Raw genomic sequence first — 53,390 nt, 5'->3', positions numbered from 1 at the left:
CCCCTGCAGCCGCAGCTGCGCGGGCAGGCTCGCCCCCTTCGGCAGCAGGCCGAGCAGGCCCCGAAGCTCGTTCTCACGGCGAAGGTGTGCATGCATGGTGTCCACGGCCAAAGTCTACGCAAAGGCACGGCGGGCTTCGAACGACGCCGGAGCTCGGCTTGCGTACTGGTGGCGCGGGGTGGGCGCGGGGCGGGCGCTGGGCGGGCGGGGGCCGGGCGTCGTCGCCTGGCGCTGGATGTGGCGTCCGCTTTCGGGGCGGGCCGGATTCTGGGAAACTGGGTGCATGGTTGAGATGACCGAAGAGCGATTCGAAGAGCTTGTAGCCGACGCCCTGGACGAGATCCCGGACGAGTTCGCGCAACGGCTGGAAAACCTCGTGTTCCTTGTGGCCGACGAGCCGAACGAGGAGCAACTCAAAGAATCCCAGGGGGAGGACCTGCTCGGGCTGTATGAGGGGATCGCGCTCACCGACGGCGACTTCTTCGGCTACGCCGAACCCAACCGCATCTGGATCTTCCGCGGGCCCACCCTGCGCATGTGTGAGACGGAGGACGAGGTGGCCGAGGAGGTCATGGTGACTGTCTTCCATGAGGTGGCACACCACTTCGGCATCGAGGAGGACCTGCTGTGGGAGACCGGCTGGGCGTAGCGCGGGCGCGGGGCCGGCGGGTGCGTGGGGCGCGGCGCAGGCAAGGCCGGCGAAACTGGGCATAAAAAATGCGGACCTCTTTGTCCGCCTCTTTCATCCGGTTGCCCGGCCTAGTGTTTTTGCTTAGCGACCGAAGATTTCAGCCTGGACTGACTGCTCGAGTGCACGCGCTTCGGTGATGTAAGCGTTGGAGCGCTCGTCCTTGTTGCTTGCAAAGATCTTCCATGAAATTGCCATGGTGTTTCTCCCTATTTAATTGTTGAGGTGAAGCCAAAATCTTCGACTTCCCGACCTTTCGGTCACTTCCAAGTATAGCCCCGCGATGCAACGGTGTGAAAAAACTTGCCCGGTCTCACACTGCGCGAAATCCGGCGTTATAGGGTGGAGCCATGATCGTGCTAGCTGCAACGCCTCTTGGCAACGACGACGACACCTCGCCCCGCCTCCGCGCCGAGCTCGAGGGCGCCGACCTCATCGCCGCCGAGGACACCCGCCGCCTCCTGAATCTCGCCGGCCGTCTCGGCATCACCCTGCACGGCAAGGTGGTGCCCTACCACGAGCACAACGAGTCGGAGGTGGCCCCGCAGCTCATCGAGGCGTCGCGAGAGGGCCGGCGAGTGGTGGTGGTGAGCGATGCCGGCATGCCTTCGGTGTCCGACCCGGGCTACCGGCTGGTTTTCCTCGCCGCCGCGGAGGGCGTGCCCGTCACGGTGGTGCCCGGGCCGTCCGCAGTCCTCACGGCCCTCGCTCTGTCCGGGCTCGCCTCTGACCGATTCACCTTCGAGGGTTTCCCGCCGCGCAAGGAGGGGGAGCGGCGCCGCTACTTCGAGTCACTCGCCGCCGAGCCCCGCACGATGATCTTCTTCGAGTCCCCGCGCCGGCTTGTTGCCACCCTCACCGCGATGCGTGACGAGCTCGGCCCGGACCGCCGGGCCGCCGTCTGCCGCGAGCTGACCAAGATCTACGAGGAGGTCAAACGGGCCACGCTCGCCGAGCTCGCCGACTGGGCGGAGGGTGTGCGTGGGGAGATCACGATCGTGGTGGAGGGTGCACCTGCCCACGTCACGGCCGACGCTAGCGCCCACGTCCCCGAAGTCCTGGCGTTGCACGAGGCCGGGCTCCGCCTCAAGGACGCCGCCGCTCACGTTGCCGCCCGCGAGGGCCTATCGAAGAATGAGCTGGCCAAGCTCGCCCTGGCCGCCAAGCAGTAATCCCGTGGGTCCTGCCGGCAAGAGGACCCGCCCTAGCCACTGAGACCAGCCGTTTATGGCTGGAAATCGATGTCTGAGAAGTCGAAATCGTCGTCGTCGGCGTCGCCGGAGAAGTCCACGTCCTCCAGGTCAAGGTCAAAATCGGATAAATCGTAGTCGGAGAGGTCCTCGCCGAGCTGGACCTGGTTGGCCAGCGTGTCGAGCTCCTCGTCCTCCCCGTCGGAAGTCAGCTCGGCGTCGGAGTCCTCGTCGTATTCGTCGCGTACGAAGTCGTCCCGGTCGAGCGCGGCCCCGCGGCGGGGTTCGTCGTCGCGGTAGTCGGCGGCGCCCCACTCGTCGTCTTCGAGGTCATCGGCCAGGCCGTCGCCGTCCAGGTCGTTGTTCTCCAGGTCGTCCCAGTCCTCGCGAGACCAGGCAGACTCGTCGTCGTCCCAGTCGTCCTTGTTCCAGGCTTCCACGCTGTTGCCTTCGCCGTCGTCGTAGCCGGGGATCGGTGTGTCCTCGCCCTCCTCGTAGAAGCCGAAGGCCTCACTCGAGGAGATCTGCTCGATGCCCGCCTCGTCCATTTCCGCGCGGGCCGCCTCGCCCAGCTCCTCGCTGACCGGCACGGTCAGGTCCGAGAACACGCGCACGGGCCACCCGGCGCGTAGCGCGTCGAGCGCGGTTTCTTTCACGCAGTGCGACTCGGCGATGCCGACCACGTCGATCGCCCCGACCTCCGCCTCCCGCAGGATCCGCTCCAGGGTGTCCCCGTCCTTGTTCACGCCCTCGAACCCGGAGTAGGCCGCGGCGTATTCGCCCTTCTTCACCGAATCATCGAAGGGGAGGGAGGCAACGGCGTCGTGAAGCTCGGCTTCGGGCGTGCCGGCAACCCCGTGCGGGGGCCAGGTGTCCACGAAGTCGGGGGTGTCGGAGAAGTGCGTTCCCGGGTCGACGTGCCAGTCCTGGGTGGTGACGATGAGGTCGTATTCGTCGGCGTGGTCGGTGACGAAGTCGGCGATGCGTTCGGCGCAGGCGTTGCCGCCCACCACGCCTAGCGCCCCGCCCTCGCAGAAGGTCGGCTGGACGTCAACGATGATGAGAGCACGATTTTCGGACATTGTTCCTCCTCAGTATGACCCGATTCTACCCGCTTCCCCCCGTGCCCGTCGCCCGGCCCTCACCGTGAACGACGACGCCGTCCGCGCCTGTCACGCCCGCGGCTCGGCGTGCGGCCGCACCGAGGCGACGCACGCGGGTCGCTCGCGCCACATCGGCTCGGGGCCGGTTTCGCTGATCCGCGCGCAAAGGTTACCCTTGAAGCATGTCTAGGATCCTTTCAGCTGTTGCTTGGCCGTATGCAAACGGGCCACGCCACATCGGCCATGTTGCCGGGTTTGGTGTGCCCTCGGATGTATTCTCGCGTTACATGCGAATGCGTGGCCATGACGTGCTGATGGTGTCGGGCACGGACGAGCACGGCACCCCGATTCTGGTGGCTGCCGACAAGGAGGGCGTGACCCCGCAGGAGCTGGCGGACAAGAACAACCGCATCATTGTGGAGGACCTGGTCAAGCTGGGCCTGTCCTACGACCTGTTCACGCGCACCACCACCGGCAATCACGAGCACGTGGTGCAGGACCTGTTCCGTGGCTGCCGAGACAACGGTTACATGCTGGTGGAGACAACGCCGGTGGCGATCGACCCGAAGACGGGCAACACCCTGCCGGACCGCTACATTGAGGGTACGTGCCCAATCTGCGGCGCCGCGGGCGCGCGCGGCGACCAGTGCGACAACTGCGGCAACCAGCTCGACCCGCAGGACCTCATCGACCCGATCTCGAAGGTGTCCGGCCTGGCGCCCGAGTTTAAGGAGACCGAGCACTACTTCCTTGACCTGCCCGCGCTGGCCGACTCGCTACGCACGTGGCTCGACGGCGTGGAGGAGGACGGCAAGTGGCGCCCGAACGTCATTGCGTTCTCCAAGCATTTGCTCGACGACGTCCGCCCGCGCGCGATGTCGCGCGACATTTCGTGGGGCATCCCGGTTCCGGGGTGGGAGGATAAGCCGAACAAGCGGTTGTACGTGTGGTTTGACGCCGTCGTCGGCTACCTGTCCGCGTCGATTGAGTGGGCGAGGCGCCGTGAGGCGGCTGGCACGGGCTCGGCGGAGGACTGGAAGCTGTGGTGGACGGACCCGGAGGCTCTGTCCTATTACTTCATGGGTAAGGACAACATTGTTTTCCACTCGCAGATTTGGCCGGCGGAGCTGCTGGCCTACAACGGCGAGGGTGCGAAGGGCGGGGAGCCGGGCGGCATGGGCCGCCTCAACCTGCCCACCCAGGTGGTGGCCTCGGAGTTCCTCACGATGGAGGGTAAGAAGTTCTCCTCGTCGAAGAATGTGGTGATCTACGTGCGTGACGTGCTCGAGCGCTACCAGCCCGACGCTCTGCGCTACTTCATCTCGATCGCCGGGCCGGAGAATCAGGACGCGGACTTCACGTGGTCGGAGTTCCTGCGCCGGAATAATTCGGAGCTGGTGGCCGGCTGGGGCAACCTGGTCAACCGCACGGCGGCGATGATCGCGAAGAACTTCGGCGAGATCCCGGCCCCGGGCGAACTGGAGGACATCGATCGTGAGCTGCTGGACGCCGTCGGCGCCGGCTTTGACACGGTGGGCGATCTGATCGCGAACCATTCGCAGCGCGCGGCCCTGGCCGAGATCATGCGCCTGGTGGGGGAGGCGAACGCCTACGTGGCGCGCACCGAGCCGTTCAAGCTCAAGGCTCCCGAGCAGCGTGAGCGTCTGGCCACCGTGCTCAACACGCTCATCCAGGCCGTTTCGGACCTCAACACGATGATGTGCGTCTTCCTGCCGCACTCGTCGAACACAATCGACGCCGTGCTCGGCGGGGCTGGCGACATCGCGCCGATGCCGCAGATTGTGGAGGCCACGGACCTCGACACCGGCCACCCGTACCCGATCATCACTGGCGACTACGCGGGTGTTCGCGCATGGGAGCACCGCGCCGTGGTGCCGGGCACCCCGATCGCGAAGCCGAAGCCGGCGTTCGTCAAGCTCGACGAGTCGATCGTGGCTGAGGAGCTTGAGCGCCTGGGGATCGAGTAGTGGGCGATTCGGCGTCGAAGAAGGACCGGCGGCGGGCGTTCCCGGACATCCCGGCCCCGCTCGCGGTCCCGATTGTCGACAACCACACCCACATCTACCCCGACCCCGCGCCCGACCCCGGCCAGGTTACCCCTGTCCAGCGCCTCAATAACGCCGGGGTATGGAAGCCGCCGATCCTGCTGGAGAACCTGCGGGAGGGCATGGCGCGTGCGGGCGTGCGGGCCGCGATCACGTCGGGGTGCGAGTACCCCGCGCTCGAGTGGACGGTCGAGCTCTCCCGCACCTGCCCCGAGATCTGGGCGGCGCTCGCGATCCACCCCAACGAGGCCGCGATGCACGCGGGCGTGCGCGAGGTGGCACCCGACGGGCTCGAACCGCGCGTCGAGGAACACCATGCGATCTCGCTTGAGGACGCGATCGGGCGGGTCGCCGCACTGTGCGCCGACGACGCCGTGGTGGCAGTCGGCGAGACCGGCCTGGACTACTTCCGCACCGGCGAAGAGGGCAAGACCGCACAGAAGCGCTCGTTCAGGGAGCACATCGCGCTCGCGAAGGAGCTGGGCAAGCCGCTCCAGATCCACGATCGCGACGCGCATGCCGACGTTGTCGACATCTTGAAGCGCGACGGCGCGCCCGAGCGCACGGTGTTCCATTGTTTTTCCGGCGATGCCGACCTCGCGGCCGTGTGCCGCGAGTACGGTTGGTATGCCTCGTTTGCCGGGCCGGTGACGTACCCTGCTAACGCGTACTTGCGCGAGGCCTTCGAGGCGCTGCCGGACGAGCTGGTGCTCGTGGAAACGGACGCTCCCTACTTGACGCCGGCGCCGTACCGCGGGCAGCCGAACGCGGCGTGGGCAGTGGCTTACACCGCCGCCCACCTGGCTGAACTTCGGCTCATGCCGCTGACGGACTTTTGCGCGAAGCTGGATGCGACGACGCGCGAGGTTTACGGGATCTGACACCCAGCCTTCGCCCGCACAGGACTGGTGGTCGAGTAAGATCTCGCACTTTCTGCTTGCGGTTGATAACAATTTGATTACAATCGATTTCGTTGATGTAACTTTCGCTGGGCGCACACCCGTGCGCGTGGACTGGAGACGTTTTGACAGATCACTCGACCAATCGTGGCGTGGCCTTTGATGCCTCACTTCTGGCTACTCCTCCGAAGCCGGGTTCGCGCCGCGCCCGCCGCATGGCCGAACGTGTAGCCGGCCAGGCCGCCCAGCATGGTTCCGCTTTCGCCCAGACACCTGACACGGCGGAGATCCCGGCCGTCACCCGAGTGGTGACCTCCGGCGCGATGCCGTACGCCGAGCACATGAACTTCCACCTGGTCACCTCCCGTGCGGCTCACGCCCCCGCGCGTAAGCCGCGCCGTTACACGAAGGCGATGCACGTGGCCGGTGCTGCCTCCCTGGCCGTTTTCGCGGCCGGGGGCACGGTTGGTTTCCCGGCGCTGACCGCCCCGCAGGTGGAGCAGGCCGTGGCGGCCGTCGTTGACGCTCCGGAGGAGGCCCCGAGTGCGACGGCCGGCACCGTCTCCTTCGATGTCACCGTGGATGGGCAGACCACCCGCGTCGTCGCCTCCGAGGGCGACACGTACGCCGCGGCGCTGGCGAACGCCGACATCTCGATCGCGGCGCGCGACGAGGTCTCCGTCTCCCTGTCCGACACCGTGACCACCGCCCCGATCACGATCGCCCGCGTCACGAACACCACGGTTTCTGAGGAGTACACCATCGCGTTCGAGACCGAGCGCGTGGAGACCGCCGAGCTTCCCAAGGGCGAGGAAGAGGTTGCCACGGCTGGCGTGGAGGGCAAGGGCACGCGCACATACCAGGTCACCTCGCGCGACGGCGCGGAGAGCGCCCGCATGCTCCTCGTCGAGACCGTCACCGCTGAGCCCGTCAACGAAGTCATCAAGGTCGGCACCCGCGAAGAGATCCAGCCGGAGCAGGCCGCGACGTCGGCCGCCGCCTCCGCGCCCGCGTCCGCCCCGGTCCCGGCCGGCTCCTCACGCGAGATCGCTCAGGGCATGCTCGCCTCCTACGGTTGGGGCATGGACCAGTGGGCGTGCCTTGACGCGCTGTGGCAGCGCGAGTCGGGCTGGAACTCCCAGGCAGCGAACCCGTCCTCGGGCGCGTACGGCATCCCGCAGGCGCTGCCCGGTTCGAAGATGGCCTCCGCCGGCGCCGACTGGCAGACCAACCCCGCCACCCAGATCTCCTGGGGCCTGGGCTACATCGCCGGCCGCTACGGCAGCCCGTGCGGGGCGTGGGGCCACTCCCAGGCGCGCGGCTGGTACTAAATGCTGCTCGGGCCCGTTCAGATTCACGAGCTCGTTGACCGCCTCGGCATCCGGCCAACCAAGACCCTCGGGCAGAACTTCGTTCACGACGCCGGCACCGTGCGTCGCATCGTTCGCGACGCCGGCGTGGCGGCTGGCGACCAAGTGCTCGAGGTCGGCCCCGGGCTCGGCTCGCTGACATTGGCAATCCTCGAGGCGGGCGCCTACCTGTCCGCCGTGGAGATCGACCCGCCGCTGGCCGCCGTGCTCCCCGAGACGGTCGCGTCCTTCATGTCCGACGCCGCCGGCCGCTTCGCCGTGCTCCGCGAGGACGCGCTCAAGGTTCGTCGCGGGGATCTGGCTGTGCCGCCCGAATACGCCGAGGCCCACCCGGGCGCTTTCGAGCCCACGCACCTGGTGGCCAACCTGCCTTACAACGTGGCCGTGCCCGTCATCCTCACCCTGCTTGAGGAGCTGCCCTCGCTGCGGTCCGTGACTGTCATGGTCCAGCTCGAGGTGGCCGATCGCCTGGCCGCCGCTCCGGGCTCGCGCGTCTACGGCGTGCCCTCGGCAAAGGCTAGCTGGTATGGGGACGTGCGGCGCGGGGCGAAGATCTCCCGCAACGTCTTCTGGCCGGTCCCGAACGTCGACTCTGCCCTCGTCCACCTCGAACGCCCCGCCGTGCCGCGCTTCCCCGAGGAACTCCGGGCCGGAGCGTTCGCCGTCGTCGACGCCGCCTTCGCCCAGCGCCGCAAGACCCTGCGCTCGGCCCTCGGCACGTGGGCTGGTAGCCCGGCGCAGGCCGAGTCGATCTTGCGCATCGCCGGCGTGGATCCCGCGTTGCGCGGGGAGCGCCTCGCGATCGAGGACTTCGTCAAGATCGCTCGCGCCGCCCGCTAGGCCCGCCGCCGGCGAGAACCGCTAGAATACGACACGTGCAACGAGTCTTAGTTTCCGCCCCCGCAAAAGTGAACCTGGCCCTGCGCGTCGGCGGCCCGCGTCCCGACGGCTTTCACCCCCTCGACACGGTCTTCGAAGCGATCGACATCTTCGACGACGTCGAGGTACGGCCCGCGCCCGAGCTCACCGTGTCCATCTCTGGGCTGGGGGAGGACCTACCGACCGATGAGTCGAACCTGGCTATCCGCGCCGGCCGTGCTCTGCAGTCCCGCGCGCGCGAGGTGGGCTTGGACTGCCCGGCCGGCGCCAACATCCGCATCACCAAGCGCATCCCCGTGGCCGGGGGGATGGCCGGGGGTTCCGCCGACGCCGCCGCCACCCTCGTGGCCCTCAACGAGCTGTGGGGGCTCGGGCTGAGCGCCGAGGAGCTGCGGGCGATTGGCGGGGAACTGGGCTCGGACGTGCCGTTCGCGCTCATGGGTGGCCTGGCCCACGGCGTCGGGCGCGGGGAAGAACTTGCGCCGCTGCGGGCCGGGGCGATGCATGCGTGGGTGCTGCTCACGCGCGAGCACGGCCTGTCCACGCCCGCCGTTTTCCGCCAGTTCGACGCGATGTACCCAGGTGCGGGCGAGCCCGCCGACACCGCCGAATTGCGTGCCGCTCTCGCCGGCCCCGCGATCGACACCGTGGCCGCCCTCCTCGCCAACGACCTCCAGGCCCCCGCCTGCGCGCTTCGCCCCGAGATCGGCGCGGAGATTGAGCTTATCGAAGCCGCCGGCCGCGCTGTCGTCCTCTCCGGGTCCGGACCCACGATCGCCGTGCTTACCTCGCCCGAGCAGGCCGAGGAGCTCGCTGCGCAGATGCGCGCCGACTTCCCCTACGACGTCCACATCGCCTACGGCCCCACCGCCGGCGCACACGTCAGGATGGCCGAGTAGTGGCGCACATCCTGGGCATGGAGGAGGTCGGAGTCTCGCTCGGGTCCCGGCCGATCGTCGGCGGCCTCAACCTCTCCCTCGAAGACGGCAACCGCATCGGCATCGTGGGCCCGAATGGTGGCGGCAAGACTACCGTGCTGCGCCTCCTCACCCGTGCCCTCGAGCCCGACACCGGCCGCGTCACCGTCCGCGGCGGCACCCGCTTCGCCGTGCTTTCTCAGCGTGACGGCCTCGCCCCCGACCTCACTGTCCGCGATGCCATTCACGGGGATGCCGCGACCTTCGAGTGGGCCTCGGACGCGCGCGTTCGCGAGCTCCATGCGGGCCTCATTCCGGAGGTCGACCTCGACCGGCCACTCGGCCAACTCTCCGGCGGGCAGCGCCGGCGCGTGGCCCTGGCGGCGACGCTGGTGCGGGATGCCGACGTCGTCGTGCTCGACGAGCCCACCAACCACCTGGACATCGAGGGCGTGACCTACCTGGCCGCCTACCTGAACGAGCGTTTCGCGCGCGGGGAGGGTGCGCTAGTCGTCGTCACGCATGACCGCTGGTTCCTTGACGCCGTCTGCACGCGGCTGTGGGAGGTGGTGCCGGGCAACGACGGCGCCGGTGGGCGCGCGCCCGTGCCCGGACACGTGGAAACCTATGAGGGCGGGTATGGCGCCTACATCCTCCAGCGTGCCGAGCGGCAGCGTCTTGCGGCCCAGGCGGCCGAAAAGCGGGCGAACCTGCTGCGCAAGGAGCTGGCTTGGCTGCGCCGGGGCGCGCCCGCTCGCACGTCCAAGCCCAAGTTCCGCATCGAGGCGGCCAACGAGCTCATCGCGAACGAGCCGCCGCCGCGTGACACCGTGGAGCTGACCAAGATGGCCACCACGCGCCTGGGCAAGAAGGTGGTGGACCTTGAGGACGTGACCTTCGCCTGGCCCGGGCGGGTTGAGCCCGTCTTGCGGGACGTCACGCTGCGGCTCGCGCCCGGCGAGCGCGTGGGGATCCTCGGACGCAACGGCGCCGGAAAGTCCTCTCTGCTCGGACTGATCGCGGGCGCGCTCGAGCCGACCGAGGGCGCGGTCAAGCGCGGCAAGACGGTGGAGCTGGCGGTGCTCAGCCAGGACACGAAAGAGCTCGACGAGGTCGCTCACCGCCGGGTGGTCGAGTCCGTGGCGGACGTGGCCACCCACATGATGGTGGGCGGCAAGGAGGTCTCCGCCTCGCAGCTGGTGGAGCGGCTCGGCTTCACCCGCGAGCGTGCGTGGACTCCCGTGGCCGACCTGTCGGGTGGTGAACGACGCCGCCTGCAGTTCCTCCGCCTGCTCATGCGCGAGCCCAACGTGCTCCTGCTCGACGAACCCACCAACGACCTGGACACCGACACCCTTGCCGCAATTGAGGACCTGCTCGACACGTGGCCAGGCACCCTGGTGGTTGTCTCGCACGACCGCTATCTGCTCGAACGCACCACCGACCACCAGGTCGCCGTGATGGGTGGGCAGGTGCGCGACCTGCCCGGTGGCGTGGATCAGTACCTCCAGCTCTCCGAGGCGGCCGAGGCGGGCGCGGCTAGTGGCTTGGGCGCGGGTGGGGCGACGGCGTCGTCGGACATGGCACCGGCGGGCGCAGCTCCGCTAAAGAACGCGGCCAAGGAGCGCGAGGCGCGCAAGGACATGGAGCGCGCCGAGCGGAAGATGGGGCGCGTGCGGGACAAGATCGAGAAGCTGGGTGTGGCGCAGGGCGAGGTCGCGGCGACCGTGGGGGAGACGGGCGACTACGAGCGCCTGGCCGCCCTCGGCAAGGAAATCGTGGCGCTGAAGGACGAGCTCGAGGGCCTGGAGTTGGAGTGGCTCGAGGCGGGGGAGCGCGCCGAATACTACGGGTGACTTCACGTTTATCTCGATGTGAAGTAAACTCTCGGCATGGACAAGCACGATGAGGTGGACCGCGTTGTAGCGGCCTGGCGCGCCCAACGCCCCGACTTTGATGTCGAGCCCCTGGAGGTTTTTTCCCGGCTCTTGCGGGTGAACCGGCACTTTACGAAGGTGCGCAAAGCGGTCTACGCGCGCCACGGGCTCGAGACCTGGGAGTTTGAGATGCTCGCCGCCCTGCGCCGCGACCCCGCCCACGTACTCACGGCCGGTCAGCTCATGAAAGACACGTTCGTCTCCTCCGGCACGATCACCAACCGGATCGACCGCATGCAAGCCCGCGGGCTGGTCAAGCGCAAGTCAGCTCCCGACGACGGGCGCGTGGTCAAGGTGGCCGCCACGAAGAAGGGACTCACGGCTGTCGACGAGGCGATGGCCGACCTGCTTGAGATCGAGCACGATATCCTGGCCCAGTTCGCCGACGAACAAAACGAGCGGGCAGCCGGCTACCTGCGCGACATGCTGCTCACCCTCGTAGACCTGAAGATCAAGCCCGCGGAGCCGGCCGGCAAGTAGGCGCGGCCCCGCGCGGCCTGCCGCCGGGCCACGGCGTGCATCTGCTGCACTAAACCGCAAGATGCTGCACTAAATTACCGTAAATTAGTGCAGCATCTTGCGGTTTTGTATAGCATCTGCGGAAATCCGGGGCTTCCGCCACGGTGGGGCAGGGCCGCCGCCTTACTGGCCGCGGAAGCCCTGGGCCAGGGAGAGTCGCTTGCCCGTGTGCAGGATCGAGTTGGAGTAGATCTTGCCGGCCACCATCGCCACCAGCGGGATCGCCACCAGGCCCAACCCGGCCGCGAGCACCATCTCACCCACCGGCACCGCGCCGTAGGCCTGGCGCACCGGGATCATGAACGGGCTGATGCCGGGAATCATGGACACTACCTTCGTCCACACCGAATCCGGCGCGGAGGGCACCATGAACAGGGCGAGGTAGAACGGGATGAGCATGCCGAGCGTCAGCGGCGTGGTGACCGCGCCCAGGTCCTCCTGGCGCGAGGCCAGTGAGGCGAAGGCGCCCATGAGCATCGCGTAGAAGAAGAAGCCTAGGATCAGCCACACGAGCATCCAGCCCAGGTAACTGCCGATGTTGATCGAGAAGTTGACGCCGGCAATCTGGAGGCCGATGTAGATCGACGCGCCAAGGATAGCGAATTGTACGAGCAAGAACGCGCCAATGCCGAGGATCTTGCCGAGCAGGAGCGTGCGCGGGCGTACCGAGGTCAGCAGGATCTCCACCACGCGCGAGGACTTTTCCTGCACCACGCCGTTGGCGATCGTGGTCATGCCCATCATGATCATCATGAACAGGATCAAGATGCCCGCGAGCGAGGTGAAGTAGCCGACCGGGTCGGTCGCCATGAGGAAGCCCGAGTCGAAGGAGACGAACGTGGGCATCACGGCCACGGAGGCGGCCAGCTCGCCGTAGTCGGCGTCGGTCAGCGTTACGCCCTTCGATTCGACCAGGTAGGCGGTGGCGGCCAGGTTCGTCACGTTCGTGACCACCGGATCCACGCCCTCAGCCGCGTTGCCGGGCACCATCAGGCTGGGATCGCCCGGTGTGCCCGTGAGCACGGCCGCGTTGGGTTCGTCCGCCTCGTGCCGGGCTTCGAGGTAGGACTTGGCGCCACCCGAGTCGATCGGCTCGGTCGCGATCGAGCCCGCCCCTACCTTCTCCAGGTAGGGCGCGTAGTCGCTCATTTGCTCCTCCACGGCGATGGTCACCGTGTCGGGGTCGGCCGGATCGGAGCCGGAGTCGTCGTTCAAAAAGTAGCGGGCGGCAAAGCTACCAAGAAGGATGAGAGCCGCCATGACCGCGATCGAGATAACCATGGCCTTCGAGCGTGCCATCGTGGTGAATTCGCGCTTCATGATGTGAACGAGCATTACTTCTTACCTCCAAACAGGCCAAGGAGGCCCTTCTTCGGTTTCGTCTCTTCGGGCTGCGGTTCGGGCACCTGGACGATGTTGCCAAACAGGTCGGTGAGCGTGGGTCGCACGTGCGTAAACCCGTGGACCGCGCCGGCGCCCATCGCCGCCTGCAGCACCTGCTGGTCGGTGACCGCTCCCGTCAGCCGCACGCGCACGTGGTTCCGCTCCACCTCGGGAGTAAGACCAAGCCCGCGAATGGCGCCAGCCGTGGCGGTGGCGTCGGGAACCTCGAGCTCAAGGAGCGTGTCGGAGCCGGAAGAGCGCAACTCGTCGATCGTGCCCTCGGCGGCGATCTTGCCGAGCGAGGCGATGCCCACGCGGTCGCACAGGCGCTCCACCAGATCGAGCTGGTGGGAGGAGAAGACCACCGTGGCTCCGGCCTCCGCCTTTTCGCGCAACACGGTGCTCATGTCGGCCACGGCGAGCGGGTCGAGGCCGGAGAAGGGCTCGTCGAGCACCAGCACCTCAGGGTTGTGAACGAGGGCCGCCGCGAGCTGCACGCGCTGCTGGTTGCCGAGCGACAGGGCCTGGACCTCATCGCCGCGGCGCATGTGAACGCCGAGCCGCTCCGTCCAGTACTCCATCGCCGTCCTCGCCTCGGATTCTGACAGGCCGTGCAGGCGCGCGAAGTAGATCAGTTGCTCGCCCACCTTCATCTTCGGGTACAGGCCGCGCTCCTCGGGCATGTACCCAAAGCGCTGGCGGTCCTCGAAGGTGAGCGGCTTGCCATCGCGCGAGACCTCGCCCGAATCGGTGCTGAGCACGCCCAGGGCGATGCGCATCGTGGTGGTCTTGCCGGCGCCGTTGGAGCCGACGAAACCATAAAGCTCGCCTGGATGAACGGTGAAGTTCATCCCGTCAAGCGCCTGGGTCTTCCCAAAGCGCTTGTAGAGTTGGTGAATGTCAAGACTCATGATCCTCCTTAGGGTTCGTGCGAGCCTATAGGTCAAGGGTAGCGCGGCGGGGTGCGGGCGGCGGGAACGCGGCTCTGATCGCGCTACTTACTCGCGCCCCGAAAGCTCTAGGGTCGGTTCGTGCTCCAGCCCGCGCAGCCCGTTCCACATGAGGTTGACCAGGTGGGCGGCGAGGACCTCCTTCTCCGGCGCCTTGTCATTGGCCCAGATCTGGCCCATCGTGCCCACCGCGCCAGCCAGCATCTGGGCGTACAGCGGCGCCGTTTCCACGTCGAAGCCCAGGTGGTCGAAGTAGGCGGCCAGCAGCTCCGTGAGGTATTCGCCCATGTCGGACATGATCGTGGAGAACTGCGCGCCCGCAATCGCCTGCGGCGACTGGTGGACCAGCAGCCCGAAGCCATCCGGGTTGACCTCGATGTAGTCGAGCATCGCCAGGATCGAGCCTTCGAGCGCCTCGCGCGGGGCGAGTGCCGGGCGGACCTTTTCTTGTAGCAGCTCGTACAGTGCCGTGGTCTCCCGGTCCACGATCACTTGGTACAGGCCTTCCTTGCCGCCGAAGTGCTCGTAGATGACCGGCTTGGATACGCCGGCCGCGGTGGCAATCTCCTCCACTGACACGGCGTCAAAGCCGTGGGCGGCAAACAGATGGCGGCCGATGCCGATCAGCTGTTCGCGCCGTTGAATACGCGACATCCGTGAACGCTTTGGCCGAGGATCTGCGGTGGGCTCAGTTGTCATGTTCCCATTATCTCAAATGCCACCGACATTGCTAAGACCACCCCGGCTTGATTGGAAAACACGGGGCGGAAACTGGCACAATGGTAGGGAATTCCGCCATGGTGTAATGGCAGCACACGGGTCTTTGGAACCCTTTGTCTAGGTTCGAATCCTAGTGGCGGAGCGCTGACCCCAGGAGGAATCATGGCCGAACTCACCGCAGCGATCGTCCTTGCAGCTGGCAAGGGCACCCGCATCAAGTCCTCGATCCCCAAGGTGCTTCTACCGATGAACGGCCGCTCTTTGGTGGGGCATGCCAACGACGCCGTCGTCGGGGCTGGCGCCCAGCACATCGTTTTCGTGGTGCGCCACGAGCGCGAGCAGGTTGCCGCCCACATCTCCCAGATCAACCCGGGCGCCACGATTGTCGATCAGGACGACATCAAGGGCACCGGACGCGCCGCGTGGTGTGGACTCCAGGGCCTGCCGGCCAACCTCGAGGGTTCGGTGCTCATCATGGCGGGCGACTCGCCGATGTTCACCGCGGACACGCTCGCCGAGCTCGCCCGTGTTCACCGCGCAGGCTCCAACGCCGTCACCGTGCTTTCCACGGTGGTCGAGGACGCCACCGGCTACGGCCGCATCATGCGCGATGAAGCTGGGGGTGTGATCGGGATCGTCGAGCATAAGGACGCCACGCCCGAACAGCTCAAGATTCGCGAGATCGGCACCTCCACCTACGTCTTCGACATCGCCTTCCTGCGCGAATCCCTCGACACGCTCGACACGAACAACTCCCAGGGGGAGATGTACCTGACCGACGTCGTCGCCCGGGCTCACCAGCTCGGCGCGGGCGTCGGTTCCTTCGTCCTGGAGGATTCCGTCCAGGCCGAGGGCGTCAACGACCTGGTCCAGCTCGCCTCCCTGCGCGCGGAGAAGAACCGCCGCATTCAGGAAGCCTGGATGCGCACCGGCGTCCACATCGTCGACCCGGCCACCACCCACGTCGACGTCGATGTCCGCCTCGAACCCGACTCGATCGTCCAGCCCGGCACCGTCCTGCGCGGGACCACGCGAGTGGCCGCATTCGCCGTCGTCGGTCCGAACACCGAACTTGACTCGGTGGACGTGGGGGAGAGGGCGGTTGTGGCCCACGCGGTCGTCGTCGGCACAAAGATCGCACCCGGCGAGGTAGTCTCGCCATTCAGCACGCGTAACACCAACAAGTAAGAAGGGCCCACCGGGCCTCACTGACGCGGGGTAGGGTGGGAAGTATCACTCAGGCACCGCGGACGCGGCCGAAGAAAAGGGAAGTGGAATGACGGGAATTCACGCCAGCGGCGCGAAGCATCTGGTTCTGGCGAGCGGGCGCGCTCACCCCGAGCTGGCGAAGGCGGTGGCTGACGAACTCGGAATCGACCTCCTGCCCGTCACCGCCTACGATTTCGCAAACTCCGAAATCTACGTGCGATTCGACGAATCGCTGCGCGGCTCGGACGTGTTCGTCCTCCAGTCCATCACGGTCCCGGTCAACAAGTGGATCATGGAGACCCTCATTATGGTCGACGCCGCAAAGCGAGCCTCGGCCAAGCGCATCACGGTGGTCGTGCCCTCTTACCCCTACGCCCGCCAGGACAAGAAGCACAAGGGCCGCGAGCCGATCTCGGCCCGTCTCATGGCGGACCTGTTCAAGACGGCCGGCGCGGACCGCATCATGTCGGTGGACCTACACGCCGCCCAGTCCCAGGGCTTCTTCGACGGGCCGGTGGACCACCTGTGGGCCATGCCCACGCTGGTGAACTACGTGCGCACCCGCATCGAGCCGCACGAGTCCGTCATCGTCTCTCCTGACGCCGGGCGCATCAAGGTTGCCGAGCAGTGGGGCGAGCGCCTCGGCGGCGTCCCGCTCGCCTTCGTGCACAAGACCCGCGACATCACCCGCCCCAACCAGGCCACCGCGAACCGCGTGGTGGGTGACGTGGTGGGCCGCACCGCCGTCATCGTGGACGACCTCATTGACACCGCCGGCACCATCGCGGGGGCCGTGCGCGTGGTACTCGAGGCCGGCGCTAAGGACGTCATCATCGCCGCCACCCACGGCGTGCTCTCCGACCCGGCCGCCCAGCGCCTGGCGGACTGCGGCGTGCGCGAGGTGATCCTCACCGACACGCTACCCATCCCCGTGGAGAAGCGCTTCCCACAGCTGACCATCCTGCCGATCGCGCCGGTCCTGGCCCGCGCCATCCAGGAGGTCTTCAACGACGGTTCGGTCACCAGTCTGTTTGACGGCGCTCACGCCTAGCGTGGGACGCGGGCGGGTGCTCGGCGCAAGTCTGGTGTTGGGCGCGGGCCCGCGGGCGGCGTCGTGCGCTGTGAAATTCCCCCACCTGTTTCCGGAATCGGCAAGGCGGACGGTAGGATAATGGGGTTGCCTCGGCGAGGGAAGTGCGTGCTTCCGTTATCGACGCGGTGTCTATGCCTGGCGTAGCCTCCGTATCGGGGCCATCCGCTCACAGCGCGTGAGCCTAGTAGAACAGGAGATAGACATGGAAAAGCAGATTCTTCAGATCGCCGAGCGTACTGAGTTCGGTAAGGGCGCGTCGCGCCGCATCCGCCGGGAGGGCGGCCTGCCCGTCGTCGTCTACGGCCACGGCGCTGAGCCCAAGCACTACGTTGTCGACTACCACGACGCGTTCCTCATGGTCCGCGGCAACCCCAACGCGCTGCTCACCCTCAAGTCAGACGACGTCGAGCAACTGGTCATGGTCAAGGACGTGCAGCGCAACCCGCTCACCCGCAACATCGAGCACCTCGATCTGCTGCGCGTGAAGGCCGGCGAGAAGGTGGCCGTTGAAGTTCCGGTCGTCGTTGAGGGCGAGCCCATGGGCGACGCGATCGCAACCATCGAGCTTATGGTCCTGCCGGTCGAGGTCCCGGTCCAGGAGATCCCCGAGGCGATTGTCATTGACGTCGAGGGCGTGGAAGATGGCACCAACATCACCATCGCCGACGTGAAGTTCCCGACCGACGTCACCACCGACCTGCCGGAGGACGAGGTCGTGGTGGTTGTGGCCGTTCCGCAGGTTGAGGCGCTGCCCGAGGCCGAGGAAGGCGACGCCGCCGAGGCTCCGGCTGAGGAGGCTCCGGCCGAGGACGCCGAGTAAGCAAGGCGCACATCAGCCAATCTTGCGCAGGGCTCGCCCGTGGGGCGAGCCCTGCCCCATTTTCTGGCTGCTTTCTGGCAGTGCACAAGCGGCTTTCTGGCAGTGCGCCGGCCGTCCGATAGATCGGGGGCGGGCATCGTTGGTAAAGTTTCGGTGGAGGGAAAATGTTTGCAGTCATTGGCCTAGGCAACCCGGGGCCCAAGTATGAAGCCACGCGCCACAACATCGGCCAGCACGTGATCCACGAGCTGGCTCGCAGGGCGGGTTCGTCGCTGTCGATGCACAAGCAGTCGAACACGCGGGCGGTGTCGGTACGGATCGGCATCGGCCCTGGTCAGCCGGGGGAGCCGGTGGTGCTCGGCGTGTCTAACGGCTACATGAACACCTCGGGCGGGCCGGTCAGCTCGCTGCTCAAGTACTACAAGGTGGCCCCGGAGGACCTGATCGTTGTTCACGACGAGCTTGACCTGCCCTTCGGCCAGCTCAAACTCAAGCGCGGCGGTGGGTCTGGCGGCCACAATGGCCTCAAGTCGATCACGCAGTCGCTCGGCACGCAGGACTACATCCGCCTCCGTTTCGGCGTGGGCCGCCCGCCGGGCCGCCAGGATCCGGCCGACTTCGTGCTCTCCCCCTTCTCCTCGAAGGAGGACAAGGAGGTCGACCTGCTCATTGCGCTCGCGGCCGACGCTGTCGAAGACGTCCTCCTCCTTGGCCTGGACAAGGCCACCATGCGCCTTCACACCAAGTAACCCGGTAGCTTTAAGGACCTCATGGATCTGCGCCCCGTTCTTTCAGTCCTCGCCGACCAGGACACGCTGTCCTCGCGCGCGAACTCCCGCTTCGCCGACTTCGGTATGCCGCGTGGCGCCTTCGCCCCAGCGATCGCTGAGCTCCTGGCCTCGGGGGACGGTCGGCTACAGGTGGCGGTGACGGCGTCGGGACGCGAAGCCGAGGACCTGCGCGACGCCCTGCGCGCCTACGTCCCGGCAGAGAAGATGGCGATTTTCCCCGCATGGGAAACCCTCCCGCACGAGCGCCTTTCGCCCCGCTCGGACACGGTGGCCGAGCGCCTGACCACCCTGCGCCGCCTTGCTCACCCCGAAGACTTCCCCGAGCTGCGCGTGCTACTCGTGCCGATCCGTGCCTTCCTCCAGCCGATCGCGGCTGGGCTGGGCGAACTGGCGCCGGTGCGGCTGGCCGTGGGCGACGTCGTCGACTTCGATGACCTGCAAGAACGCCTGGTCGCTACCGCCTACGAGCGGGTGGACATGATCGAGGCGCGCGGGCAGTTCGCCGTGCGCGGCGGGATCATCGACGTCTTTCCGCCCACCTCCGACTCCCCGTTGCGAGTCGAATTCTTCGGCGATGAGGTGGACGAGATCCGCTCCTTCGCCGTAGCCGACCAGCGTTCACTGGACGACGTCGGGCACCTGTACGCCCCGCCGTGCCGGGAAATGCTGCTCAACGACGACGTTCGCTCGCGTGCCGCCCAGGCCCTCACGGAGCTGCCGGGCGCGGTGGACATGCTCGACAGGATCGCGAACGGGATCGCGGTGGAGGGCATGGAGTCGCTACAGCCGGTGCTGGTGGAGCAGATGCACCCGTTCGTCGACGAGCTGCCCGCCACCGCGCGGATCATCATGATTGAGCCGGAGCGGATCGAGGCCCGCGCGCAGTCCCTTCAGGAGACCACGGAGGAGTTCCTGGCGGCGGCGTGGTCCTCGGCGGCGGCCGGCGGCGAGATCCCGATCTCGGTATCGAAGGCGTCCTTCCTTGAGATCCCGGACGTGCGCGCCCATGCGCGCGAGCTCGGCCTGGGCTGGTGGAGGCTCGGCGGGTTCGCAGGCGAGGACACCGTTCAGCTGCCCCTGCGCGAGCCACGCAACTTCGCCGGCGACGTCGACGCCGCCCTTCGCGAGCTCGGCCACAAGGCCCGCCAGCAGTGGCGGATCGTTGTGGCAGTCGAGGGCGCGGGTTTGGGGCGCCGCCTGGTCGAACAGCTTTCCGACGCCGACGTGCCCGCCCGCTTCTCCGAGGACCTGGGCGAGGTGCGGCCCGGGGTCGTCGAGATCGTTACCGCGCCCGTCCAGTCCGGGTTCATCGCCGACGCCGAAAAGTTCGCCCTGCTGGGTGCGAGTGAGCTCATCGGGCGCAAGCGCTCGAGGTCGGCCCAACAGCGGCAGATGCCGAAGCGGCGCAAGAACGCTGTCGACCCTCTGCAGCTCAAGCCGGGCGACTACGTGGTGCACGCGCGCCACGGCGTCGCGCAATTCGTCCAGCTCGCCAAGCGCAAACTGGGCGGGCCGAACGGGACACAGCGCGAATACGTGGTGCTTGAATACGCGCCGTCCAAGCGCGGGCAGGCACACGACCAGCTGTGGGTGCCTACCGACCAGCTCGACCAGATCTCGAAGTACGCCGGCGGCGACGCGCCCACCCTCAACAAGATGGGCGGGGCTGACTGGGAAAAGACGAAGTCAAAGGCGCGGGCCGCGGTCAAGCAGATCGCGAAGGAGCTCGTGCGGCTCTACGCCCAGCGACGGGCCACCAAAGGCCACGCCTTCGCCCCCGACACCCCGTGGCAACACGAGCTGGAGGACGCCTTCGAATTTGTGGAGACGCCGGACCAGCTCTCCACCATCGAAGAGGTCAAGCGCGACATGGAGGCACCCGAGCCGATGGACCGCCTCATCTCCGGCGACGTCGGCTACGGCAAGACCGAGATCGCCGTCCGGGCCGCGTTCAAGGCCGTGCAGGACGGTAAGCAGGTGGCGGTCCTTGCGCCCACCACCCTGCTTGTGCAGCAGCACCTCGAGACCTTCCAGGAGCGCTACGCCGGATTTCCCGTCAAAGTGGCGGGCCTGTCACGTTTCCAGACGGACAAGGAGTCGGAGGACGTCAAGGACGGGGTGCGACGCGGGGAGATCGACGTCGTGATCGGAACCCACCGCCTCATCACCGGCGACGTGCGGTTCAAAGACCTGGGGCTCGTGATCATCGACGAGGAGCAGCGCTTCGGTGTCGAGCACAAGGAGACCCTCAAGCAGATGTACCCCACGGTGGACGTGCTGTCGATGTCGGCCACCCCGATCCCGCGTACGCTCGAAATGGCGGTGACGGGGCTGAGGCAGATGTCCACGCTTGCCACCCCGCCCGAGGAGCGCCACCCCATTCTCACGTATGTGGGCGCGCACGAGGACCAGCAGATCGCGGCGGCCATCAAACGCGAGCTCCTGCGCGACGGGCAGGTCTTCTACGTCCACAACCGTACCGAATCCATCAACCGGGTGGCGACCCACCTGTCCGAACTGGTGCCCGACGCGCGGATCGGCGTCGCGCACGGAAAAATGAGCGAGAACCAACTCGAGGCCGTGATCCAAGAGTTTTGGGACAAGGACATCGACGTGCTCGTGTGTACCACGATCGTGGAAACCGGGCTCGACATCTCGAACGCCAACACGCTGATCGTGGAAAATGCCCACAAGCTCGGGCTTTCGCAGCTCCACCAGTTGCGCGGGCGTGTGGGGCGCGGGCGCGAGCGCGCATACGCCTACTTCCTCTACCCGCGAGACGGGTCCATGACCGAGACCGCGATCGAGCGGCTGCGCACCATCGCCGCTCACACCGAGCTCGGCGCCGGCTTCCAGGTGGCGCTCAAGGACCTGGAGATCCGCGGCGCCGGCAACCTGCTGGGCGGGGAGCAGTCCGGACACATCGCCGGGGTTGGCTTTGACCTGTACATCCGCATGGTTTCCGAGGCCGTGGCGGGGATGACCGGGCGCGACACCCGCACCGAGGCAGAGAAGGCCGCCGAAACCCGCATCGAGTTGCCGGTGGACGCCTACGTGCCCGAATCGTGGGTGACGTCCGAGCGGCTGCGGCTGGAGATCTACACGAAGATCGCCGCGTCGACGACCGAGGCGCAACGGGCCGACATCCACCAGGAACTCGTGGACCGGTACGGCTCCGTGCCCGTGGAGGTGGAGCGGCTCTTCACGCTGGCCCAGCTGAGGGAGAAGGTGCGGTCCGTGGGGATCGAGGAGATCGTCATGCAGGGCAATAACGTGCGCTTCGCGCCCGTGGTGCTACCCGATTCGCGCCACGCGCGGCTGCGCCGTCTCTACCCGAAGGCGATCGCCAAGCCCGCCATCCGGACGCTACTTGTGCCCCTGCCCGTGGAGAACGAGCGGCGGCTTGGCGCGGCAAAGGTCATCGAGGGCGACGCCGTGGTGCAATTCGTGGAGCAGGTGGTCGACTCGGTGATGCTGGCGAGCATCGGCAGTTAGGCCGGGCGCGGGGCGGCAGTGGGGCCGGCTGGCGTGGGGTGCGGGGCCTGGCTGCATGGGGCCGGGTTGTCAGGCGCCGCCACCGGAAACCCTGCGAGGGTTCTTGTCTGGCTGTCAGCTTGTAGGGTGCTCTTCCTCAATGGTGTGGTCGAGCAACCACCGGGTGATGTATTGGAGGTCGGCGCACTTCGCGACCGTCAGGCCGAACTCGATGAGCTCGTCATTTGTTGCCGTCAGGGTGATGCCCTCCAGAGTTCTGTCAGAGCACGGTTGTACCGGTCGGCAAACTGCTTTGCCATGTGCATGACGAGCTCATCCGGGACATCCTCGGCAACCTCAGGTTGAGCCTGGTCTGCCTGGTAGGCCTCGGCGTCGTCGAACTTCATCAAGATGAAATGGGGTTTGTTGTTCTTGAGGATCACCACTTGCCCCTTGATGTCGGTCAGTCTGGCGACCTTGGAAAAGTTCTGGTTCGCGTCGCGCATGGAGACTAGAGCGTCGCTATCGATCAGCATCGTGCACCACCTCGGTCCTATTGTTTGTAGCTATAGTATGTCCTACTTGCCTGATCTGGGACAAGGGCCTGAGTGGTGGCGGGTCCGTAGGCGGGAGCGGGTGTGAGAAGGGTGCCGGGAGAGCGTGGGTGATCTCGGGGCGGGGCGAGTCCGCGCGGAGTCGGGACGAAAGACGCCCGCGCGTGCGTCGCGTCACAGCAAGGGATTGCCCCAGGAGATGAAAAGTTGGGAGATCTGGGCGGGGCGGTGTCTTTTGTCGGTGATTCGTAGGACAATAGTGGGTGGAGGTAGTGCAGTCCCGCTGCGGTACCGAAAGTAACCCTATAGAAGGAGTTCTTGTGGCAAACATTGAAGCCGTTCACGCTCGTGAGATTCTTGATTCGCGCGGCAACCCCACCGTTGAGGTTGAGGTCCTGCTGGATGACGGCCACTACGGCCGCGCTGGCGTTCCGTCCGGCGCATCGACCGGCGCCTTCGAGGCGGTTGAGCTTCGTGATGGCGACAAGGCCCGCTACGGCGGCAAGGGCACCTTGAAGGCTGTTGCCAACGTGATCGAGGAGATGGAAGAGGAGCTCATCGGCCTCGACGCCTCCGAGCAGCGCTACATTGACCAGATCCTGCGTGACCTCGATGGCACCCCGAACAAGGGCAAGCTGGGTGCCAACGGCATCCTCGGCGTTTCGCTCGCTGTGGCGAAGGCTTCCGCTGAGTCCGCTGGCCTCTCGCTCTTCTCCTACCTTGGTGGCCCGAACGCCCACGTTCTGCCCGTCCCGATGATGAACATCCTCAACGGTGGCTCGCACGCCGATTCCAACGTTGACATCCAGGAGTTCATGATCGCCCCGATCGGTGCTCCGACCTTCAAGGAAGCCCTGCGCATGGGCGCCGAGGTCTACCACGAGCTGAAGGCGGTGCTCAAGGAGCGCGGCCTGTCCACCGGCCTGGGTGACGAGGGCGGCTTCGCCCCGAACCTTGAGACCAACGCTGCGGCCCTCGATCTGATCGTTGAGGCCATCGAGCGCGCTGGCTACAAGCCGGGCGCCGACGTCGCTCTCGCACTTGACGTTGCCTCCACCGAGTTCTTCAAGGATGGCAAGTACATGTTCGAGGGTGGCGAGAAGGATACCGCTTACATGGTGGACTACTACGAGAAGCTCATCACCGACTACCCGATCGTCTCCATTGAGGATCCGCTCTCGGAGGACGAGTGGGAGGATTGGAAGGCCCTCACCGAGCGTATCGGTGACCGCGTCCAGCTCGTCGGCGATGACCTCTTCGTCACCAACCCGGAGCGCCTCGCCAAGGGCATCGAGATGGATGTGGCGAACGCCCTGCTCGTGAAGGTGAACCAGATTGGTACCCTCACCGAGACCCTCGAGGCCGTGGAGATGGCCCACCGCGCCGGCTACAAGTCGATGACCTCGCACCGCTCCGGTGAGACCGAGGACACCACGATTGCCGACCTCGCCGTTGCCACCAACTCCGGCCAGATCAAGACCGGTGCTCCGGCTCGTGGCGAGCGCGTCAACAAGTACAACCAGCTCCTGCGCATCGAGGAGGAGCTCGACGACGCGGCCGTCTACGCCGGCCGTTCCGCGTTCCCGCGCTTCAAGGCTTAAGTTCATAGCCTGAAAAAGGGGTCCGGGGTTGGGAAACCGACCCCGGACCCCTTTTGTTGCGCCGGCGTGCTGAGACGCGCCTGACTGTGGCGCGCCCATCGGCCTTTCCCGGTTGACGACGGACGGGCCTTAGACTGGGAGCCATGAGTTCGCGGCGTCCACCATCGTCCGCCCGGGGCCAGGGCGGCCGCCGGCCTACCCGGAATTCCGCGGCATCTGCGGCTCGCCGCCGCCATAGCGAGGACCTGCGAAACCAGGACCCTCAGCGCCGCCAGAGTGCGTCGTCGGGGCCGGAGACGCGCAAGCCGACGTCGTCGGGAAAGGGTGCCCGGCGGGCAGGGAAGAACGAGGCAGGCACTTCGACTCGGGCCGACGGTACTCGCGCCAACAGCACGCGAACCGGCACCCGAACCACGAACACGCGAACCAGCTCCCGGTCCGGCAGCAACCGCCCCGGCGGCTCCCGCGGATCCCAGGATCGTTTCGCGAAGAAGTTCAACGTGCGGTTTTCGTCGGGGGAACGCACCCGCCAGTTTTCGGTACGCATGCTCGCGGTGGCACTGTTCGCGCTGGTGGGGATCATTATTGTGGCGAGTCCGCTCAACCAGTACCTGAATCAGCAGCAGGAGAAGCGCGAGCTGCTGAGCCAGCTGCAGGAGACCACGGCCCGCGTAGAGGTGCTCGAGCAGGAGCTGGCGCGGTGGCAGGATGACGACTTCGTGCGCTCCCAGGCCCGCGAGCGGCTCGGCTACGTGATGCCAGGGGAGACTCTCTACCTCGTCTCGGACCCGGAGAAGGGCACCCCGGAGGAGATCCGGGCGGAGCGGACGAAGGAAGTCAACGATCGGCGCCGGCAGGCCACGCCGTTCTACCAGACGATGTGGGATTCGATCCAGATCGCGGGCGCGGCGGGCGAGGTGGTCAACCCGTCGAACATTCCGCTCATTGGAACGACGCCGGAGCAGGACACCACCCCCACCGACACGGCTCCGGTCGAGGATGAGACATCCACGACCCCGCCCGCCGATGAGGAGGGCGAAGGCTAGCAGGTAGGCTTAGGGCTATGAATGAAACGCCCCAGGTTACCCCTGAGATTCTGCGCCAGATTGCCGCGAATGCGAGCCCGATCCGTGATACCGACGTCGAGGTGTTGACCGAGCAGCTCGGCCGGCACCCGCGTGGGCTGGTGGGGATCGGGGCGCGGTGCGCATGCGGTAATCCCGCGGTGACGATCACGTATCCGCGCCTGCCCGACGGGACCCCGTTCCCCACGCTCTTCTACCTCTCGCTGCCGGCGTTGGTGAAGCGTATTTCGCGCGCCGAGTCGTCGGGGCAGATGGAGGCGTTCAACGAGCGCCTCGCGAACGACCCCGATTACCGCGCCGCCCACGAGCGCGCCCACGTCTCCTACATTGAGCGGCGCAACCTGCTGGAGGACGTGGAACACCTGGCGGACCGTTCGGCTGGCGGCATGCCGGACCGCGTCAAATGCCTGCACGCGCTGGCGGGCTACGCGCTCGCGGTGGGCCCCGGGGTGTGCCCTGCTGGCGACGACGCCCTGGCCCTCGTCGGTTGGGACACCGCCGTGTGCCACTGCCAGGATCCGGCTGAGGAGGGCGCGGAATGAGGGTTGCCGGAATTGATTGCGGCACGAACTCGATCCGGCTGTTGATCGCCGACGTCGACGCCGCGGCTGGCGAGCTGATCGACGTCGTGCGCCGGATGGAGGTCTCGCGTCTGGGGCAGGGCGTGGATCGGACCGGGCGCTTTGACCCGGAGGCCCTGGCCCGCACGCTCACGTTCGTGGATGACTACGCGGCACAGTGCCGCGAGCACGGGGTGGAGTCGATCCGGTTCGCGGCCACGTCCGCCACGCGCGATGCTGCCAACCGGCAGTTGTTCGTCGACGGCGTCCGGGAGCGTCTCGGCATTGACCTCCAGGTGCTGACGGGCGAGGAGGAGGCGCGGGCGTCCTTTACGGGGGCGATCTCGGCGCTGGCCTCGGCCGATGACCCGCTCCTCACCGTTGACCTGGGCGGCGGGTCCACCGAGTTCGTGCTCGGCCGGAGCGACGGCACTGTGCTGGGCGCAGCCTCGATGGACGTGGGGTGCGTGCGGATTTACGAGCGCCACCTCAAGGATTCGGGGGAGGCGGGCATCGAGGCTGCGCGGGCCGACGTGCGCGCGGCAATGGACGCCACTGGCATCGACTTCTCCGCGGCCCGCACGCTCATCGGGCTGGCTGGCACGATTACGACCGTGACGGCGAAGGCGCTCGACCTCGACGTCTACGACCCCGAGCGCATCCACGCCACCCGCCTGCCCTTTGCGGAGATCGACGAGGCGTGCGAGTGGTTCATCCACGCCAGCGTCGAGGAGCGCGCGGCCCGCGGATTCATGCACCCGGGGCGCGTGGATGTGATCGGCGCCGGATCGCTCGTGTGGCAGGAGATCATCCGCCGCCTCGAGCGCGAAACGGAGAACACGACGGCGCTGACGAGTGCGGTGACCTCCGAGCACGACATCCTTGACGGGATGGCGCTCTGGGCCGCACGCGAACCCAACCCTCCACACTTGTAACGCGAGCGGCCCGGGCACCGTAGCACCCGGGCCGCTGGATGAGCGGTCGTCGCCGGCCCAGCGGCCGGACTGGCCGGACTAGCGGTCGTAGTGGCCGGGCCCGACCTCGGGTTCGCCGCCGGGGACCTCGCCCCAGGACTCTTCGATCGTGTCGTCGGCGAGCACCTCGTGGCGCTCCAGGGTGGCGCGGTTTTCGGTCATGTGCTCGTAGTCGTAGACCGGGGCGTGGTGGCGGTGCCACTTGGCACGCCCGCGCAGGAAGAACGCGCCGACCACGAGCGAGATGAGGGTGCCGAGCAGCACGGCCACGCGGGCGTGCGGGCCGGCCGGGTCGTGATCGGGGAAGGACAGGGTGGCGATCAGCAGCGACACGGTGAAGCCGATGCCGGCGATGAACGCCATCGCGTTCACGTCGCCCATGTAGAGGTTCTTGCCCAGCTGGAGTTTGAATACGTACACCATGAGTGCCACGCCGCCGGTGATGCCGATCATCTTGCCCAGCGGCAGGCCGAGGTAGATGCCCATGGCCGCCGGGTCGGTCAGCATCGCCATGACGCCACCGGAATCCACCACGTTCACGCCCGCCGCGAAGAACGCGAACACGGGCAAGATGATGCCGGCGGAGTAGAACTCGAGCTTCTCGGTGAGCTCCTCGGTGAGCGGCAGCTTCTCTGTGGCGAGCTTCTTGGCGGGGATGGTCATGCCCATGAGCACGCCGGCGATCGTGGCGTGGATGCCGGAGGAGAACATGAAGTACCAGGCCACCAGCCCGATCGGCCACAGCAGGTACCACTTGATGATGCGCTTCTGGGCGAGCGTGCCGAAGGCGGCCACCACCAGGATCGACAGCCCGAGGTAAATGAAGTTGAGGTTGTCGGAGAAGAAGACCGCGATGATGAGGATGCCGAGCAGGTCGTCCACCACCGCGAGGGTCATGAGGAAGGTGCGTAGCGCGATGGGCAGGCCCTTGCCAAACAGGCCGAGCACGCCGAGCGCGAAGGCGATGTCGGTGGCAACCGGCACGGCCCAGCCGTTCCAGTTCGGATCGGCGGAGAGCAGCTGGATGGTCACGTACACGAGCACCGGCCCGATCATGCCGAACACCGCGGCGAGGATCGGCACCAGCGCCTTACGGATGTCGCGCAGCGAGCCGACCACAAACTCCTGCTTGAGCTCCATGCCCACGATGAAGAAGAACAGGGCGAGCAGGAAGTCGGCCGAGATGAGCGAGAGGCTCATCCCGTGCCCGTGCAACTCAAACAGGGAGGTGTTCGCGAGGGAATCGTACGCGTTCCGCGCACCCTGGACCGGGAAATTCGCCCAGATCAGGGCGAGCACCGCCCCGATAATGAGGACGACTCCGGCGGTCGTTTCGTTTTTCAGGGCCTGGTGGTAACGCGCGATCATATAAGTCCAATCCTCGTGTCGTTGACCTCCCCAGTCTAAAACGTTCCGCCTATTTTGGCGGCATCGATCGCACAGGTAGTGTTACTTGCAGGCCCCCATAGCCCAACGGCAGAGGCAGTCGACTTAAAATCGATTCAGTGTCGGTTCGAATCCGACTGGGGGTACTGCCGCGTCTAGATGTCCCGTTTCTTGAAGGCGGTGAGCGCGCCGACGACACCGACCACCGCGTATCCCACAAAAATGGCGAGCGCCACCCAGCGGCCCGTGATGAGGTCCCCAAGCGGCTGGTCGCTGATGGCCACCGAGCCGAGCGCGCTCGGGATCAGCTGGGAGACGGTCTTGCGGAAGAACTCCTGCGGGATGATCTGGACCAGGTCAATGAGGTACATGAAGCCGATCATGATGGAGATCGCGCCGGCCGTGGAGCGCACGAGGTAGCCCATCGCGGTAGAGAGCACGCCGATCGAGACCATGATGATGCAGAAGATCGAGTAGGCCGCGATGGCCTCCCCGCCCGGATTGAACCCGTCCTTGAGGATCCTGGTGAGCGTGTACCCGATGGCGATGAGGGTGGCGCTCAGCAGGAGAGAGACGATCGTGACCGCCGTCAGCTTGGCCGTGAACGAGCGCCCCCGGCGCGGGTCCGCAAGCACGGTGGTCCGCATCGTGTTGTGCGAGTACTCGCTGGTGACGGCAACGGTGCCAATGACGATGAAAAAGATGGTCATCGACGGCCAGCCGGCCGTTACAACCAGCGGATCGGCCTCCACGTACTCGGAGCTGGCCAGCATCCACATGATGAGCCCATAGAGGATGATGCCGATCGCGGTGGTCACCTGAATCGAGCGAGTGTTGAGCTTCATCAGCTCCGAGTTTAGGGAGCGCCCAAACGTGGGACGGTAGGAATCGGCGAAACGGCCAAAAAACATGGTCATCTTAGGCCTCCCAGGTGGTGTGCGCGGGCGGGGCGGGCGGCGTCGGCGGAACTGGGCCAGGCGGCGTCGGGGACATCGGCGCGAAACCGGAGGAGGGACCGCGCGCGGAGCTGAACTGCACCTGGTCGGAGGTCAGCTCCATGAAGACGTCTTCGAGGGTGGAGTGGATCTCGGTCAGCTCGTGGATCTCCACGTTGTGCTGATAGAGGTAGTGGCCCACCTGCTCGCGCCGGAGCCCGGGGAGTTCGAAGGAGCTGCGGGGGCTGGAGTGGCTCGGGGCGACGTCGTAAACCTGCCACCCCGCCTGGGTAAGCAGGCCGCGGATCGTGGCCATGTCCGGGCCGGAGACCCGCACGCGCGCGCCCCGATCCGACTCGGTGAACTTGGAGATCGGGCCGGAGTCGATGAGGCGGCCGCGGCCGATAATGACCAGATCGTCCGCCGTGAGCGCCATTTCGCTCATAAGGTGGGAGGAGACGAGGACGCTGCGGCCCTCCGCGGCAAGCGACCGCATGGTGGAGCGGACCCAGCGCACGCCGTCGGGGTCAAGACCGTTGACCGGTTCGTCGAGGATAAGCACCTGCGGGTCGCCAAGCAGGGCTGTTGCGATGCCGAGGCGCTGGCCCATGCCGAGCGAGAAACCCTTGATTTTCTTGCCCGCCACGGATTCGAGGCCGGTGAAGCCAATGACCTCGTCGACGCGCTCGTGGGGGAATCCATGCGTTTTCGCCACGACCCGCAGATGCTGCCTGGCCGTTCGTCCGGGGTGAAACGCCTTCCCGTCCAAGAGCGCGCCGACCGCGGTGAGCGGGGAGGCGAGGTTGCGATACTCGGTGCCCCCGATCATTGCCCGGCCCGACGTGGGGCGGTCAAGTCCGACAATGCAGCGCATCGTGGTGGATTTACCCGAGCCATTCGGCCCGAGGAACCCGGTCACGGCGCCGGGGCGCACGGAGAACGACAGGTTGTCAACCGCGCGCGTCTTGCCGTAGTCCTTCGTCAGGTTCTCGACGGTGATCATCTGGTCCTCCCTGCGGCCCGCCTGCGGTGCCGACTCCTTTAGCGTATGAGTCCACTATCCCCGATTTCGTCATACCGCGGACGGATTATCCACAGTTTTTCACGACGCGCGGCGGGGCGGGCGTCGTCGTGCGCGCGTTCTACAGCGCGGACTCGCGCTATGGACGGTAGCGGGCCGGGGCGTTTCTCTTTGGGGAGAAAAGACCGCGGGAGTATTGCCCTTAGTTACGACATGGTTAGTATGGGACGTGGATGGCCGTAGCGACGGCCCTAATACAAGGAGGCTCCCGTGAGCAATCCGATTACGACACGTAATCCCTACTTCTCGACCCAGCAGGTCCGGCCGAACCAGTTCGACCAGACCGCCTACAGCGACCAGTACGCCTACGGCACTCCGAACGCCCAGCAGGCGGCGTACGGCCAGGCGCAAGGCGAGGTCGCCGGGAACGGCGCGTTTGCCACCGAGCGCATGACGTACAACGACGCGCTGAACAAGGTGGCCGTGCTCCTCGGCATCGCCGTTATTTCGGGTGTGGCGACCGCCGTGCTCCTCCCGCCGGCCATGTGGATGTCGGTGGCGGTGGTTTCGGTGATCGGCGCGTTCGTGGTCGGCCTGATCTTAGCGTTCCAGAAGATGGTCAAGCCCGGCCTGGCGATCGCGTACGCGGTGCTCGAGGGCGTGGCGCTCGGCGCGCTGACCGCCGCCTTCGAAATCTTCGTGCCGGGCATCGCGATCCAGACCATCCTGGCCACCGCGATCATCGTCGGTGTGACGCTGGCATTGCACTACTCGGGCGCGGTGCGCACCACCCCGAAGGGCCGAAAGATCGTCATCACGGTGGCGCTCGGCTACCTCATCTTCTCGCTGGTCAACCTGGTACTGATGTGGACGGGCGTGCTGGATCAGGCGTGGGGCGTGCGCGGGTACGAGGTTGCGGGTATTCCGCTGGGTGTGATCCTGGGCGCCGGCATGATCCTCATCGCCGCTTACATGCTGATCGGCGACTTCGAGGACATCAACACCGCGATCGTCAACGGTGCGCCCCGCGAGTTCTCGTGGACGGTGGGCATCGCGATCGTCATGACGATCCTGTGGATCTACATCGAGGTTCTCCGCCTCATCGCGATCCTCTCGGACCGCTAAAGCCAACAGATTAGGGGCCGGCCTTCGGGTCGGCCCCTTTTTCTGTGTCCGGCGGGCGCCCGGCCGGGGTGCCAGGCCGGGTGAGGGGCCTTGACACGCGGACCGCTTGATGGGTTAATTGGTTATGTAACTAACTAAGTGGCGCCGCTCATGTGGAAAGGAGGGCCCGTGGACGACCTCGAGTTTGACTCGAAAACGCCGATCTACCAACAGATCGCGCAGGACATCCGCCGCCGGATCATCCGCGGCGAGCTACAGGCAGGTGATCAGCTCATGTCCACCACGAAATACGCCACCACCTACCGGATAAACCCGGCCACGGCGAACAAGGCGTTCAACGAGCTCACGGCGGAGGGCATCATCTTCAAGCATCGCGGCATCGGAATGTTCGTCACCGCCGACGCCGCCACAATCCTTCGCTCCGGCGGCCGGCAGGCCTACGCGGCCGACCGCCTCGGTCCGGTCCTCGCCGAGGGTCTCGCCCTCGGCTTCACGCCGGAGGTCATCCGCGCATTCGTCAACGACTTCTTGGAGGAGAAATGACCACCATCCCACCCTATGAGGTCGCACTCGAGGACGTCGGCTACAGCTACTTCCGCCACCCGGCGGTGAGGGGCGTGTCGGGCACGATCGAGCGCGGCAAGATCACCGGCCTGCTCGGCCGCAACGGCTCGGGCAAGTCCACGCTGGAGATGCTGATCGCCGGCCAGCTGCGGGCCACGGGCAGGGTCACGGTTGGGGGCGAGCCCGTGTGGGACAACCCGCGCGTCATGCCGAACATCGCCCTCATCTCCGAGTCCACGTCCGTGTTCCAGGACCAGCGGCTGACGCGGACGATCGACCTGTGGGAGCGCGTGCGCCCCACGTTCAACAGCGACGTCGCCTACTCGGTGCTGGACGCGTGGGAGATCCCGCTGAAGAAGAGCCCGACCAGGCTCTCGCGCGGGCAGAAGTCGGCGTTCTTCGCGGCGCTCGGCGTCGCCTCCCGCGCCCCACTCACGATCTTCGACGAGGTCCACCTCGGCATGGACGCGGTGCTCCGGCGCGACTTCTACGACGTTCTGCTGCGGGACTTCATCGACCACCCGCGCACGATCATCATCTCCAACCATAACGTCGACGAGCTCGAGGACCTGCTGGAGAACGTGCTCATCATGGAGGAGGGTCAGCTGGTGACATCGGGCAGTGCCGACGACGTCCGGGCGGCCTACTCCACCGACCGCGTGGCATCGCTGACGGACGTGCTCGCGGCAATCAATCACAGGCGCACGGGCGCGCAGGCGCTCGCAGAGCTGGCAGGTACGGGAGAGGGGAAGGAATCATGAATCTCAATATGGGGGTGTGGACGGCGTTCATCCTGTCCGCCCTGCTGTTGGCAGGCGTCGGCTACGCGCTCTACCGGCGCGAACCTGCGGGCTCTGGGCGGCCGAGGGGCGGGGCGAAGATGGAGCTGGAGGCGCTGCACGACGCGACCTTGAGCGTCTTCATCTGCTTCGCCATGTCGGTGGCGGTGGCCTACCTTGCGCCGGAATCCGTGGACATCCAGCTGTTTGTTTCCGACGACCTGTTCGGGCTCATTCAGTCCGCGGGCAGGGAGATGACGGCCTGGAACTCGGCGGCCGGCGGGATCACGCTGAGCGTTATCCTGGCCTTCGCGATGGGGTGCATCGGCGCCGCGCTGAGCCGCACGCTGCTGGGTGCGGGGATGCCCCGGCGGCAGATCTTTTCCCGGCTGAGCGCGCTCGGCTTAACGTTCACGGCCACGTTCACCGCGCTGGCTACGATCATGTGGGGGCTGGCGGCGCTGGTGGAGAGGCCGGTTCTCACGGGCGTGGGGCCCGCGAGCCTGGCGCTCATCCCGGTTATGTTCCTACTGGCCTACCTGGGCGGGCTCTTCGTGGCGGCGCTGTTCGTGCGCTTTGTCTGGTGGGTGGTGTTCGCCGGGGTAGCGGTGGCCTACGCGGCGGCGACTCTCATTTCCTACATCTTCCCCATGATGCCCTCCCTGAGGTTCTGGCCCTCGGTCAACGTCGGCCCCAGCGGGGCGCCGATGTTGGCACTCGCCGCGGCCGCCGCGCTGTGGGGAATGACCTGGCTGCTCTATCGCCGGTTGCCGATGAGCCGGGGTTAGGACACCGAAAGCAAGCCTGGCTCCAAGAAACAAGTGGGCCGGCCCCGCGTCGGGGCCGGCCCACCTCAGTTCACGGCGTCTAAATCACTCCATCGAGCAACTTGGTGTGATCGCCGAACCGGTGATTTGTGGCGGCAACCGCCTGCTCAAGGAAGAACGGGCGCAGTTCCACCCGACCATTGCCCGTGACGGGCTCAGCGTAAATCGCCACGTCCACCGAGCCACCCACGGCTTCGGCCACCGCGCGGGCGTCGTCGCCGACGTAGCGGATCTTGTGCGCGCCAGACTTGGGCAGGTCGGAGAGCCACTGGGCGGGCGATGCCACGCTGACCGTGGCGCCCGCGGCGCGGAAGGCCTGGGCCACGGTGTCGCGCAGGTCGTCGCCCACGCTCAGCTCCACCGACGTCTTGCCCGTGAGCGCGCCGGCCACCATCGGGGCGACCTTCCACCACTGCTCCGGATCCTCCAGGCGCACCATCACCGACGTGGGCCGGTAGCGGAACACGTTCTTCTCAACGCCCAGCGCCGACACGTCGCGCGCCGACAGGTAGTGTTCCTTGAGTGCCGCCTCCACGCTACGCAGCGCGGCACGGTACTGGCCGGCGTCGTCCTTCGGCAGCTTGTCGGCCAGGGCGTCGAACTCGCCCAGGGTGGGGTAGGACAGCGTCGCGAACGACTCCGGCACCGCCACCTCCACCGGCTCCGCGTGCGACATGCCGATGAGGTGGTTGGGGCCGCCCGCCTTCGAACCAGTGCCCACCTGCGAGCGCTTCCAGCCGCCGAACGGCTGACGACGCACGATCGCGCCCGTCGTGCCACGGTTAACGTAGACGTTGCCCGCCTCCACCTTCGACAGCCACAGCTTGATCTCGTCCGGGTCGAGCGAGTGCAGGCCGGCCGTGAGACCGAACTCCACCGCGTTCTGCAGCCGGATCGCTTCCTCCAGGGTCTCGGCGCGCATGATGCCCAACACCGGGCCGAAATACTCGGTCATGTGAGCGTCCTGGCCGGGGGTGACGCCGTCGCGAATACCGGGCGACCAGAGGCGGCCCGAATCGTCCAGTTGGCGCGGCTTAAGCAGCCACGTCTGGCCCGGCTCCAGCTCGGTCAGGCCGCGCTTGAGCTTGCCGGCCGCCGGCTCAATGATCGGGCCCATCTCCGCCGACGGGTTGGTCGGCCAGTCCACCACTAGCGACTCTGCCGCGTCGACCACCTGGTTAATGAAGCGCTCCGACTTGCCCATCGCCCCCACAAGGATCGCAATCGACGCCGCCGAACACTTCTGGCCCGCGTGCCCGAACGCGGACTGGACCAGGTCCTTCGCCGCGAGGTCGATGTCGGCCTGCGGGGTGACGATAATGGCGTTCTTGCCCGAGGTCTCGGCAAAGACCGCCAGGTCCGGCTCCCAGGAGCGGAACAGCTTCGCAGTCTCGATCGAGCCGGTCAAAATCACCTGGTCCGAGCCGGTGACGAGCGCCTCGCCCACCTCGGCCATCTCATCCGGGTGGATATCGACCAGACGCAGGGCTTCCTTCGACACCCCGGCATCCCACAGGGCTTGGGCGATGACGGCGCCACAGCGGCGAGCCTGCTCGGCCGGCTTGAAGACGACGACCGAGCCGGTGGCCAAAGGCGCCAGCGCCGAGCCAGCCGGGATCGCCAGCGGGAAATTCCACGGCGGGATCGCGGCGGTGACGGGCGCGGGGGAGAAGCGCACGCCCTCCAGCTCGTCCAGCTCCTCGGCCAGATCCGCGTAGTAGTTAGCAAAGTCGATCGCCTCGGAGACCTCTACGTCAGCCTCGCCCACGATCTTCCCACACTCCGAGGCGGCCACCTCGATCAGCTCCGCGCGGCGCTCGCCGAGCACCTGCCCAGCCCGGCGCAAGATCTTTGCGCGCTCGGCTCCGCTGAGCCCGGCCCACTCCGGAGCGGCCTTACGTGCCTCGGCCACGATCTGCTCCATCTCGGCAACCGTGCGCACCCGCGCGTCGTCGGCGCCCTGCACGCCCAGCTCCGAATCGCCCATCTTCGCAAAAATCTGGTTCGCCCACTCGATATTGGCGGGAAGCGACGGGTCCGAATCCGGGGTGTTACGGAATGAAGTGAGCAGATCGACGTCGTCGGTCAGCCTGTTCTGGTGCCGGTTCGGCCCGAAGGAAAGCGTGGGCACCTCGTTGAGCGGGCCCATGGCCTCCGCCAGGTCCGCCTCCGGGAACGCGGCCACGACGCCGGTGGCGAAGCGATTGCGCTCGCGGGCGAAGACGGAGTCGTTATCAGCGATCTCGAAAACGCCGGACATGAAGTTTTCGTGTGCCGCGGACTCCTCGAGGCGGCGGACGAGGTAGGAGATGGCGACGTCGTAGTTCGCCGGATCCACCACGGGCACGTAGTACAGGATCCGGCCCACGTCCTCGCGGATGGCTAGCGCCTGGTTGGTGGCCATGCCCTTGAGCATCTCCACCTCGAAGCCTTCCGTGACTCCGCGCGCCTTGGCGAGGTTGAGGCCAAAGCCGAGGGTGAAGAGGTTCTGGCCGGCGATGCCCAGGTTAACGTTCGAAATGTGCTCCGGGCGCAACGCGTACTCGAGGATGCGCATGTAGTTCGCGTCCGTGGCGGCCTTCGACGGCTGGACGGCAAGCGGCCAGCCGTGCATGAGCGCGTCCACCTGCTCCATCGGCAGGTTCGCGCCCTTGACCAGGCGCACCTTCACCGGCGCGCCCCCGTCCGCCACGCGCTGGGCGGCCCACTCCTGCAAACGCTCCATCGCGGGCAGGGCGTCGGGCAGGTAGGCCTGCAACACGATGCCGGCGCGCAGGTTATTAAACTCCTCGCGGTCGAGGATACCGGTGAAGACGTCGATGGTGAGGTGGAGGTCGTGGTACTCCTCCATGTCCAAATTGACGAACTTGCCACCTTTGTTCGCCACCCGGTACAGCGGTAGCAACGCCTCAATCGCCTGGTCCACCGCCTTCTGGTAGCCCCACGGGTTGTGAACGCCGAGCACCGAGGAGACCTTGATCGACACGTAGTCCACGAAGTCGTACTCGAGCAGCTCCGTGACCGCCGCCAGGCGACGCGCCGCCTCCTTGCGCCCCAGCACGGCCTCGCCCAGCAGGTTGAGGTTGAGGCGCGAACCGTCGGCCCGCAGCTTCTTCACCGCCGGGCCGAGCTTCTTCGGCGTCGTGTCCAGCACAAGGTTACCCACCAGCATGCGGAACACGCGGAAAGCCGCTTCCGTGATGAACGTGGGGGAGGCCGGGGCCAGCACGCCACCCACCTTTGCGGGAAGTGACAGGTAGGCGGGCAGGAAGCTGGCCGGCTTCTTCGCCAGCTTGTTGAGGTTGGCTGCCCGGGTCTTCGGATCCTCGGGGCGGATCACGCCGTCGACGAATTGCACCGTGAAGTCGAGCCCGCCCTCACCCTTGAGGACCTGGGACAGCAACTTGCCCGCGCGATCCTCGGGGAAGGAGGCCGAACGCTTGGCCCAAGTCTTCGCCTGGTCAATAGCTGCGTGTGCCACCTGAGAAAAATCGACGTCATTCTTGACTGTTGCCACTGATTATCTCCATCTTTGCAGTCGTGGGGCCGACGAGGGCCAGGTGCCCTCATTGTAAATCGGCAACGGGATCCTAGCTACCGAAATAGTGGTCATTTTTCGGAATTCTCTTTACATCGAAATTTTTTCGGGTATTGTCACTTTCAATCGCCCGTGTTGCATGGCGCACATGCAACCGGCACACCTACCAGCACAAGGGAGAAATTGATGAGCGATACCGCATGGCAGATCCTCACGATGATCTTGTACTTCCTCCTCATGATCGGTATCGGACTGTGGGCCTACCGCAAGACCTCCGATGTCGACGACTACATGCTCGGCGGACGCCAGCTCAACCCAGCGGTTGCTGCCCTGTCCGCCGGCGCCTCCGACATGTCCGGCTGGCTCCTCATGGGCCTGCCCGGCGCGCTCTACCTGTCCGGAGTTTTCGAATTCTGGATCGCGATTGGCCTGACGGCCGGCGCCTGGCTGAACTGGAAGTTCGTGGCCCCGCGCCTGCGCTCCTACACCGAGGTATCGAACAACTCGATCACCGTCCCGTCCTTCCTTGACTCGCGCCTGCGCGATTCCACGCACAGCCTGCGCATCGTGTCGGGCTTCATCATCCTGTTCTACTTCACGTTCTACGTCTCCTCCGGCATGGTGGCCGGTGGCACTTTCTTCGAGGGCGCGTTCGGCGTGGACTACAAGCTGGGCATGGTTATCATCGCCGCCATCACGGTGTTCTACACGCTGGTGGGCGGCTTCCTAGCGGTGTCCTACACCGACGCCGTCCAGGGCACCATCATGCTCCTCGCCCTCGTGCTGGTCCCCGTGGCCGGCGTCATCTATGTGGGCGGCTTCGACATCGTCCTCGACACCACGCGCTCGATCGACCCGGAACTGCTCAACCCGCTGAAGAACGTGACCGCGATCGGCCTCATCTCGGCCGTCGCCTGGGGTTTGGGATATGTGGGTCAGCCCCACATCATCGTCCGCTTCATGGCGCTGCGTAGCCCGAAGGAGGCCCCCGCGGCCCGCCGCATCGGCATCGGCTGGATGTTGCTCGCCGTGTTCGGCGCGCTCTTCACGGCGCTCGTGGGCGTGGCCATCTTCAAGCACGACGAGTCGCTGCTCGCCAACCCTGAGCAGGTCTTCATCGTGCTCGGCCAGCTCCTCTTCCACCCGATGATCGCCGGCTTCATGCTCGCCGCCATCCTCGCGGCCATCATGTCCACGATCTCCTCCCAGCTGCTGGTCAGCTCCTCCGCCCTCATCGAGGACGTCTACATGACGTTCACCAACCACAAGCTTTCGGCCAAGAAGGGCGTCATGCTCTCCCGCATCGCGGTGGCCGGCATCGCGGTGCTCGCCAGCGGCCTCGCCCTCAACCCGAACGACACGATCCTCAAGCTTGTGGCCTTCGCCTGGGCCGGCTTCGGCGCCTCCTTCGGCCCCACCATCATCCTCAGCCTCTACTGGCGTAAACTCACCGGCTTCGGCGCGCTGGCCGGCATGATCATGGGCGCCGTAACTGTGGCGGTGTGGGGCAACCTCGACGGCGGCCTACTCGACCTGTACGAGATCGTGCCCGGCTTCATCGTCAACCTGGTTGTCACCTACGTCATGTCGTCGCTGACCTACCGTCCGAACACCATCATCGAGAAGGAATTCGACACGGCGGTCCAGCTGTCGAAGGACTGGTCGAACCACGAGGCGCTCGCGGCCGAGGTCCGCCAGATCGTGGCGAACAACCCCGACGGCTACAAGCCGCGCTCGGCCACCCTCGTGGCCGACGACGGCAGCGAGGTCGAACTGCCCAAGTAAGCGCACACGCGCGTTAGCTCAAGGGGTGTGGCCCCGGCGAAACCGCCAGGGCCACACCCCTTTGTCCAAAAGTTTTCAAAAGCGGCGGGGGCGCGCTCGCCCCGCGCCGATCAGTTGTCGTGAAGTGTGTTGAAGTTGAACGCCGAATCCTGGATGCCTTTGATGTCCACCACGAATACCAGGACATCATCACCTTTGATGCCGGCGCGCGCGTTGCCCTGCGGACCGTAGCCCTTGAACGGGGGCACGCAGATGAGCAGACGCGATCCGACCTGCTTGCCCACGATCGCCTCGTCCCAGCCCTCGATCACCATGCCCACGCCGATCGGGAAAACGGCCTCGCCCTCACGGTAATACGAGGAGTCAAAAATCGGGCCGTCCCAGATCTGGCCGTGGTAGTCGACCTCGATCTCGTCACCCGCATGCACGACGCGGCCGGTGCCCTCCTCCAAGACCTTGACGCGCAGGCCCTTCGGCGCCTGCGCGCCCTCGGGGAACGTGAGCTCGGGGATCTGGCCGAACGAGCCCGACACTTCAGGGTAGATGATGTCCATGACAGCCTTTCAACAGTAAACAGAGCCGAGCCCAGTCTACCGTGTCGGTGCCCCGGGCAAGGCCCACAGCCCCTCGTGCCCCGAGCCCCTAGAGCCCGGCCAGCGGCCCGGCGCCCGGCATCGGGCAGGCCATCCCCGTCTTGGCGTGGCAACGGTAGCCGTTCGGCACCTTGATGAGGTATTGCTGGTGGTCTTCCTCGGCGGAGAAGTAGCCCGTGGTATCCGCGGCGTCCACAATCTCCGTCACGATCGGGCTTTGGCCCGCATCACCCAGCACGCGGTCGTAAGCGGCACGCGAGTCGAGGGCGAGGCGCGACTGCTCGGGCGTCGTCGTGAAAATCGCCGAACGATACTGGGTGCCCACGTCGTTACCTTGGGCGTTGAGCGAGGTCGGGTCGTGGCACTCCCAGAACGTCTTGAGAATGAGCGGCAGCGCCTCCGCGCCAGAATAGACCACGCGGACGGTTTCGGTATGCCCGGTGAGCCCGGTGCAGACCTCACCGTACGTGGGGTTGGGCGTGAAGCCGCCCATGAAGCCCACCGATGTGGTGACCACGCCGGGCAGGTCCCACATGATCTCCTCCACGCCCCAGTAGCAGCCGGCGGCGAGGAATATTTCGAACTGGCCGTGGGCCGCGGGCGCGAGGATATCCGTGCCTAGCTTCAGGTGCCGGGCGGGGTTGACCAGGATCGGCTCGGCCCGCCCGGGCAGCGCGGCCTCGGGCGACACCATCGTGGGGGTGGGGCGGCGAATGAACACTAGTTGGCCTCGATCGACAGGATATCGACAGTGAATTCCTTGCCGTTCGGTGCGATGTAGGAGGTGGAATCGCCCACCTTCAGGCCCATGATCGCCTCGCCCAGCGGCGCGGATTCGGGATAGACGTCCACGTCCACCCAGTCCTGCGCCTGGCGGGCACCGAGCAGGAAGCGCTTCTCCTTGCCGTTGACAGTGGCCGTGATGATGAGGCCCGGGGCGACCACGCCGGTATCCTTCGAGCCCTCGCCCACCTCAGCATGCTCGAGGAGGTAGGTCAGCTCCTGGATGCGGCCCTCCATTTTGGACTGCTCCTCGCGCGCGGCATGGTAGCCGCCGTTCTCGCGCAGGTCGCCCTCCGAGCGGGCCGCCTCGATGCGCTGGGCGATTTCGGCGCGGCCGGTGGTCTTCATTTCCTCCAGCTCAGCGGACAGGCGATCGAACGACTCCTTCGACAGCCACGTGGTCTCAGCCATGAGGTTCCTCCTTATAGTGCGAGCGCTCCTGCGCGCCCCACGGCAACAAAAACATGCCCGCCATTTCGGGCATGTATCTGGCGAGAATAACACCAAGAACGTGCCCGCTTCAAGGGGCCGCGGACGTGTTTCCTCAGGGCGGAGAACCCCGCGCGCGGGCGTGTGAGAAAGTGGTTTGCGCTCGGCCCTGCTCTTGACGTTGCTCTATACTCTGCCGTGGTAACTATTGACGAGGAGGAACTGTGGCAGAACGCAGACTGATGGCAGTCCACGCCCACCCGGACGACGAATCGTCCAAGGGGGCCGGCACGATGGCCAAGTACGCCAAGCATGGCAGGGTCCGCGTCGTCACGTGTACTGGCGGCGAGCGCGGCGACATCCTCAACCCGCGCCTTTTCAACGACGCCGACCTGGCGGCCAACCTCCCGGCCGCGCGTCGCGAGGAGATGGCCCGCGCTGCCGAGGCGCTCGGGATCGAGCACGTGTGGCTGGGCTTCATCGACTCCGGCCTGCCCGAAGGTGATCCGCTCCCGGCCTTGGACCCGGGGTGCTTTGCGATGGCGCCGCTCGACGTCGTCGTTGGCGCGCTCGTCCGGCAGATCCGCGAGTTTAAACCGCAGGTGCTGCTGACCTACAACGAGAACGGCGGCTACCCGCACCCGGACCATATCCGCACGCACGTCGCCTCGATCATGGCGGTTGCCGCCGCCCACGATCCCCAGGCCTACCCTGAGGCAGGCGAGCCGTGGCAGGTGTCGAAGGTGTATTACGACGTCATGTTTAACAGGCCGCGCATCGAGGCCTTCGATTCGGCCCTGCGCGCCGCGGGTCAGGACAGCCCGTTCGAGGGGTGGCTCGCGCGCGACACGGTGGCGATCCAGCCCTCCGCCCGCGTCGACGTGGCCGACTTCTTCCCCCAGCGCGACGCCGCCCTGCTGGCCCACGCCAGCCAGATCGACCCCGACGGCTTCTTCTTCGCGATGCCCCGCGAGCTGGAGGCCAAGATCTGGCCGTGGGAAGAGTACGTGCTGGCGCTCACGACGGTCGGGCACGCGGCCGGCGTCGAGACCGACCTGTTCGAGCGGGTGCCGGGCGTGGAGCTGGTCGAGTAACGGCCCGGCGGAATTTAAGAAAACTGGACGATTCTGGGGCGATCTTCGTATATGAGCGGATGACCCCAAAATCGTCCAGTTTGTTTCAATCGGCGCCCCTACACGAAGAGCGCCAGCCACACGGCCACCGAGTGGCAGGCGTAGCCGATCACGGTGCCCGTGTGGAAGAACTCGTGGAAGCCGAACCACTTGGGCCACGGGTTCGGCCAGCGTAGCGCGTACATCACGGCGCCGATCGTGTAGGCCACGCCGCCGGCGATGAGGAGGACCACGATCGCCGCACCGCCCGTGCGCCAGAAGCTGGGCAGGAACCAGATCGCCACCCAGCCGAGGGCCACGTAGAGCGCCACAAGGAACCAGCGCGGAGCGTGCAACTTGAACACGTGGATGAGCGTGCCGACGATCGCTCCGCTCCACACGATCCCGAGCACGAGCGCGGCAGTCTTGGTGGGAAGCAGCACCACGGATAGCGGGGTGTAGGTGCCGGCGATGAGGAGGAAGATGTTGGCGTGATCGATGCGCCGCAGGATGGCGTGGACCTTCTCGCCCCAGTTTCCCAGGTGGTACAGGCCCGAATTGCCGAAGAGGAGGACGGCCGACAGGGCGAAGACCACGCACGCGAGGGTTGCGGCCGTGCCGGAGGCGAAGATGATGAGGAGGATGCCGTTGGCAAGAGCCAGGGGAGCGGTGATGGCGTGAATCCACCCGCGCACCTTCGGCTTGGGCAGGGCCGAATAGTAGGCCTTGCGCTCGGCGCGCGAGGAGGGCGCCTGTTCGACCGGGGGCACCGGAGTGGCGGGCCCGATGTCGCTGCCCGCGGGATTTGCTTGATCGATCATATCTTTACCCTAATCCTCGCACCGGGCGGAACAAAGGGTGAAGGGAATGCAGTGGCAGACCCTCGCGGCGGGAGTGCGGCTAAACTGGGAAATGTATACCGGTGGAAGGAAAGGTTGGCCCATGCGCGTCCCCGATTTTCTTTACTCGCTCTACGAGCGCCGCCTCGCGCGCGAAATCGACCCGGAGCGCCGGCCCTGCCACGTGGGCATCATCCTGGATGGCAACAGGCGCTGGGCCAAGCAGCTGGGCTCGTCGGCGTCGGCGGGGCACCGCAAGGGCGCCGACCACGTGAGCGAGGTGCTGGACTGGTGCGCGGAGGCCGGAATCCAGATCGTCACCCTGTGGATGCTGTCCACCGATAATCTCAAGCGCTCGCCCGACGAGCTCGCCCCGCTCATGGCGATCATCGCCGAGACCGTGGAAACCCTCGGCGGGCGCTGGAAGATCCGCATCATCGGCGACCTGAAGCTGGTGCCCGAGGAGTTTGCTGCCCGCCTGCGCGCCACCGAGGAACGCACCGCGGGCTCGTCGGGGATGACAGTCAACATCGCCGTCGGCTATGGCGGGCGTCACGAGATCACCGACGCCGTGCGCACCTACCTGCGTGAACGTGCCAAGGAAGGCGCCACGCTCGAGCAGGTGGCCGACGAGATCAACATCAGCACCATCACCGAGCACATGTACACCAAGGGCCAGCCAGACCCGGACCTCATTATTCGCACCTCCGGCGAACAGCGCATGAGTGGCTTCATGCTGTGGCAAACCGTCCACACCGAGCTCTACTTCTGCGAGGCCTACTGGCCCGAATTCCGCCGCACAGACCTCCTGCGCGCTCTGCGCGACTATGCCGCCCGCGAGCGGCGCATGGGCAAGTAGCTATAGGAGGTTTGCCACGACGTCGTTGAGCTCGGCCCGCGTAGGCGGGTTGGCCCCCGCACGCGACACCGTGATGCCGGCCGCGCGCGAGGCGTACTCGCCCACGGACTGCAGCATCTGGGAGGAGATCGAGGTCAGACGCGCACGGTCCTCGCCGAGTACGGAGATCCGGGCGAGGGAGTCGATGAGCGCGGCCATCATGGCATCCCCGGCGCCCACCGTGTCCACCACCTCTACCTGCGGGGCCGGGATGTGGACCGAGGTGGTGGGGGTGAAGAAGCGCGAGCCGTTCGGCCCGTCGGTGATCGCCACAAACTTCACCCCACGTTCGAACAGGTGGCTGACGAACGCCGCCGGGTCGACGTCGGGACCATAAAGCATCGCCAGGTCGTCGGTGGAGGCCTTGACGATGTCAATGTAGGGCAGCATCGCCTCCATGTCCGCCACGATCGACGCCGACGAGCCGAGGATCGACAGGCGCACGTTCGGGTCATAGGAGACGGTCGAATACGAGCTCAATAGCTCGATCCAGCGGCGCACCGTGTCCGAGCCCGGGCGCAGGTGGGCGCCGATCGAGCCGATGTGAACGTGGAGCGGCGGGTGAGCGAGCAAGGCGGCGCGCTTTTCGCCGGCCGCCGGCGGGTCCACGTACGCCGAGTGCACGTCAAAGCGGTAGGTGGCATGCCCGTGCTCGTCAAGGGACGCCATCGCGATCGACGTCGCGTCCGTGTCCACCGCCCCCGGCATGAGCGTGACGCCGGCGCTTTCCACGTAGTCGCGGATCGTATCGCCATCAAAATCATCACCAAAACGGGTGAGGAGCGTGACCCGGCGTCCCAGGCGCGCCAGGCCCACGGCCACGTTCATCGGGGAACCGCCCGGGTGGCGCGTGGTCTCAGTCGGGCCGCGCTTGACGACGTCGATGAGGGACTCACCGATCACAAGGCAGCTCATCACTCCTCCTCTTCCGGGACGGAGCTGGCAGGGGAAGAAGCGGCGGCGGTCTGGGCGGCGCGGAGGCGCTCGCGGGCGCCGTCGAGCCACGACTCGCAACGCCGGGCCAGCGCCTCACCCAGCTCCCACATCGTGAGGGCCTCCTCGAGGGGGATGTTGCCCTGTTCGAGGCGCGTGACGATCTCGACCAGCCGCGAACGGGCATCTTCGTAACTGAGCTCGGCTACCTTCTCATCGAGCTCCTGCGGGCGCGGGGCCTTTGCCATGATCATCCCTTCGTGACGTGGTCGATCGTCATGTCGAGGGTGCCGTCATGGAGCGTTGCGCGAGCCGCGGCACCTACGGCGACGCCGGCCACGCTGCCCACGAGTCCATCCTCGGTTCTAATGACAGCGTAGCCCCTCTTCAGCGTCGACAGTGGGGACAAGGTCCGCAGTCTGCCGAGCTCGGCCTCGAGCGCGGTGACGTGAGAGTCGAGGATCCGGCGGATGTGGACGTGGGACCATTCGCGCAGGTTAGCAAGGTCTTCGGCACGGTTGTCCACCATCGCCTCGGGGTGGGTGAGGGAGGGGCGGGCGCGGAGCGTGGCCAGTTCGCTCAAGGCCAAGTCAAGCAGGTGGTCCACCGCGATCCGGCCCCGGCGGACGGTGGTCGTCAGCCCCTGGCGCTCCTCACCCACATCGGGCACGATATTCTTCGCCGCATCCGTGGGAGTGGAGGCGCGGAAGTCAGCCACGAAGTCGAGCACAGGAGAGTCCGGCTCATGCCCGATTGCGGAGACGATCGGAGTGGTGGCGGAGAAAGCTGCCCGGACCAGCCGCTCGTCGGAAAACGGGAACAGATCCTCCACGGAGCCGCCTCCGCGGGCGAGGACGATGACGTCGACGTCGTTGATCGCGTCCAACTCCTGGAGCGCGGGGATCATCGCATCGACGGCGCCCGCGCCCTGCACTTGCACCTCGCGGATCTCGAAGCGCGCCGCAGCCCAGCGGCGCTGGACGTTCTCGACGACGTCGTGCATCGCCTGCGTGTTACGCCCGCAGATGAGGCCAATCTTGCGCGGAAGGAAGGGCAGGGGCTTCTTCTTCGCCGGGTCGAATAGGCCTTCGGCCGCGAGCTTGACTTTAAGCTGCTCGATGCGGGCCAGGAGGTCGCCGACGCCGACCGTGCGGATCTCGTCCACCTGCAACGACAGGGAACCGTTGCCCGTCCAAAAGTCAGGCTTGGCGGCAATGATGACGCGCGAGCCCTCGCTGATCGTGGGCGGTAAATTGTGCGACCAGATCTTGCACGTGATCGTCATCTTCTCTTCGAGGTCGGCAAGCGTAAAGAACTGGACCCGGGCGTTCGCGCGGCGATTGAGCTGGATGACTTCCCCCTCCACCCATAGACGCGACATCTTCGCCACGTACTCACCAATCTTCGCTGACAGCAGGCGCAACGGCCATGGGTGCTCGGGGCTGGTGAGATGGGCCAGCTGGGGCAGGTCGTCCGGGACTTTGATGCTCACGTGAACAGCCTACCGGTTGGGCGAGCGCGATTGCCGGGACTGGGCGCACGGTGAGGGGCGGCGGCCTGGCGGGGGCCGCGCGTCGTGGGGAAGGTGGGCGGCGTCGTCGTGCGCGCGGGCGGGCGGAACGGCGGCAATGCCGATAGGATTGCGGCGTGAATGAGATCAAGGAGCTTCCCGTCACCCTGGCCGGCGCGTCGGCCTTCCCGCAGGACATCCCGTCCGAGCCGAGCCCGGAGGGCAAGCGGATCCTGGTGGCGAGCCCGCGCGGCTATTGCGCCGGCGTGGATCGGGCGGTGGACGCGGTGGAGAAGGCGCTCGAGCTGTACGGGGCGCCGGTGTACGTGCGCAAGGAGATCGTGCACAACAAGTTCGTGGTGGAGACGCTCACGGCGCGCGGCGCGATCTTTGTGGATGAGACCGACGAGGTGCCAGAAGGCGCGCGCGTTGTCTTTTCTGCGCACGGCGTCTCGCCCGAGGTGCACAGGCAGGCCGAGAGCCGCCAGCTGCAGACCATCGACGCCACCTGCCCGCTCGTGACCAAAGTGCACAAGCAGGCTGTCCGTTTTGCCGACGACGACTACGACATCCTCCTCATCGGCCACACCGGGCATGAGGAAGTGGAGGGCACGTACGGCGAGGCGCCCTCCCACATCCAGATCGTCAACGGGATCGAAGACGTGGCGGGGGTGGAGGTGCGCGACCCGGACCGGGTGGCGTGGATCTCGCAGACCACGCTATCGGTGGACGAGACGATGGAGATCGTGCGCGCCCTGCGCGAGCGTTTCCCCAACCTCATCGACCCGCCGAGTGACAACATTTGCTACGCCACGCAGAACCGCCAGGTGGCGGTGAAGAAGATGGCGCCCGAATCTGACGTGGTCATCACCGTGGGCTCGGCGAACTCCTCGAACTCGGTGCGCCTCATGGAGGTGGCGCTCGAGGCCGGGGCCGGCGCTTCTTACCGGGTGGACAAGGCCGACGAGCTCCAGCCCGAGTGGTTCGAGGGCGCGATGACCGTGGGCGTCACCTCGGGTGCGTCCGTGCCGGAGATCCTGGTGCGCGACGTGGTCGAGGCGCTCAAGGCGCGCGGGTACACCGAGGTCATCCCCGTTACCACCGTGCAGGAGGACGTGCAGTTCTCCCTGCCGAAGAACCTGCGCGCCGACCTCAAGGCCGTGGGCGTGGAGCCCGACCGACCGCACCGGGCCCGCAGCGCCGGGGAACGCGGCCGCGTGTCGAACGCGCGGGGGACTGGCAACATCGCCGGCGCCTAGTTCATCTCACGCTCACTCTGGTATCACCCCTCCCTGTGCGACAGCTCGGGGGAGCGGAACTCCACCACCTGAGCGCTCGCATCTCGCACGGGCGGCGGCCCGTCCAGGGCGTGTGGCGCGCTCGGCTGGAGAGAGGACAGCGAGCGCGCCGAGACCAGAAGCCGCGATTCGATGGAACTCACGGCGGCGTTGTAGTGGTTGACCGACTGGCCAATGCTCTTGCCCAGCCGCTCAAGGTGGCTCACCACCACGGAGATACGTTCGACCAACGTGCGCCCGAGTTCCACGATGTCCCGCGCCTCGGCGGATGCCGCCGCCGACGTCCACACCGACGCCACCGTGCGCAGGATCGCCAGCAGTGAGGAGGGCGATGCGAGTACCACGCCCCTGCCCAGGGCGTACTCGAGCAGGGTGGGGTCGGCCTGAGTTGCCTCCGCGAGCAATGCCTCCGAGGGCAGGAACAAGATGGTGACCTGTGGGGACTCCGGGAAGTCACCCGGGTAGTTGCGCTTGATGAGCTCACCAACGTGGGCGCGCAGAGCTTTAGCGTGCTTCTGCAGCAACTCCGCCCGTTCCGGGGCGGCGGCCGGATCGTCGGCCGGGATCTCCATCGCGAGCAGGTAGGAATCCATGGGTGCCTTCGAATCGATGGCCAGGTGCCCATCGCCAGGCAGGTGGATGATCGCGTCCGGCCTGAGCGTGGAGTCCTTGCCCTTCCCGCCCGCGAAGCGCTTGGAGGCAACCTGGATGTCCACGTCCACGTGCTCGAGCATCCCGGCAGCCTCCACGATCCGCCGTAACTGGACCTCGCCCCACTGACCGCGGGCCGTGGTGGAGCGCAACGCCGCGTTGAGGGAGGCCGTGGCCGAGGACAGCTCGGCGCCGATCTGCGCCTCGCGGCGCATGTGCGTAACCATCTCCGAATGCTGGGTGACCGCCGTCGTCTCCAAGCTACGTACGTGCGCACTCACCCTGTCGAGTTGCTGAGTGATGGGGGAGAGCGCTTGGAGGATATTGGCGTCGTCGCGTGAGCGCTGGATGAGGCCCTCATTCTCCTCCAGGAGCCGCTCTGCGCGGGCGTCGGCCTGCGCCACCCGCGCCCGCAACGCCGCCACTTCTTCGGCGCACTCCGCTGTGGCATTGCCCGCCCGCGCGGATGCCGCCAGCCACCCGAGCGCCGCGCCCAGCGCCGCGGCGAGTGCCACGAATACAACAAATAGAGGTGTCGAGATCATGCCTCCACACTATCGCCGCCCTCCGACAAGTTTTTCTGCCGGGCGTCGTCTTTCTGCCGGGCGTCGTCGCGACGGGAGCTCGTGCCGCGACCGGCCGCCCGTCGTCGTCGGAGAAAGCCTGCCACTTTGGGAAAGAAACGCGCGGCAACTAGACTGGGGCCGTGAGCTTAACAATTGGTATTGCTGGACTGCCCAACGTCGGTAAGTCGACCCTCTTTAACGCCCTGACGCGCGCCAACGTGCTGGCCGCGAACTACCCGTTCGCCACGATTGAGCCGAACGTGGGCGTGGTGCCGCTGCCGGACCCGCGCCTGGAGAAGCTGGCCGAGATCTTCGGCTCGCAGAAGGTCCTGCCGGCTACGGTGTCGTTTGTGGATATCGCGGGGATCGTGCGCGGTGCGTCCGAGGGGGAGGGCCTTGGCAACCAGTTCCTCGCCAACATCCGCGAGGCCGACGCGATCTGCCAGGTCACGCGCGCGTTCGCGGACCCGGACGTCACGCACGTGGACGGCAAGGTGGACCCGAAGTCCGATATCGACACGATCACCACCGAGCTCGTCCTCGCCGACATCCAGACCCTCGAAAAGCAACTCCCGCGCCTACAGAAGGAACTGACCGGCAAGAAAATCGGCCCCGAGCACGTGCAAACCGCCAAGGACGCGCTCGAGATCCTCTACGACGGCAAAACCCTGTCCTCCGCAGGCATCCACCTCGACCAGGACATCCTCAAGTCCTTCCAGCTCATGACCACCAAGCCCTTCATCTACGTCTTCAACACCGACGACGACGGGCTGGCCAACGCCGCGATGCAGGAAGAGCTACGTCAGCTGGTGGCGCCCGCCGAGGCGATCTTCCTCGACGCCAAGTTCGAAGCCGAGCTCATCGAGCTCGAACCGGACGAGGCCCGGGAGTTGCTCGAATCCACCGGCCAGGATGAGTCCGGCCTGGACAAGCTGGCCCGGGTCGGCTTCGACACCCTTGGCCTGCAAACCTACCTCACCGCCGGCCCGAAAGAAGCCCGTGCCTGGACCATCCACAAGGGCTGGACTGCACCGCAGGCCGCCGGCGTCATCCACACCGACTTCGAGCGCGGCTTCATCAAGGCGCAGGTGGTCTCCTACGACGAGCTGGTGGAGTTCGGCTCCATGGCCGAGGCCAGGGCGCATGGGCGCGTGCGCATGGAGGGCAAGGACTACGTGATGGCCGACGGCGACGTCGTGGAGTTTCGTTTCAATGTAACCTGAGGCGCGCTAGTGTTAGCGGCATGACAACACGTGCTGCTATTTACCTCCGTATCTCGCTCGATGCTGCCATGGACGGCCTCGCCATCGACCGGCAGCGCCAGGACTGCGAAGCCCTTGCCGAGCAACGCGGCTGGGACGTCGTGCATACCTACGTCGATCAGTCGATCTCCGCGTCGAAGAAGGACGTGGACCGCCCCGACTACGACGCGATGGTGGCGTCCTTTGAGCGCGGCGAGATCGACGCGATCATTTGCTGGGACCTCGACCGCCTCACACGACAGCCCTGGCAGCTCGAAGAGTGGATCGACAGGGCAGAGGAGCAGGGGCTGAAACTCGTCACTGCGAACGGTGATGCTGACCTTGCCACCGACGGCGGCAGAATGTACGCGCGCATCAAAGCAGCCGTGGCACGCGGCGAGATCGAGCGAAAGAGCATGCGCCAGTCTCGTGCGCAACAGCAACGCGCCGAGCAGGGCCGCTGGTACTCCGGCGGTGTGCGCCCTATCGGCTACACCTCCACCGGCGAGATCATTCCATCCGAAGCCGCCGCCGTGCTCGGTATGTTCCGCGCTGTCGAGAGGGGCAACTCCATGCGCGACATTGCGCGCGCCTTATCTGGGGTCGATCAACCGGGCTTGCCGGATATCCCGACCACGCCGCGCCATATGTACACCGTGGTCACAGAGCGCAACGCTCGACGCCGCGCTGAAGGCCAGGAAGAAAAGCCGGTTCCCGACGCGCAGCCGTGGGCCTACACGTCGTTGCACTCGATCCTGCGCAACCCCGTGTATGCGGGTTACTCCACTTATAAGAAGGCCAAGCGCAAAGGCGTGAAGAACAAATACCGCCGTGTCACGCATATCGTCCGCGACCCCGATACCGGCGAGCCGGTGAAAGGGCAGTGGGAGCCGATCGTCACACCCGATCTGTGGTGGCGCGTGCAGAACGTGCTCGATGATCCCGACCGGCTGACCAACAAGGAGCGGCGTAATACTCGCCGCCATCTTGGCTCGGGTCTGTATGTCTGCGACGAGTGTGGCAATCCCGTGCGCACGCATGCCGACCGCTACCGCTGCGCCGCCTGTGGCTTAGTGCGCACGCATAGCGTCGATGATTTTGTGCTCGCCGTGATCCGCGCCCGCCTTGGTCGTGACGACCTAGCAGACCTGTTGCCGACTGCGGATGACGACGAGGTCGACGCCATCGACGACGAACTCGCTGAGCTTCGCGCAAAGCTCGCCCGCGTCCAGGCTGACTACGACGAGGAGCTTATCGAGGCCCGTGACCTCAAGCGCGCGCGAAACCGTTATGAGCCGCAGATCGAGAAACTCGAAACGCGCCGTGCCCGCCTTGCTGGCGCATCGGCGCTGCTCGACACAACCGGCTACGCCTCGCCCGTGGACGCCTTCGACAACGCAGAGCTTGCCGTGCAGCGCCGTGTCATCAACACCCTGTGCCAGGTGCGCCTGCGCCGTGGCGTGCGCGGAAGCAAGACCTTTAACCCCGAATCAGTCCAGATCGTGTGGAACTAGGTTGCAGTGTGTGACACGTCAACAATCGCGCGCATGTGCTGCGACGCGCGACGCTCCTACGAAGGAACGCCACGGAGCCGGCAGTTCGGGGGAGATCTGCCTTCGTGTATCGGGGGTGACACTGCTCAACCGTGGCGTTCGGGGAAAGTATTACACGACTGTTTCCACCCCGCATGTCGAGCGCCGAAAGCAAGAACCCGGGTTGTACGGTAGCGGTAATTTGCGTTTTTGTTACACGCCGCGTTTCACGCAACGATCCCGGGCGGCTTCGCATCCTGCCATGTGTACATCGTTACATCTCAGGGGCGAGATGTGGAGGATCGGCCAGACTTGGATAGGGAGTGCCCGCATGGCAAACGAGCGGATTACAGAAGACTTAGTCGATGAAAAGCTCCGCAACCTCGGATATTACGAGGATGCAGAGAAGATCATCGTTGAGAAGCAGCAATCCGCCATTGAGCTGGTTCGCAAGTCTTTGTCGAAGGCGTCGAAAACTGGCGGCGGCGGTGGTGGTTTCCCGGAGTTCATCATCACTGCCCCCGACACCCCCGACATGATCGTGGTTATCGAGTGCAAGGCAGAGACACGTTGGCACGAGTCGGAAAATCGTGATCGCCCTAAAGACTTCGCGGTTGACGGTGTTCTGCACTACGCAAGTTTTCTGACACACAAATACACCGTGATCTCGATTGCAGTCTCGGGCACGCCTGCACATAGTGAATGGTCCTTCTTTGTCACCACCAAAGGAGAGAAGGAAGCACGCCCGCTTAAGGCCCCGAGCGGTGCAGCGATTACCGAACTTGTCAGCCTTGATGACCTCATTACCGCCGCATCGTTCGATCCTTCTGTTCAGGCAAAGCGAACAAAAGACCTCATTTCGTTCTCTCAGGAAATGCACGCTTTCATGAGGGATGAAGCGGAGCTAGAAGAGAAAGAGAAGCCTCTCGCCGTCGCGGGTAGCCTAATCGCGCTCAACGACCCTGTCTTTGCAAAGACCTACGAAGCATATGGTGCGAAAGACTTGCCCGACTTCTGGATGCAAACGATCCAGAAAGTCATCGGGTCTGCGCAAATCCCGTTCGCCAAGATAACGAACATGACCCAGCCGTTTACTGGCATCCAAGTGCACCCAGAGCTGGGTAAAGCTACCAAAGCCTATCCGCAGGGCTTGTTACACGAAATCGTGACCCTGCTTGCGGAGAAGGTGCTGCCCTTTATCACCGTTTATCACGACTTCGACGTTGTGGGAGCTTTCTACGGTGAGTTCCTGAAGTACACAGGCGGTGACGGCAAAGGGTTGGGGATTGTACTCACGCCGAAGCACATCACTGAGCTGTTTAGCCTGCTTGCCAACGTCGATAAGGACAGCATCGTGCTTGACACCTGCGCTGGTACTGGAGGCTTCCTAATCTCGGCAATGAACCAGATGGTCCGTACTGCGATCACGCAAGACGAGATTGAGTCGATCAAGAAAAACCAACTGATCGGCGTCGAACAAAACCCGAGCATGTACGCCCTAGCGGCTTCAAACATGATCCTGCGCGGTGACGGGAAGGCCAACCTCTACCAAGGGTCTTGTTTTGACACCGCCATCACCAAAGGCGTCAAGTCCCACAAAGCGACAGTTGGTTTGATTAACCCGCCTTACGCCAAAACTAAGGAAGACCTGCACGAGCTGCGATTCGTGGAACACATGCTTGATTGTCTCACTCCCGGGGCGATCGGTATTGCCATTGTCCCTATCTCGTGCGCAACTGCGCCTAGCATCCGCAAGCGCAGCTGAGGTTACCCTCGTTTAGTGGACACCCGACTTGTACGGATGTTGTGTCCGTAGGAGAGGATGTTCATTGTGAGTCAACAACGCAAGAAGTACACGCCGGAGTACCGGCGTGAAGCTGCGAATCTCGTGATTGAGTCGCAGCGTCCGATTGCTCATGTGGCCCGAGAGATCGGTGTCGCCCCGGGGCTTTTGGGCAAGTGGGTCAAAGATGAAAAACAGCGCCGAGGTTCCAGCGATGGATTAAGCGAGACAGATCTTCGCGCTGAGGTTGCTCGTCTGCGTCGTGAGCTGGCAGAGGCCAGGCTAGACAATGAGTTCTTGTCAAAAGCGACAGCCTTCTTCGCCGCGAAGCAACGCGAACAGAAAAGTTCGAACTAATGCGACAGGAGAAGGCGAACTACAGCATCAACCGCATGGCACGCTTGTTAAAAGTGTCACGGTCCGGGTACTATAAATGGGTCAATAAGCAGGAACAACGGTTATCCGGAAACGATGATCGGG

General features: G+C 65.9%; 46 protein-coding genes, 2 tRNA genes and 1 pseudogene. 32 read left to right on the top strand and 17 right to left on the bottom strand.

Annotated elements, in window-relative coordinates:
- Positions 1 to 94 precede the first annotated feature (94 nt).
- Together HMPREF3167_RS04415 and rsmI are read left to right on the top strand one after the other, a co-directional pair.
- A complete protein-coding gene (locus tag HMPREF3167_RS04415; protein WP_306452656.1) occupies positions 95 to 649 on the top strand; it encodes a metallopeptidase family protein in 555 nt (184 codons plus the stop codon).
- A 389-nt stretch (positions 650 to 1,038) separates the two neighbouring features.
- The gene (rsmI, locus tag HMPREF3167_RS04410; protein ID WP_070445696.1) at positions 1,039 to 1,860 is read left to right on the top strand and encodes a 16S rRNA (cytidine(1402)-2'-O)-methyltransferase; all 822 of its coding nucleotides are present in this window, start codon (positions 1,039 to 1,041) and stop codon (positions 1,858 to 1,860) included.
- A 521-nt stretch (positions 1,861 to 2,381) separates the two neighbouring features.
- On the opposite strand, the pseudogene HMPREF3167_RS10180 reads toward rsmI, so the two are convergent.
- Positions 2,382 to 2,960 (bottom strand): annotated as a pseudogene (locus HMPREF3167_RS10180) (isochorismatase family protein); the annotation flags it as partial.
- A gap of 203 nt (positions 2,961 to 3,163) precedes the next feature.
- Between HMPREF3167_RS10180 and metG the strand changes: the two are divergent.
- The 7 genes from metG to HMPREF3167_RS04370 all read left to right on the top strand — a co-directional run bounded on the left by metG (position 3,164) and on the right by HMPREF3167_RS04370 (position 11,529).
- A complete protein-coding gene (gene metG, locus HMPREF3167_RS04400; RefSeq protein ID WP_070445695.1) occupies positions 3,164 to 4,969 on the top strand; it encodes a methionine--tRNA ligase in 1,806 nt (601 codons plus the stop codon).
- Complete coding sequence (locus HMPREF3167_RS04395) at positions 4,969 to 5,928, top strand: TatD family hydrolase (RefSeq protein ID WP_068538754.1); 960 nt, start codon at positions 4,969 to 4,971, stop codon at positions 5,926 to 5,928. Before metG ends, HMPREF3167_RS04395 begins: the two co-directional genes overlap by 1 nt.
- Before the next feature lie 170 nt (positions 5,929 to 6,098).
- Entirely contained in the window at positions 6,099 to 7,277 is a 1,179-nt protein-coding gene (locus HMPREF3167_RS10050) for an aggregation-promoting factor C-terminal-like domain-containing protein (RefSeq protein ID WP_143602025.1), read from the top strand.
- Positions 7,278 to 8,156 (top strand): 16S rRNA (adenine(1518)-N(6)/adenine(1519)-N(6))-dimethyltransferase RsmA, encoded by an 879-nt coding sequence (rsmA, locus tag HMPREF3167_RS04385; protein WP_062613995.1) that lies wholly within the window; start codon positions 7,278 to 7,280, stop codon positions 8,154 to 8,156.
- A gap of 35 nt (positions 8,157 to 8,191) precedes the next feature.
- On the top strand, positions 8,192 to 9,094 hold the full coding sequence (locus tag HMPREF3167_RS04380; RefSeq protein WP_070445694.1) for a 4-(cytidine 5'-diphospho)-2-C-methyl-D-erythritol kinase: 903 nt from the start codon (positions 8,192 to 8,194) through the stop codon (positions 9,092 to 9,094).
- Positions 9,094 to 10,968 carry an ABC-F family ATP-binding cassette domain-containing protein gene (locus tag HMPREF3167_RS04375; RefSeq protein ID WP_210382962.1) on the top strand — a complete coding sequence of 625 codons (1,875 nt, stop codon included), beginning with the start codon at positions 9,094 to 9,096 and terminating at the stop codon, positions 10,966 to 10,968. Before HMPREF3167_RS04380 ends, HMPREF3167_RS04375 begins: the two co-directional genes overlap by 1 nt.
- 36 nt (positions 10,969 to 11,004) lie before the next feature.
- The gene (locus HMPREF3167_RS04370; protein WP_070445693.1) at positions 11,005 to 11,529 is read left to right on the top strand and encodes a MarR family winged helix-turn-helix transcriptional regulator; all 525 of its coding nucleotides are present in this window, start codon (positions 11,005 to 11,007) and stop codon (positions 11,527 to 11,529) included.
- Between the two features lie 162 nt (positions 11,530 to 11,691).
- Here the strand turns inward: HMPREF3167_RS04370 and HMPREF3167_RS04365 are convergent, their stop codons facing one another.
- From HMPREF3167_RS04365 to HMPREF3167_RS04355, 3 genes are all read right to left on the bottom strand, one after another.
- Positions 11,692 to 12,903, bottom strand: coding sequence for an ABC transporter permease (locus HMPREF3167_RS04365; RefSeq protein WP_062613998.1), 1,212 nt, complete (start codon positions 12,901 to 12,903; stop codon positions 11,692 to 11,694).
- Positions 12,903 to 13,862, bottom strand: coding sequence for an ABC transporter ATP-binding protein (locus tag HMPREF3167_RS04360; RefSeq protein WP_068538756.1), 960 nt, complete (start codon positions 13,860 to 13,862; stop codon positions 12,903 to 12,905). Before HMPREF3167_RS04360 ends, HMPREF3167_RS04365 begins: the two co-directional genes overlap by 1 nt.
- An 87-nt stretch (positions 13,863 to 13,949) precedes the next feature.
- Positions 13,950 to 14,555 carry a TetR/AcrR family transcriptional regulator gene (locus tag HMPREF3167_RS04355; RefSeq protein WP_068538757.1) on the bottom strand — a complete coding sequence of 202 codons (606 nt, stop codon included), beginning with the start codon at positions 14,553 to 14,555 and terminating at the stop codon, positions 13,950 to 13,952.
- A gap of 137 nt (positions 14,556 to 14,692) precedes the next feature.
- Between HMPREF3167_RS04355 and HMPREF3167_RS04350 the strand changes: the two genes are divergently transcribed.
- The 6 genes from HMPREF3167_RS04350 to mfd all read left to right on the top strand — a co-directional run bounded on the left by HMPREF3167_RS04350 (position 14,693) and on the right by mfd (position 22,029).
- Positions 14,693 to 14,763: transfer RNA gene (locus HMPREF3167_RS04350), tRNA-Gln, on the top strand.
- A 20-nt stretch (positions 14,764 to 14,783) separates the two neighbouring features.
- On the top strand, positions 14,784 to 15,809 hold the full coding sequence (locus HMPREF3167_RS04345; protein ID WP_070445690.1) for an NTP transferase domain-containing protein: 1,026 nt from the start codon (positions 14,784 to 14,786) through the stop codon (positions 15,807 to 15,809).
- An 88-nt stretch (positions 15,810 to 15,897) separates the two neighbouring features.
- Entirely contained in the window at positions 15,898 to 16,881 is a 984-nt protein-coding gene (locus HMPREF3167_RS04340) for a ribose-phosphate diphosphokinase (RefSeq protein WP_062614002.1), read from the top strand.
- A gap of 244 nt (positions 16,882 to 17,125) precedes the next feature.
- Positions 17,126 to 17,743 carry a 50S ribosomal protein L25/general stress protein Ctc gene (locus tag HMPREF3167_RS04335; protein ID WP_062614003.1) on the top strand — a complete coding sequence of 206 codons (618 nt, stop codon included), beginning with the start codon at positions 17,126 to 17,128 and terminating at the stop codon, positions 17,741 to 17,743.
- Between the two features lie 164 nt (positions 17,744 to 17,907).
- A complete protein-coding gene (gene pth, locus HMPREF3167_RS04330; RefSeq protein ID WP_070445687.1) occupies positions 17,908 to 18,492 on the top strand; it encodes an aminoacyl-tRNA hydrolase in 585 nt (194 codons plus the stop codon).
- Positions 18,493 to 18,513: 21 nt separating this feature from the next.
- Positions 18,514 to 22,029, top strand: a complete 3,516-nt coding sequence (mfd, locus tag HMPREF3167_RS04325; protein WP_070445684.1) for a transcription-repair coupling factor — start codon at positions 18,514 to 18,516, stop codon at positions 22,027 to 22,029.
- Between the two features lie 233 nt (positions 22,030 to 22,262).
- Here mfd and HMPREF3167_RS04320 read toward each other — a convergent pair whose 3' ends face one another.
- Positions 22,263 to 22,544, bottom strand: a complete 282-nt coding sequence (locus HMPREF3167_RS04320; protein WP_062614006.1) for a type II toxin-antitoxin system Phd/YefM family antitoxin — start codon at positions 22,542 to 22,544, stop codon at positions 22,263 to 22,265.
- Between the two features lie 338 nt (positions 22,545 to 22,882).
- On the opposite strand from HMPREF3167_RS04320, the gene eno reads away from it, so the two are divergent.
- The 4 genes from eno to HMPREF3167_RS04300 all read left to right on the top strand — a co-directional run bounded on the left by eno (position 22,883) and on the right by HMPREF3167_RS04300 (position 26,743).
- On the top strand, positions 22,883 to 24,163 hold the full coding sequence (gene eno / locus HMPREF3167_RS04315) for a phosphopyruvate hydratase (RefSeq protein ID WP_062614007.1): 1,281 nt from the start codon (positions 22,883 to 22,885) through the stop codon (positions 24,161 to 24,163).
- Positions 24,164 to 24,663: 500 nt separating this feature from the next.
- Positions 24,664 to 25,209, top strand: coding sequence for an FtsB family cell division protein (locus HMPREF3167_RS09620; protein WP_062614008.1), 546 nt, complete (start codon positions 24,664 to 24,666; stop codon positions 25,207 to 25,209).
- Between the two features lie 17 nt (positions 25,210 to 25,226).
- The gene (locus tag HMPREF3167_RS04305) at positions 25,227 to 25,790 is read left to right on the top strand and encodes a DUF501 domain-containing protein (protein WP_082661218.1); all 564 of its coding nucleotides are present in this window, start codon (positions 25,227 to 25,229) and stop codon (positions 25,788 to 25,790) included.
- Entirely contained in the window at positions 25,787 to 26,743 is a 957-nt protein-coding gene (locus HMPREF3167_RS04300; protein ID WP_070445683.1) for a Ppx/GppA phosphatase family protein, read from the top strand. Before HMPREF3167_RS04305 ends, HMPREF3167_RS04300 begins: the two co-directional genes overlap by 4 nt.
- Before the next feature lie 78 nt (positions 26,744 to 26,821).
- Here HMPREF3167_RS04300 and nhaA read toward each other — a convergent pair whose 3' ends face one another.
- Positions 26,822 to 28,150, bottom strand: coding sequence for a Na+/H+ antiporter NhaA (gene nhaA, locus HMPREF3167_RS04295; RefSeq protein WP_068538761.1), 1,329 nt, complete (start codon positions 28,148 to 28,150; stop codon positions 26,822 to 26,824).
- Positions 28,151 to 28,241: 91 nt separating this feature from the next.
- On the opposite strand from nhaA, the gene HMPREF3167_RS04290 reads away from it, so the two are divergent.
- Positions 28,242 to 28,314: transfer RNA gene (locus tag HMPREF3167_RS04290), tRNA-Leu, on the top strand.
- 9 nt (positions 28,315 to 28,323) lie between these two features.
- Here the strand turns inward: HMPREF3167_RS04290 and HMPREF3167_RS04285 are convergent.
- Both HMPREF3167_RS04285 and HMPREF3167_RS04280 read right to left on the bottom strand, forming a co-directional pair.
- On the bottom strand, positions 28,324 to 29,085 hold the full coding sequence (locus tag HMPREF3167_RS04285; protein ID WP_068538762.1) for an ABC transporter permease: 762 nt from the start codon (positions 29,083 to 29,085) through the stop codon (positions 28,324 to 28,326).
- Between the two features lies 1 nt (position 29,086).
- Positions 29,087 to 30,106, bottom strand: a complete 1,020-nt coding sequence (locus tag HMPREF3167_RS04280) for an ABC transporter ATP-binding protein (RefSeq protein ID WP_070445682.1) — start codon at positions 30,104 to 30,106, stop codon at positions 29,087 to 29,089.
- Positions 30,107 to 30,394: 288 nt separating this feature from the next.
- Between HMPREF3167_RS04280 and HMPREF3167_RS04275 the strand changes: the two genes are divergently transcribed.
- The 4 genes from HMPREF3167_RS04275 to HMPREF3167_RS04260 all read left to right on the top strand — a co-directional run bounded on the left by HMPREF3167_RS04275 (position 30,395) and on the right by HMPREF3167_RS04260 (position 33,380).
- Positions 30,395 to 31,249 carry a Bax inhibitor-1/YccA family protein gene (locus tag HMPREF3167_RS04275; protein WP_070445678.1) on the top strand — a complete coding sequence of 285 codons (855 nt, stop codon included), beginning with the start codon at positions 30,395 to 30,397 and terminating at the stop codon, positions 31,247 to 31,249.
- A 168-nt stretch (positions 31,250 to 31,417) separates the two neighbouring features.
- Entirely contained in the window at positions 31,418 to 31,792 is a 375-nt protein-coding gene (locus HMPREF3167_RS04270; protein ID WP_246825736.1) for a GntR family transcriptional regulator, read from the top strand.
- On the top strand, positions 31,789 to 32,574 hold the full coding sequence (locus HMPREF3167_RS04265) for an ATP-binding cassette domain-containing protein (RefSeq protein ID WP_070445675.1): 786 nt from the start codon (positions 31,789 to 31,791) through the stop codon (positions 32,572 to 32,574). The genes HMPREF3167_RS04270 and HMPREF3167_RS04265 overlap by 4 nt, the downstream gene beginning before the upstream one ends.
- Complete coding sequence (locus HMPREF3167_RS04260; protein WP_070445673.1) at positions 32,571 to 33,380, top strand: hypothetical protein; 810 nt, start codon at positions 32,571 to 32,573, stop codon at positions 33,378 to 33,380. The genes HMPREF3167_RS04265 and HMPREF3167_RS04260 overlap by 4 nt, the downstream gene beginning before the upstream one ends.
- A gap of 79 nt (positions 33,381 to 33,459) precedes the next feature.
- On the opposite strand, the gene HMPREF3167_RS04255 is transcribed toward HMPREF3167_RS04260, so the two are convergent.
- On the bottom strand, positions 33,460 to 36,936 hold the full coding sequence (locus HMPREF3167_RS04255) for a proline dehydrogenase family protein (protein WP_070445670.1): 3,477 nt from the start codon (positions 36,934 to 36,936) through the stop codon (positions 33,460 to 33,462).
- A 207-nt stretch (positions 36,937 to 37,143) separates the two neighbouring features.
- Here HMPREF3167_RS04255 and putP point away from each other — a divergent pair, with 207 nt between their 5' ends.
- Positions 37,144 to 38,742: a sodium/proline symporter PutP gene (gene putP, locus HMPREF3167_RS04250; RefSeq protein WP_070445667.1), complete on the top strand. Its 1,599-nt coding sequence runs from the start codon at positions 37,144 to 37,146 to the stop codon at positions 38,740 to 38,742.
- 110 nt (positions 38,743 to 38,852) lie between these two features.
- Here the strand turns inward: putP and HMPREF3167_RS04245 are convergent, their stop codons facing one another.
- From HMPREF3167_RS04245 to greA, 3 genes are all read right to left on the bottom strand, one after another.
- Positions 38,853 to 39,296 carry an FKBP-type peptidyl-prolyl cis-trans isomerase gene (locus HMPREF3167_RS04245; protein ID WP_068538766.1) on the bottom strand — a complete coding sequence of 148 codons (444 nt, stop codon included), beginning with the start codon at positions 39,294 to 39,296 and terminating at the stop codon, positions 38,853 to 38,855.
- An 88-nt stretch (positions 39,297 to 39,384) separates the two neighbouring features.
- Positions 39,385 to 40,029: a peptide-methionine (S)-S-oxide reductase MsrA gene (msrA, locus tag HMPREF3167_RS04240; RefSeq protein ID WP_068538848.1), complete on the bottom strand. Its 645-nt coding sequence runs from the start codon at positions 40,027 to 40,029 to the stop codon at positions 39,385 to 39,387.
- 26 nt (positions 40,030 to 40,055) lie between these two features.
- Positions 40,056 to 40,529 (bottom strand): transcription elongation factor GreA, encoded by a 474-nt coding sequence (gene greA, locus HMPREF3167_RS04235; RefSeq protein WP_062614016.1) that lies wholly within the window; start codon positions 40,527 to 40,529, stop codon positions 40,056 to 40,058.
- 242 nt (positions 40,530 to 40,771) lie between these two features.
- Here greA and mca point away from each other — a divergent pair, with 242 nt between their 5' ends.
- A complete protein-coding gene (gene mca, locus HMPREF3167_RS04230) occupies positions 40,772 to 41,641 on the top strand; it encodes a mycothiol conjugate amidase Mca (RefSeq protein WP_068538767.1) in 870 nt (289 codons plus the stop codon).
- 98 nt (positions 41,642 to 41,739) lie between these two features.
- On the opposite strand, the gene HMPREF3167_RS04225 is transcribed toward mca, so the two are convergent.
- Positions 41,740 to 42,480, bottom strand: coding sequence for a PAQR family membrane homeostasis protein TrhA (locus HMPREF3167_RS04225; protein ID WP_083200572.1), 741 nt, complete (start codon positions 42,478 to 42,480; stop codon positions 41,740 to 41,742).
- A gap of 121 nt (positions 42,481 to 42,601) precedes the next feature.
- Between HMPREF3167_RS04225 and HMPREF3167_RS04220 the strand changes: the two genes are divergently transcribed.
- Positions 42,602 to 43,357: an isoprenyl transferase gene (locus tag HMPREF3167_RS04220; RefSeq protein ID WP_070445664.1), complete on the top strand. Its 756-nt coding sequence runs from the start codon at positions 42,602 to 42,604 to the stop codon at positions 43,355 to 43,357.
- On the opposite strand, the gene HMPREF3167_RS04215 is transcribed toward HMPREF3167_RS04220, so the two are convergent.
- The 3 genes from HMPREF3167_RS04215 to xseA are packed head-to-tail and all read right to left on the bottom strand — an operon-like array spanning position 43,358 to position 45,821.
- The gene (locus tag HMPREF3167_RS04215) at positions 43,358 to 44,311 is read right to left on the bottom strand and encodes a carbohydrate kinase family protein (protein WP_068538768.1); all 954 of its coding nucleotides are present in this window, start codon (positions 44,309 to 44,311) and stop codon (positions 43,358 to 43,360) included.
- Positions 44,311 to 44,577, bottom strand: coding sequence for an exodeoxyribonuclease VII small subunit (locus HMPREF3167_RS04210; RefSeq protein ID WP_070445755.1), 267 nt, complete (start codon positions 44,575 to 44,577; stop codon positions 44,311 to 44,313). Before HMPREF3167_RS04210 ends, HMPREF3167_RS04215 begins: the two co-directional genes overlap by 1 nt.
- Before the next feature lie 2 nt (positions 44,578 to 44,579).
- Positions 44,580 to 45,821 carry an exodeoxyribonuclease VII large subunit gene (xseA, locus tag HMPREF3167_RS04205; protein ID WP_070445663.1) on the bottom strand — a complete coding sequence of 414 codons (1,242 nt, stop codon included), beginning with the start codon at positions 45,819 to 45,821 and terminating at the stop codon, positions 44,580 to 44,582.
- A gap of 215 nt (positions 45,822 to 46,036) precedes the next feature.
- Between xseA and HMPREF3167_RS04200 the strand changes: the two genes are divergently transcribed.
- Positions 46,037 to 47,098 carry a 4-hydroxy-3-methylbut-2-enyl diphosphate reductase gene (locus tag HMPREF3167_RS04200; protein WP_236698692.1) on the top strand — a complete coding sequence of 354 codons (1,062 nt, stop codon included), beginning with the start codon at positions 46,037 to 46,039 and terminating at the stop codon, positions 47,096 to 47,098.
- 23 nt (positions 47,099 to 47,121) lie between these two features.
- On the opposite strand, the gene HMPREF3167_RS04195 is transcribed toward HMPREF3167_RS04200, so the two are convergent.
- The gene (locus HMPREF3167_RS04195) at positions 47,122 to 48,333 is read right to left on the bottom strand and encodes a DNA recombination protein RmuC (protein WP_070445662.1); all 1,212 of its coding nucleotides are present in this window, start codon (positions 48,331 to 48,333) and stop codon (positions 47,122 to 47,124) included.
- A gap of 161 nt (positions 48,334 to 48,494) precedes the next feature.
- Between HMPREF3167_RS04195 and ychF the strand changes: the two genes are divergently transcribed.
- The 4 genes from ychF (at position 48,495) to HMPREF3167_RS04175 (ending at position 53,267) form a co-directional block, all read left to right on the top strand.
- Entirely contained in the window at positions 48,495 to 49,577 is a 1,083-nt protein-coding gene (gene ychF / locus HMPREF3167_RS04190; protein WP_070445661.1) for a redox-regulated ATPase YchF, read from the top strand.
- Positions 49,578 to 49,597: 20 nt separating this feature from the next.
- Positions 49,598 to 51,109, top strand: coding sequence for a recombinase family protein (locus HMPREF3167_RS04185; RefSeq protein WP_058237073.1), 1,512 nt, complete (start codon positions 49,598 to 49,600; stop codon positions 51,107 to 51,109).
- Between the two features lie 349 nt (positions 51,110 to 51,458).
- Complete coding sequence (locus HMPREF3167_RS04180) at positions 51,459 to 52,892, top strand: HsdM family class I SAM-dependent methyltransferase (RefSeq protein ID WP_083281072.1); 1,434 nt, start codon at positions 51,459 to 51,461, stop codon at positions 52,890 to 52,892.
- A 57-nt stretch (positions 52,893 to 52,949) separates the two neighbouring features.
- Positions 52,950 to 53,267, top strand: a complete 318-nt coding sequence (locus tag HMPREF3167_RS04175; protein WP_068539526.1) for a transposase — start codon at positions 52,950 to 52,952, stop codon at positions 53,265 to 53,267.
- Positions 53,268 to 53,390: the final 123 nt, after the last annotated feature.

Source organism: Trueperella sp. HMSC08B05, from assembly GCF_001808405.1.
GTDB lineage: Bacteria > Actinomycetota > Actinomycetes > Actinomycetales > Actinomycetaceae > Trueperella > Trueperella bernardiae.
Note: the sequence above shows the minus strand (reverse complement) of the source record. Positions and strands in the feature narration are given on the sequence as shown.

Coding starts and splice junctions, on each gene's coding strand:
- HMPREF3167_RS04415 (WP_306452656.1), top strand. CDS start 95: ATGGTGTCCACGGCCAAAGTCTACGCAAAGGCACGGCGGGCTTCGAAC.
- rsmI (WP_070445696.1), top strand. CDS start 1,039: ATGATCGTGCTAGCTGCAACGCCTCTTGGCAACGACGACGACACCTCG.
- metG (WP_070445695.1), top strand. CDS start 3,164: ATGTCTAGGATCCTTTCAGCTGTTGCTTGGCCGTATGCAAACGGGCCA.
- rsmA (WP_062613995.1), top strand. CDS start 7,278: ATGCTGCTCGGGCCCGTTCAGATTCACGAGCTCGTTGACCGCCTCGGC.
- HMPREF3167_RS04370 (WP_070445693.1), top strand. CDS start 11,005: ATGGACAAGCACGATGAGGTGGACCGCGTTGTAGCGGCCTGGCGCGCC.
- HMPREF3167_RS04365 (WP_062613998.1), bottom strand. CDS start 12,903: ATGCTCGTTCACATCATGAAGCGCGAATTCACCACGATGGCACGCTCG.
- HMPREF3167_RS04360 (WP_068538756.1), bottom strand. CDS start 13,862: ATGAGTCTTGACATTCACCAACTCTACAAGCGCTTTGGGAAGACCCAG.
- HMPREF3167_RS04355 (WP_068538757.1), bottom strand. CDS start 14,555: ATGTCGCGTATTCAACGGCGCGAACAGCTGATCGGCATCGGCCGCCAT.
- HMPREF3167_RS04345 (WP_070445690.1), top strand. CDS start 14,784: ATGGCCGAACTCACCGCAGCGATCGTCCTTGCAGCTGGCAAGGGCACC.
- HMPREF3167_RS04340 (WP_062614002.1), top strand. CDS start 15,898: ATGACGGGAATTCACGCCAGCGGCGCGAAGCATCTGGTTCTGGCGAGC.
- HMPREF3167_RS04335 (WP_062614003.1), top strand. CDS start 17,126: ATGGAAAAGCAGATTCTTCAGATCGCCGAGCGTACTGAGTTCGGTAAG.
- pth (WP_070445687.1), top strand. CDS start 17,908: ATGTTTGCAGTCATTGGCCTAGGCAACCCGGGGCCCAAGTATGAAGCC.
- mfd (WP_070445684.1), top strand. CDS start 18,514: ATGGATCTGCGCCCCGTTCTTTCAGTCCTCGCCGACCAGGACACGCTG.
- HMPREF3167_RS04320 (WP_062614006.1), bottom strand. CDS start 22,544: ATGCTGATCGATAGCGACGCTCTAGTCTCCATGCGCGACGCGAACCAG.
- HMPREF3167_RS04305 (WP_082661218.1), top strand. CDS start 25,227: ATGAATGAAACGCCCCAGGTTACCCCTGAGATTCTGCGCCAGATTGCC.
- HMPREF3167_RS04300 (WP_070445683.1), top strand. CDS start 25,787: ATGAGGGTTGCCGGAATTGATTGCGGCACGAACTCGATCCGGCTGTTG.
- nhaA (WP_068538761.1), bottom strand. CDS start 28,150: ATGATCGCGCGTTACCACCAGGCCCTGAAAAACGAAACGACCGCCGGA.
- HMPREF3167_RS04285 (WP_068538762.1), bottom strand. CDS start 29,085: ATGACCATGTTTTTTGGCCGTTTCGCCGATTCCTACCGTCCCACGTTT.
- HMPREF3167_RS04280 (WP_070445682.1), bottom strand. CDS start 30,106: ATGATCACCGTCGAGAACCTGACGAAGGACTACGGCAAGACGCGCGCG.
- HMPREF3167_RS04265 (WP_070445675.1), top strand. CDS start 31,789: ATGACCACCATCCCACCCTATGAGGTCGCACTCGAGGACGTCGGCTAC.
- HMPREF3167_RS04260 (WP_070445673.1), top strand. CDS start 32,571: ATGAATCTCAATATGGGGGTGTGGACGGCGTTCATCCTGTCCGCCCTG.
- putP (WP_070445667.1), top strand. CDS start 37,144: ATGAGCGATACCGCATGGCAGATCCTCACGATGATCTTGTACTTCCTC.
- HMPREF3167_RS04245 (WP_068538766.1), bottom strand. CDS start 39,296: ATGGACATCATCTACCCTGAAGTGTCGGGCTCGTTCGGCCAGATCCCC.
- msrA (WP_068538848.1), bottom strand. CDS start 40,029: ATGGTGTCGCCCGAGGCCGCGCTGCCCGGGCGGGCCGAGCCGATCCTG.
- greA (WP_062614016.1), bottom strand. CDS start 40,529: ATGGCTGAGACCACGTGGCTGTCGAAGGAGTCGTTCGATCGCCTGTCC.
- HMPREF3167_RS04225 (WP_083200572.1), bottom strand. CDS start 42,480: ATGATCGATCAAGCAAATCCCGCGGGCAGCGACATCGGGCCCGCCACT.
- HMPREF3167_RS04220 (WP_070445664.1), top strand. CDS start 42,602: ATGCGCGTCCCCGATTTTCTTTACTCGCTCTACGAGCGCCGCCTCGCG.
- HMPREF3167_RS04215 (WP_068538768.1), bottom strand. CDS start 44,311: ATGAGCTGCCTTGTGATCGGTGAGTCCCTCATCGACGTCGTCAAGCGC.
- HMPREF3167_RS04210 (WP_070445755.1), bottom strand. CDS start 44,577: ATGGCAAAGGCCCCGCGCCCGCAGGAGCTCGATGAGAAGGTAGCCGAG.
- HMPREF3167_RS04195 (WP_070445662.1), bottom strand. CDS start 48,333: ATGATCTCGACACCTCTATTTGTTGTATTCGTGGCACTCGCCGCGGCG.
- HMPREF3167_RS04185 (WP_058237073.1), top strand. CDS start 49,598: ATGACAACACGTGCTGCTATTTACCTCCGTATCTCGCTCGATGCTGCC.
- HMPREF3167_RS04180 (WP_083281072.1), top strand. CDS start 51,459: ATGGCAAACGAGCGGATTACAGAAGACTTAGTCGATGAAAAGCTCCGC.
- HMPREF3167_RS04175 (WP_068539526.1), top strand. CDS start 52,950: ATGTTCATTGTGAGTCAACAACGCAAGAAGTACACGCCGGAGTACCGG.